Source organism: Vibrio sp. M250220, assembly GCF_036533795.1.
Classification (GTDB): domain Bacteria; phylum Pseudomonadota; class Gammaproteobacteria; order Enterobacterales; family Vibrionaceae; genus Vibrio.
The window spans coordinates 1-42,170 of the sequence record NZ_JATABI010000039.1 but is presented as its reverse complement, the minus strand read 5'-3'; the positions used below and the strand labels follow the sequence as shown (position 1 = coordinate 42,170).

At 45.0% G+C, this 42,170-nt stretch carries 35 protein-coding genes and 1 pseudogene; 18 read left to right on the top strand and 18 right to left on the bottom strand.

Annotation, left to right across the window (positions count from 1 at the left end; genetic code table 11):
- Positions 1-278: 278 nt before the first annotated feature.
- The 5 genes from QTN94_RS13765 to trxB all read right to left on the bottom strand — a co-directional run bounded on the left by QTN94_RS13765 (position 279) and on the right by trxB (position 7,423).
- Entirely contained in the window at positions 279-1,313 is a 1,035-nt protein-coding gene (locus tag QTN94_RS13765; RefSeq protein ID WP_331427949.1) for a formylglycine-generating enzyme family protein, read from the bottom strand.
- Positions 1,314-1,560: 247 nt separating this feature from the next.
- Entirely contained in the window at positions 1,561-2,595 is a 1,035-nt protein-coding gene (locus QTN94_RS13760) for a formylglycine-generating enzyme family protein (protein WP_331427948.1), read from the bottom strand.
- Between the two features lie 251 nt (positions 2,596-2,846).
- Entirely contained in the window at positions 2,847-4,568 is a 1,722-nt protein-coding gene (cydC, locus tag QTN94_RS13755) for a heme ABC transporter ATP-binding protein/permease CydC (RefSeq protein ID WP_331427947.1), read from the bottom strand.
- Positions 4,561-6,348: a heme ABC transporter permease/ATP-binding protein CydD gene (cydD, locus tag QTN94_RS13750; protein ID WP_331427946.1), complete on the bottom strand. Its 1,788-nt coding sequence runs from the start codon at positions 6,346-6,348 to the stop codon at positions 4,561-4,563. The genes cydC and cydD overlap by 8 nt, the downstream gene beginning before the upstream one ends.
- 112 nt (positions 6,349-6,460) lie before the next feature.
- Positions 6,461-7,423, bottom strand: coding sequence for a thioredoxin-disulfide reductase (trxB, locus tag QTN94_RS13745; RefSeq protein ID WP_138971168.1), 963 nt, complete (start codon positions 7,421-7,423; stop codon positions 6,461-6,463).
- Positions 7,424-7,825: 402 nt separating this feature from the next.
- Here trxB and QTN94_RS13740 point away from each other — a divergent pair, with 402 nt between their 5' ends.
- Entirely contained in the window at positions 7,826-8,482 is a 657-nt protein-coding gene (locus QTN94_RS13740) for a 2OG-Fe dioxygenase family protein (RefSeq protein WP_331427952.1), read from the top strand.
- On the top strand, positions 8,466-9,701 hold the full coding sequence (locus QTN94_RS13735; protein WP_331417846.1) for a cysteine desulfurase-like protein: 1,236 nt from the start codon (positions 8,466-8,468) through the stop codon (positions 9,699-9,701). The genes QTN94_RS13740 and QTN94_RS13735 overlap by 17 nt, the downstream gene beginning before the upstream one ends.
- A gap of 43 nt (positions 9,702-9,744) precedes the next feature.
- Here QTN94_RS13735 and QTN94_RS13730 read toward each other — a convergent pair whose 3' ends face one another.
- Entirely contained in the window at positions 9,745-10,569 is an 825-nt protein-coding gene (locus QTN94_RS13730) for a DUF2797 domain-containing protein (protein ID WP_331417845.1), read from the bottom strand.
- Positions 10,570-10,831: 262 nt separating this feature from the next.
- Between QTN94_RS13730 and QTN94_RS13725 the strand changes: the two genes are divergently transcribed.
- Positions 10,832-12,133, top strand: a complete 1,302-nt coding sequence (locus tag QTN94_RS13725) for a GGDEF domain-containing protein (RefSeq protein ID WP_331427945.1) — start codon at positions 10,832-10,834, stop codon at positions 12,131-12,133.
- Here QTN94_RS13725 and QTN94_RS13720 read toward each other — a convergent pair.
- The 3 genes from QTN94_RS13720 to QTN94_RS13710 form a co-directional block, all read right to left on the bottom strand.
- Positions 12,123-12,878 carry a SanA/YdcF family protein gene (locus tag QTN94_RS13720; RefSeq protein WP_331427944.1) on the bottom strand — a complete coding sequence of 252 codons (756 nt, stop codon included), beginning with the start codon at positions 12,876-12,878 and terminating at the stop codon, positions 12,123-12,125. The two genes, QTN94_RS13725 and QTN94_RS13720, sit on opposite strands and share 11 nt — an antisense overlap.
- Positions 12,878-13,198 carry a DUF3392 domain-containing protein gene (locus QTN94_RS13715; RefSeq protein WP_331417842.1) on the bottom strand — a complete coding sequence of 107 codons (321 nt, stop codon included), beginning with the start codon at positions 13,196-13,198 and terminating at the stop codon, positions 12,878-12,880. The genes QTN94_RS13720 and QTN94_RS13715 overlap by 1 nt, the downstream gene beginning before the upstream one ends.
- 134 nt (positions 13,199-13,332) lie before the next feature.
- Entirely contained in the window at positions 13,333-15,021 is a 1,689-nt protein-coding gene (locus QTN94_RS13710) for an NAD-dependent malic enzyme (RefSeq protein ID WP_331427943.1), read from the bottom strand.
- Positions 15,022-15,179: 158 nt separating this feature from the next.
- On the opposite strand from QTN94_RS13710, the gene QTN94_RS13705 reads away from it, so the two are divergent.
- The 3 genes from QTN94_RS13705 (at position 15,180) to QTN94_RS13695 (ending at position 19,025) form a co-directional block, all read left to right on the top strand.
- Positions 15,180-17,525 carry a helicase-related protein gene (locus QTN94_RS13705; RefSeq protein WP_331427950.1) on the top strand — a complete coding sequence of 782 codons (2,346 nt, stop codon included), beginning with the start codon at positions 15,180-15,182 and terminating at the stop codon, positions 17,523-17,525.
- A 215-nt stretch (positions 17,526-17,740) separates the two neighbouring features.
- Positions 17,741-18,118 carry a transporter gene (locus QTN94_RS13700; RefSeq protein ID WP_138971174.1) on the top strand — a complete coding sequence of 126 codons (378 nt, stop codon included), beginning with the start codon at positions 17,741-17,743 and terminating at the stop codon, positions 18,116-18,118.
- Positions 18,119-18,371: 253 nt separating this feature from the next.
- Positions 18,372-19,025 carry an outer membrane beta-barrel protein gene (locus QTN94_RS13695; protein WP_331427942.1) on the top strand — a complete coding sequence of 218 codons (654 nt, stop codon included), beginning with the start codon at positions 18,372-18,374 and terminating at the stop codon, positions 19,023-19,025.
- 61 nt (positions 19,026-19,086) lie between these two features.
- Here QTN94_RS13695 and QTN94_RS13690 read toward each other — a convergent pair whose 3' ends face one another.
- The 5 genes and pseudogenes from QTN94_RS13690 to QTN94_RS13670 all read right to left on the bottom strand — a co-directional run bounded on the left by QTN94_RS13690 (position 19,087) and on the right by QTN94_RS13670 (position 24,822).
- Positions 19,087-20,277, bottom strand: a complete 1,191-nt coding sequence (locus QTN94_RS13690; protein WP_331427940.1) for an amino acid aminotransferase — start codon at positions 20,275-20,277, stop codon at positions 19,087-19,089.
- Positions 20,278-20,494: 217 nt separating this feature from the next.
- The gene (locus QTN94_RS13685; RefSeq protein WP_331427939.1) at positions 20,495-21,064 is read right to left on the bottom strand and encodes an HD-GYP domain-containing protein; all 570 of its coding nucleotides are present in this window, start codon (positions 21,062-21,064) and stop codon (positions 20,495-20,497) included.
- Between the two features lie 217 nt (positions 21,065-21,281).
- A pseudogene (locus tag QTN94_RS13680) lies at positions 21,282-21,530 on the bottom strand (hypothetical protein); the annotation flags it as partial.
- 97 nt (positions 21,531-21,627) lie between these two features.
- Positions 21,628-23,028: an asparagine--tRNA ligase gene (gene asnS, locus QTN94_RS13675; RefSeq protein WP_331427937.1), complete on the bottom strand. Its 1,401-nt coding sequence runs from the start codon at positions 23,026-23,028 to the stop codon at positions 21,628-21,630.
- Between the two features lie 180 nt (positions 23,029-23,208).
- On the bottom strand, positions 23,209-24,822 hold the full coding sequence (locus QTN94_RS13670) for a methyl-accepting chemotaxis protein (protein WP_331417837.1): 1,614 nt from the start codon (positions 24,820-24,822) through the stop codon (positions 23,209-23,211).
- A gap of 289 nt (positions 24,823-25,111) precedes the next feature.
- Between QTN94_RS13670 and queD the strand changes: the two genes are divergently transcribed.
- Positions 25,112-25,474 (top strand): 6-carboxytetrahydropterin synthase QueD, encoded by a 363-nt coding sequence (gene queD / locus QTN94_RS13665; protein WP_171052143.1) that lies wholly within the window; start codon positions 25,112-25,114, stop codon positions 25,472-25,474.
- Positions 25,475-25,536: 62 nt separating this feature from the next.
- On the opposite strand, the gene QTN94_RS13660 is transcribed toward queD, so the two are convergent.
- From QTN94_RS13660 to QTN94_RS13650, 3 genes are all read right to left on the bottom strand, one after another.
- On the bottom strand, positions 25,537-26,898 hold the full coding sequence (locus tag QTN94_RS13660) for an L-serine ammonia-lyase (protein ID WP_331427936.1): 1,362 nt from the start codon (positions 26,896-26,898) through the stop codon (positions 25,537-25,539).
- A gap of 94 nt (positions 26,899-26,992) precedes the next feature.
- Positions 26,993-28,246 carry an aromatic amino acid transport family protein gene (locus QTN94_RS13655; RefSeq protein ID WP_331417835.1) on the bottom strand — a complete coding sequence of 418 codons (1,254 nt, stop codon included), beginning with the start codon at positions 28,244-28,246 and terminating at the stop codon, positions 26,993-26,995.
- A gap of 289 nt (positions 28,247-28,535) precedes the next feature.
- Positions 28,536-29,144 carry a CoA pyrophosphatase gene (locus QTN94_RS13650; protein WP_331417834.1) on the bottom strand — a complete coding sequence of 203 codons (609 nt, stop codon included), beginning with the start codon at positions 29,142-29,144 and terminating at the stop codon, positions 28,536-28,538.
- Between the two features lie 84 nt (positions 29,145-29,228).
- Here QTN94_RS13650 and QTN94_RS13645 point away from each other — a divergent pair, with 84 nt between their 5' ends.
- Together QTN94_RS13645 and QTN94_RS13640 are read left to right on the top strand one after the other, a co-directional pair.
- A complete protein-coding gene (locus tag QTN94_RS13645) occupies positions 29,229-29,777 on the top strand; it encodes a heme NO-binding domain-containing protein (RefSeq protein ID WP_138971182.1) in 549 nt (182 codons plus the stop codon).
- Positions 29,764-31,473, top strand: coding sequence for an ATP-binding protein (locus tag QTN94_RS13640; protein ID WP_331417833.1), 1,710 nt, complete (start codon positions 29,764-29,766; stop codon positions 31,471-31,473). Before QTN94_RS13645 ends, QTN94_RS13640 begins: the two co-directional genes overlap by 14 nt.
- A gap of 12 nt (positions 31,474-31,485) precedes the next feature.
- Here QTN94_RS13640 and pabB read toward each other — a convergent pair whose 3' ends face one another.
- Positions 31,486-32,853: an aminodeoxychorismate synthase component 1 gene (pabB, locus tag QTN94_RS13635; protein ID WP_331427934.1), complete on the bottom strand. Its 1,368-nt coding sequence runs from the start codon at positions 32,851-32,853 to the stop codon at positions 31,486-31,488.
- Between the two features lie 168 nt (positions 32,854-33,021).
- On the opposite strand from pabB, the gene QTN94_RS13630 reads away from it, so the two are divergent.
- The 9 genes from QTN94_RS13630 to QTN94_RS13590 all read left to right on the top strand — a co-directional run bounded on the left by QTN94_RS13630 (position 33,022) and on the right by QTN94_RS13590 (position 41,969).
- A complete protein-coding gene (locus tag QTN94_RS13630) occupies positions 33,022-34,545 on the top strand; it encodes a fumarate hydratase (RefSeq protein ID WP_138971185.1) in 1,524 nt (507 codons plus the stop codon).
- Positions 34,546-34,671: 126 nt separating this feature from the next.
- Positions 34,672-34,857, top strand: a complete 186-nt coding sequence (locus QTN94_RS13625) for a hypothetical protein (RefSeq protein ID WP_138971186.1) — start codon at positions 34,672-34,674, stop codon at positions 34,855-34,857.
- 119 nt (positions 34,858-34,976) lie between these two features.
- Positions 34,977-36,353, top strand: coding sequence for a YcjX family protein (locus QTN94_RS13620; protein WP_331427933.1), 1,377 nt, complete (start codon positions 34,977-34,979; stop codon positions 36,351-36,353).
- Complete coding sequence (locus QTN94_RS13615; protein ID WP_331427932.1) at positions 36,350-37,399, top strand: YcjF family protein; 1,050 nt, start codon at positions 36,350-36,352, stop codon at positions 37,397-37,399. The genes QTN94_RS13620 and QTN94_RS13615 overlap by 4 nt, the downstream gene beginning before the upstream one ends.
- A 100-nt stretch (positions 37,400-37,499) precedes the next feature.
- Entirely contained in the window at positions 37,500-39,044 is a 1,545-nt protein-coding gene (gene tyrR / locus QTN94_RS13610) for a transcriptional regulator TyrR (protein ID WP_331417828.1), read from the top strand.
- Entirely contained in the window at positions 39,045-39,623 is a 579-nt protein-coding gene (gene rimJ / locus QTN94_RS13605) for a ribosomal protein S5-alanine N-acetyltransferase (protein ID WP_138971190.1), read from the top strand. It begins immediately after the preceding gene.
- Positions 39,620-40,213, top strand: coding sequence for an HD domain-containing protein (locus tag QTN94_RS13600; RefSeq protein WP_138971191.1), 594 nt, complete (start codon positions 39,620-39,622; stop codon positions 40,211-40,213). The genes rimJ and QTN94_RS13600 overlap by 4 nt, the downstream gene beginning before the upstream one ends.
- A gap of 19 nt (positions 40,214-40,232) precedes the next feature.
- Positions 40,233-40,706, top strand: coding sequence for a DUF2947 domain-containing protein (locus tag QTN94_RS13595; protein WP_331427931.1), 474 nt, complete (start codon positions 40,233-40,235; stop codon positions 40,704-40,706).
- A 615-nt stretch (positions 40,707-41,321) separates the two neighbouring features.
- The gene (locus tag QTN94_RS13590; RefSeq protein ID WP_171052261.1) at positions 41,322-41,969 is read left to right on the top strand and encodes a GTP cyclohydrolase II; all 648 of its coding nucleotides are present in this window, start codon (positions 41,322-41,324) and stop codon (positions 41,967-41,969) included.
- Positions 41,970-42,170: the final 201 nt, after the last annotated feature.

Genomic DNA, 42,170 nt, shown 5'->3' with positions numbered 1-42,170 from the left:
CATGAAGTTAATGACTCGGAAATAATGTGATTTCCCTTCCTTTTCTTAATGATGCACACCCAGTTAATAATTAATCAATCTATCAAGTAATTATCAGAAACGCTGTCTTAATATTGGTGTAGTTAAAACGTGTGTCCCGTTAAGAATCGTGCGCCGCGCTATGGCTGGAGTTGGAGGCAGAAGAGGGAGAGGGTCGAACGGCAAATCGCGCGCTTAAATAAAAACAACGGGTACTATATTTAACCATAGCGACCGCCGTAAGGCGGTCATTTTCAAGGCTAATAAGCTTTTTCTGCGCTTTGAACTGAGCAACGAAAACCTGCGCGAATAGCGGTATCACTGACCTCCAGCTCTCGGTATGTACGGCCAACATTGACCATCCCCCCCCAGCCTCGCATAACTTTATACTCGCCCGTTGCAGGTCCCTGAGGATCAAGTTTTGGTGACACTTTATAATAATCTTTAGCGTACCAATCATTGACCCACTCTGCTGCATTGTAAGTCATATCATAAATACCGAGGGGGTTGGGCGCAAACATACCAACAGGGTTTAAGTCCGTATCAACATTAACGGTTTTTTCGGTAAACTCTTCATAACCACCTAATTCTGGATTATGGAAACCCCTTCCCCTAAATTGAATAAAGCCATTGTTGGTTGCGTAGTAAAGTTTTTGACCACGGCTGCGTGCCGCATATTCCCACTGCGCTTCGGTAGGCAGGTCCACTGGTACAGCGGTCAATTGCCCCAGCCACTGACAATAGTTTTTTGCATCTTGCCAATTTACTTTTCTAGCGGGTTTGCCTTCGTAATACTCTTTTCTTGATTCAAAATCTTTAGCATCCCGTTTGAGATATTGACCATCGATTATCCTCTGCTCAAATGGTCGATTAAACGCTTGTAAGTAAACATCATAATCCAGCAACTCCGCTTCATACTTTGACAACGAATAACTGCTTAGGGTGACTTCATGTTGAATATCCGCCCCGCGATCAACGATCGAGACCTGACTGTAACAGCTGGCTTCCGGCGTCCAGACTGGGCGATTAAGATCGTCGTTTATGCAGGGCATACGAAAGTCGCCCATAATAAAACCGCCACCTTCGACAAACACCATATTCTCAATCGACTTTACCGCGACCTCGGCGATATTTTGTTTTAGTTCGCTGTCTGCATCTGGATAGTGTTTATTGACATTACTAATAATGGTGTTGAGCTGCTGTTGAGAAAGCACGTTGCTGGAAATGTCGATATCGCTATTGCATGCTGCCAATAAAGGAATCGCCCCGAGAAGACCTAGCCATTTATAATTCATTATCAATCCTCATTATTTAGCCGTTTATTTTAAGCGGCTAAGCAGGTGACATGAAGTTAATGACCGGAAAATAATGTGATTTTCCTTCCTTTTCTTAATGATGCACACCCAGTTAATAATTAATCAATCTATCAAGTAATTATCAGAAACGCTGTCTTAATATTGGGGTAGTTAAAACGTGTGTCCCGTTAAGAATCGGTTACTATATTTAACCACAGCGACCGCCGTAAGGCGGTCGTTTTCGAGGCTAATAAGCTTGTTCAGTGCTCTGTACTGCGCAGCGGAATCCTGAATTGTATGACAGATTATCACTTACTATCGGGTCAAATGCGCGGGCGGCAGTGACCATATTTAGCCCACCTCGAACAACTTTATACTCACCTGATTCGGGGCCTTGTGGATCACGTTCCGGTGACACCTTATAGTAATCTTTGTTATACCAATCATTGACCCACTCTTCAGCATTGTTGGTCATATCGTAAATGCCGAGGGGATTGGGCGCAAACATACCAACAGGGTTTAAATCGCCATCGATATTGGTCGTTTCAGCGGTAAATTCCTCATACCCTCCCAACGCTGGATTGTAATAACCTCTATTTTTATACTGTTTAAATCCGTTGTTGGTTGCGTAGTAGAGATTTTGACCACGGCTGCGCGCAGCGTATTCCCACTGCGCTTCGGTGGGCAGATCGACGGGCAGAGCCGTTAACTGCCCCAGCCACTGACAATAGTTTTTTGCATCTTGCCAATTTACAAGTCTTGCTGGTTTTTTAATAAAGCTCGATAGAAAAATCTTATAATCGCTTGACCCTCGTTCAAGGTATTTTTCTTCATAATCAAACTGCTCAAACGGTCTACCTAATGTTTGTAAATAAACATCATAATCCAGCAACTCCGCTTCATACTTTGACAACGAATAACTGCTTAAGGTGACTTCATGTTGAATATCCGCCCCGCGATCAACGATCGAGACCTGACTGTAACAGCTTGCTTCCGGCGTCCAGACTGGGCGATTAAGATCGTCGTTCATGCAGGGCATACGAAAGTCGCCCATAATAAAACGGCCACCTTCGACAAACACCATATTTTCAATCGACTTTACCGCGAGATCAGCAATATTTTGTTTTAGTTCGCTGTCTGCATCTGGATAGTGTTTGTTGACATTGCTAATAATGGTGTTGAGCTGCTGTTGAGAAAGCACGTCGCTGGAAATGTCGATATCGCTATTGCATGCCGCCAATAAAGGAATCGCCCCGAGAAGACCTAGCCATTTATAATTCATAATCAATCCTAATTACTTAGGCATTTATTTTAAGCGGCTAAGCAGGTGACATGAAGTTAATGACCGGAAAATAATGTGATTTTCCTTCCTTCTCTGTGACCCTTGGGCTATGGGGGGACTCTCCGGCTATGAGTATTATGTCAATAATCCATGAACTTATCTCGGCTGGCCTTGCGATGAAAAGTGGCGCCAATTGGCGGTTGATGGAAAATACCGTCAAGCATTGATGTTTGACGGTATAGGGTATGTGACTACAGAGTTTGACTGAGTTGATAATAGCGACCTTGTTGTTCGAGGAGTTCCCTGTGGCTACCATGTTCAACAATTTCACCTTGTTCAATTAGACAAATACTGTCCATCTTGTCTAAATCAACTAAGCGGTGAGTAATAAAGACGACGGTTTTATCAACGAAGTGTTGCTCAAAGAGCTGCATGATCTGCTGTTCGGTTTGCTTATCCAACCCTTCAGTTGGTTCGTCAAGCAGTAAAATGGGGGCGTTATGAAGTAATGCACGAGCAATACCCACTCGACGTTTTTCTCCACCCGATAACTGACGACCGCCATCGCCAAGCCAAGTATCTAACCCGGTATCATTGAGCAGCTTGGCTAATCCGACCTGAGTTAATACCTGTGCCAGTTCATCGTCATTCGCTTGTGGTTTAGCCATGATCAGGTTGTCTCGCAAAGAGCCGTTTAGGATATCGACCCGCTGGCTGACCACACTGATTGCCTTGCGAAGGTCGCTTTCGCTCCACTTTTGAATTGGCATTCCAGCGATTTTAATCTCACCCTGCTTTACATCCCAATAACGGTTTAGTAATTGGAGCAGAGTAGACTTGCCCGATCCTGTCTGACCAACGACAGCAATACGGTGTTTGGCCGGTATGTTAAGGCTAATCTTTTTAAGCACTTCGCTTTCTGTATCTGGGTAGCTGAAAGAGACACTCTGATACTCAATCGAAAATGCTTGATTATGACTATCGCTATGCTCTGGGAATTGGACATCTGGTTCAGAGAGAATAATGTCGTTCAATCTGCGAGCAGAGGTAAGAGTCTGACCTAAATGCTGGAATGCGCCTGCGATAGGCATGAGTAGCTCGACACTCGCCATCGTTGCGAAGGCAACTAAGGCGATCATTGGATCTGGCGTATTTCCGCCGACGCCATCAGCAGCGAGCCAAAGCATCAATATAATTGTCCAGCCATTAGCAAGTAGTAGTAGAGCTTGTGCAAGGCCAGAGAAATGGGCGTTAAAGAACTGGTTCTTCAGCAGCTTTTCTTGAGTGCTCAAGATAGCCTCACGGTAACGTTGCTCTGCACCGAATAGGGTTAGCTCACTGTAACCTTGAAGCCAGTCTAAGGTCGAAATACGAAGCTCAGCTTTATTTTGTGTTAGCTCGCTACCATTTCGTTTGCCCAACTTATAAAAAAGTATCGGCCAAGTAACTAGCAGGGCAAAAAGAATCGCCCCTAATGTCATACCAAGTTCGGCGTCAAACCAACTTACTAGCGTTGTAAGGCCTAATATACCTAGCGTACCGACGATCATTGGACTAACAAGTCTTAGGTAGACATGATCCATGGCGTCGATGTCGGCAACCAAACGGTTAAGTAAGTCAGCGTCACGTAGGTTTGATACGCGGCCCGGAATGAGTGGAGCAAGCTTGGAAAAGAAGAAAATACGTAAGTCGGTTAGGAGCTTAAAGGTCGCGTTATGACTCACTACGCGTTCCCCCCAGCGTCCTGCGGTTCTGCCCATAGCAAAACCACGAACAAAGGCGCCCGGCAACATGTAGTTGAAGGTCTCGCGTGCAATCGTCAATCCCGCGATTGCGGCGGCGGATAAAAACCAACCAGACAAGGTCAATAAGCCGATAGAAGCAGCAAGAGTCAGGAACGCAAGCAACATCCCGAGCGATAGGCCGAACCAATGCTTCTTATACAGTTTGAGGTAGGGAAGGAGTTCACGCATCAAGATTCCCCTTATTCGCTTGGTTAAGTGCCTGATTGGCACTGAGCATTTCTTGGAAAAGCCCTTGTTGTTGAGCCAACTGAGCAAAGCTACCGCTTTGAACAATTAAGCCGTCACGCATCACAAGGATTTGTTCTACATTCTGAAGTGGCGTCAGTTGATGTGTCACCATTAGCGCCGTTTTGTTTTCTATTTGGTTTTGTAAACCTTGCATGACTAAGCGTTCACTTCTTGCATCTAAGCTCGCTGTAGGCTCATCGAGTAACCAAAACTGACCTTTTTGAATCATGGCTCGTGCAAGCGCCAGGCGCTGAGCCTGACCGACGGACAAACCACCCGAACGATCGGAAACCGCATAATCTAAACCGTGTTGGTTAACAAATTCAGCCGAGAAGGACTCTTCCAGTGCACGCTGAACGCTTTCTTCACTGACGTTGGATTTGCCCAGCGTGATGTTGTCACGAATGGTGCCGTGCAATAAAAGTGGGTTTTGTCCGACCCAACTGATGTTTTGACGCCAGTTAGCGAGATCAATCTCGGTACGTTCAATATTATTGATGGTCAACGAACCACTGTAAGGCAAGAAGCCTAAGATAGCGTTGATTAGCGACGTTTTACCTGCACCGCTAGGCCCGACTAACGCCGTAGTTTGACACGCCGTGAGTTCAAAGCTGACAGGGCCTAATAGTTTCGTCCCTTCAGGAGAGAAGACTTCAAGATCCGTTGCGCGAATAGTGATAGCGTCATTATCAGCGAGCGTCTGACTACCAGAACGGACAGTCTCTACGTCAATTTCAATAAATTCAACAATGCTCTCTGCAGCGCCCACTGCTTGCTGTTTAGCGTGGTAGAAAGTGCCTAGATCACGAAGAGGCTGATAAAACTCAGGTGCGAGGATCAGAATAAACAGCCCAGCAAACAGAGTGACCCCCGTGCCGTAATCGCCAAAGTTCAACTCACCGATAAAGGCGAAGCCAAAGTAAACGGCTGTCAGTGCAATTGAGATTGAGGTGAAAAACTCAAGCACAGCAGATGACAGGAAGGCAATTCTAAGTACGTCCATGGTTCGGGTACGAAACACTTCTGACGCACCGCGCATCACTTCTGTTTCTGCATTAGTTCTATCAAACAAACGGATGGTCGTCATTGATTGAAGACGGTCGTAAAAGTGCCCGGATAAACGTTGCAATGCTTTAAAGTTTATACGGTTTGCGTCAGCCGCTTTCATACCGACCAAAGCCATAAATAATGGCACTAGCGGTGCAGTAATTAGAAAAATGAGTCCAGCAGCCCAGTTAACGGGGAAGACGACGATCAAAATGACGAACGGAATCAAGACTGACAACGACATCTGCGGCAAATAGCGCGCAAAGAAGTCATGCATATCTTCTACTTGTTCTAAGAGTAGCGTAGCCCATGCACCCGCTGGTTTACCTTTGATATAAGCAGGCCCCAGTTCGCGTAATTTGTCTAAGATGAGTTGGCGAATATAGATACGAATTTGTTCACCACAACGATACCCCGCAATTTCACGTCCCCATGAGCAGAGGGCACGTATGGCTACGATAGCGGCGAGACCAAAAAAGTGAGGCACTAACGTGTACTTATCGACATGCTCGATAATCAACTGATGCAGTATGGTTGCAAGCAGGGCGGCTTGAGCCAATAGAAAAATGCTTGAAAGAACGCCAAGACCGACAGCGACCATAAGCCAGCGTTTGGCGAGCTTACTTTGCTGCTTGAGCCATTGATTCAAGCTGCGTTGTTTCTTTTTATCCATTGTGAAGGCTTAATGAGAATTATTATTAGCAATTAGAACTGCGCATTATACAAAAGAAAGCCCCGCGGTAACACCGCAGGGCTTTAAGGATTTGAGCCAAAAGTGAAAAATATTATTTACTATCTGCCAACGCATCCAAATAGCGTTCTGCATCAAGAGCGGCCATACAACCGGTACCCGCAGAGGTGATGGCTTGACGATAGTTGTGATCCATCACATCTCCAGCGGCAAAAACGCCGGCAATGCTGGTTTGTGTTGCATTGCCCTCCAAACCAGACTGAACAACAATATAGCCGTCTTTCATCTCAAGTTGGCCTTCGAAAATGGCTGTGTTTGGCTGGTGGCCAATCGCAATGAAGGCACCCATCACGTCAATCTGCTCAACAGACTCTGACTGAGTATCTTTGATACGCACACCCGTCACGCCCATATCATCGCCAACCACTTCCTCTAGAGTTCGATCAGTGTGTAAAACGATGTTGCCGTTTGCGACTTTATCCATCAGACGATTGATCAGAATCTTCTCTGCTCTGAAAGTATCACGGCGATGAATCAGGTGAACCTCTGAAGCGATATTTGATAGATAGAGCGCTTCTTCAACAGCGGTGTTACCACCACCAACCACAGCGACTTTCTGGTTGCGATAGAAGAACCCATCGCAGGTCGCACAAGCGGAAACTCCACGCCCTTTAAATGCTTCTTCTGACTCTAGGCCAAGATATTTAGCCGAAGCACCAGTGGAAATGATCAGAGCGTCACAAGTGTATTCACCGTTGTCGCCAATAAGACGGAAAGGGCGTTGGCTGAGATCAACCTGATTAATGTGGTCAAACAAAATCTCGGTTTCAAAACGCTCTGCGTGTTCTTTCATGCGTTCCATAAGGTTTGGTCCAGTCAGACCCTCAGGATCACCAGGCCAGTTTTCTACCTCAGTGGTCGTGGTTAATTGACCACCTTGCTGCATGCCGGTAATCAAAACTGGTTTTAGGTTTGCACGCGCAGCATAAACGGCTGCAGTGTAGCCAGCAGGACCAGAGCCAAGAATAAGAAGATTGCTATGTTTGACGTCGCTCATTTGTGCTCCATTAGCGGTGACGCTTTTTATGTAGTTTGTCTCGATTGTATGGAATATATGGGGGCTTTGAAAGAGTTAGCAAGCGTGAAAACAGGAATAATTGGTTATAGGTTAGAACGCAATCGTTACATTTTGTGTGGCGAGTGGTTGATATAACCTGTTGAAGTTTAAAAGGTATTCCTAGTGTGATAGTGAAGTCGTCTAATATTTTCAATCCTCGCTTTTTAAATCTGGTCGAATTGTCTGATTTAAATTACTTTAATGGATAAAAGTTCTTTATATTCATTTATGTTGGATTGAAATGCTAAAAAAAGTTGATCTTACAATACAAGTGCGCAAATAATGAATGTGAACAAGATGTTAATCATATTATAGGTATGTACATTCATTAAGGAGATGATGATGTTACATCAGCGTGAAACTACCCTTCAACTCACCAAACTTAGCGATACGGCGATTGCTCAGCTTGCACCATCGTTTACTCAGCTTCCGCACACAGAACATGCCGATGGTAAATTCCGCTTAAGACGTTATTCCGTTGTCTCTTTTCGAGATGGCGAAGTAGTCGATTTGGGCAAAAATGAATTTATGCAAACGGACGACATTAACCGTTTTCAAGGCAACGTTGTCAGACAGTTTGAACCTATTGAAGAGAGCACTCTAAACAGTGATGGTATGCGCGAGATGTGTCAGCTCTTTGTTTCTTCAAACAATCTGACTAATGAGCATGAGATTGAAATTCATCAGATCCGTATTTCAGCTATTTACGATGAGACACAAGTCGCTCCTGAAGGTGTTCACCAAGACGGATTTGAGCATATCGCGCTTGTTGGCATGGGGCGTCACAATATCGAAGGTGGCGATATCATGCTTTACAACAGCTTCAATGAAGCGCCATTTTTCCGCAAGGTTTTACAAAGTGGTGAGGTCGCAATGCTCGCTGACGACAAGCTATGGCATAACGCTCAGCCAATCCGCTCTGTAATCGAAGACCAAGAAGGCTATATGGATGTATTTGTTCTAACCGCGAAGGATGCAGTGAATGAGCTTCACTCCTAATTTAGTAAGAGCGCAGTTTAGCGCTCTTAATCAGACTCATAATGACTTACCAGTACTATTTCTTGATGGCCCAGGTGGCTCTCAAGTACCTCAATCCGTACTGGATGCGATGACCGCTTATCTTGGATTCTTCAATTCCAACTTGGGTGGACACTATTTCTCTAGCCGCAATACTACCGACTTAATGAAGCAAGCTCGCGAGCATGCTCAGGCTTTGGTCAATGCTGAATCGAGCGATAATATTGTCTTCGGTGCCAATATGACGTCACTCACGTTCCAATTAAGTCGTGCTATAAGCCGCGATTGGAAGGCCGGGGATGAAGTGGTTGTTACCGCATTAGATCATTACTCGAATGTATCAAGCTGGCAGCAAGCAGCAGAAGACAAAGGGGTTGTTGTTCGACAAGCTCGTGTTGAGGAGTCGGACTGTAGCCTAGATATCGATCATCTTATCTCTCTTATTAACGATAAGACGACCTTGGTAGCATTAACTTTCGCGTCAAATACGACGGGTTCAATCGTCGATATGCAGCGTGTCATTGAAGCGGCACATGCTGTGGATGCGATGGTCTATATTGATGCGGTACATTATGCACCCCATCATTTGGTTGATGTCCAACAACTTGGTTGTGATTTTCTTGCTTGCTCAGCGTACAAGTTTTTTGGACCGCACGTTGGGATTGCCTATGTCGCGCCTAAATGGCTAAATACGTTGAAACCGTACAAAGTTGAACCAGCAACGAATGTGGGGCCTGGTCGTTTTGAGACAGGTACGCAAAGTTTTGAAGGTCTAGCCGGAGTAGTTGCGGCGGTGAGATACCTAGCTCAATGGGGTAAGGATGGCGACTCGCTGAGAAATCGCTTGATTGACTCCTACAAGCAGTACAATCAACACGAGTCTGCGATCAACGAAAGGGTTCTGGTTAGGTTGTCAGAATTAGATGGCGTCATCTTGTTAGGGCGCAATGAGGCAGATAGCCAAAAGAGAACACCGACTTTCGCCTTGACCTTCGATCAACATACGCCTGAAGAGGTAGCGAAGAAGCTTGGTGAGCGTAACATTTGTGTCTGGAATGGGCATTTCTACGCACTCGGATTAGTCAGGCAGTTAGGTCTCGAGTCGACAGGTGGGGTAGTACGAATTGGCTTTATGCACTACAACACATTAGAAGAAGTGGACATTCTGTTTGATGAACTGAAAGCAATTCTTACCCATTAATCGACCCAAATTAAAAAGACCTCCGGTTGGAGGTCTTTTCTGTTTAAGCCGTAACTTCAACTTCATATGAGGTGAATTTACGAATGTTAATCACGCCAGTATCGAAAATCATATATTGGCCTTTGATCCCTTGTAAAACGCCGCTGACTTCGGGGTTTTTATCAAAGTTATGCGAAGTTATCTTGCTGGGGTGTTGCTCCACTGGATAGCTAATGGTGGTGATATCACGGCTAAGCACTTCAATAGCGTCGTCACCAAACTGTTGTTTTATCTCAGTAATTTTATCCTCGACCAGAGGCAACAGCTCTAAAAAACGTTGCTCCAGAGCCATAGGCTCGCCATCACCCTTTAGCAGAGTTCGCCAGTTGGTTTTATCGGCGATGTGCTTCGCCAACTCTACCTCGATCAGTCCCGAAATATGGCGTGTTTTCACTTTAAAAATAGGTAGACCTTGAGTGGCGCCTTGGTCAATCCAACGAGTTGGAATTTGAGTATGGCGCGTAATGCCGACTTTCAGACTTGATGTGTTTGACAAGTAAACATAGTGGTCGACCATACAGTTCTCTTCACCCCACTGAGGTTCACGACATGTGCCTTGGTCGTAGTGGCAGGTTTCTGGCTTCATTATGCACATATCGCAGCTTGCGAGTTTCTTCATACATACAAAGCAGTGACCTTGTGAGTAGCTCTTCTTGGTCTTCTTACCGCAAGAACAGCAGAAGATGTTTCCTGTGTGCGTCAGGGTCAGCGTTTGGCCGATAAAAGGCGTTAAGTCGACGAGCTCTTCGCCGACAGGCAGTCGATAACTAACGGTATTTTCTAGAGAGGCACGCATTTTACTCAGCGTACCTTTGGCGATTAAAGACATGACAGTGCTCTTCTTTATTCGAGGTTGAATCCTCGTTGTTTTTAGCGTTTGAGTGTAACACTTTTTTAGCCAAATGACTTCGGTTCAAACGTCGGACGGTGTTTAGACATTGGGGGTGTGACGCGACCACTTTAAGAGGCATATCAAATATTTTGCCGCTAAGTGATGTTTAAAATAAGGTAAAATGGAAGCAAGATCTTATTGTTAATTGAGTTTAGTGTCATTTAATGGGTCGAGTTAAATGACAAAACGGATTGTTCTATTGAAAGTTATACATAAAGCTATCTTCACCTTGGTTGCTATAACCTTACTTGTCGTTCAATTATTTTGGATGCATGGTGATGAGCGCGTCGTTAAGATAACCCCCGCACAGTTTACCTTCGCTGCAACCAACGATCAGTTACAGGGTGGGGTATCGACGTCTTCACTCAACATAGAGAATGAGAAAGCCTTGCTAGAGTGCCATTTGGCGAAAGGCGATTTATATCCTTGGCCCTATTGTGGCATATCGATTACCGTTGGTGACTCCATAGCCAGTGGTATGGACTTAGAAGGCTTTCATACCATAAAACTTGATGTTGATTTCGAGCAACTTAATGCTGACAAGTCCCCATCGCTACGGATCTACCTCAGAAACTACAATCCCGCTTATTCGACAGCAGACAATGAGTATTCATTCAAATACAACGGGCTGGAATATACTCCAGGAATCAAGGGTGGCGCGATAGAGATTCCGATTGCCAATTTACAGGTTTTAACTTGGTGGCTGAGTGACAATCAAATTCCAATCGCGCATTCAGCTCCTGAATTCTCAAATGTGGTCAAAGTCGAGTTTGCTACTGGCTCTGGACACTCTCAAGGCGATTACAGGCTACAGGTTAATAGTATTGAGTTTGTTGGTAACTACATTGATGGCGAAGAATTGTTGCTTGGTTTGCTGGTCTTTTGGGTTGCACTGGCATTGGTTTATAGCATGCTTGAAATCAAACGTGGCCGCCAGATCATCCAACAATCCCAGTATCGCCAAGATCACCTTCGCAAGTTAAACCGCCACCTAAAGGAGCAAAATGTCCACTTTGCTGAGTTAGCTAACCGTGATGCCCTGACTGGAGCAATGAATAGACATTCGATTCGTGACTGGTTAGAAAGCAACTACGTAAAGAATCGCGTCGATGGAAAACGCCTTTCAGCGCTTTATTTGGATATAGACCACTTCAAAGCGGTGAATGATAAGTACGGACACGCAATGGGTGACGATATATTAAGAGAGTTCACCATGGTCGTTCTTAGCGCATTGAGCGCAAGTGAAAGGTTAGTGCGTTGGGGCGGGGAAGAGTTTGTGGTCTTTTGCCCAGGGCTTTGCTCAAAAGAGGCCACTGAACTGGCTGAGAAGATACGCCATAGAGTCGAGTCGCATCTTTGGGTGCATGGCGATCCCTTGACCGCCAGTATTGGCGTCGCTTCGCTTGGTGATGAACGACCAAATGAAATGTTAACGCGAGCCGATGAAGCCCTTTATATGGCGAAACGACAAGGTCGAAATAAGGTCGTTTTTAATCCGTAAGCTGTTGGTTTGTATCCTGCCCATCGCTCATTTCGTTCTCATCTAGGTCTGCTTGAGTCGATTTTATAATCGGCTCTTTCGGACCTAAAAATTTAGGCTGAGCGTGAATGATGTAGATGTCCAAAAACGCTTTTGTACGGGCAAAGACTTCACGCACTCGCACCTGTAATCCCGAATGTCGAGACGGTCCAGCGACAGCAAAACATTTCGCATTAATATCGTGAGAGTTGGCGATAAACAAGGCACGTTCACAGTGGAACTTCTGCGAGATAATCAGAAAATTATCCGTGTCAAAAATCTCTTTAGCGCGCACAACTGAGTCTAGTGTTCGAAAGCCGGCATAATCTAAAAAGATCCGATCCTCAGGGATGCCAGCACTGAGCAAATCGCGTTTCATTGTCCATGGTTCATTGTATGAGCGATGCGCATTATCACCACTTAGTAAAAAGTGGCTAACTTTTCCTTGTTGATACAACTCAATCGCCGCATTGATGCGGTTGGTGTAATACTCATTGAGCACCTTGCCCAAATACTTGCTGGTGCCTAAAACCACCGCAACATCAAATTGTTCGATTTGCTGTGGTTGAGTAAAGACTTGGTGTCTCGCCTGATATGACACCCATCGATCAACCACAAACAGCGCCGCAGACACGGCGACAAAAACAGCCGGAAGCCAAGCGATGAGTTTGAGCATGCGACTTAACCAAGTTTTAGCTGGCTTGTCACGATGGAAGAGTTTACGCACTAAATTTGTCGGTTCCTTTGCGCCCATAGACCAATAATTGTGAAGCAAAACAAAACGATGGTAAACATGATGCCAGCATCGAGCCCACGTAATGTCCGAGACAGGTAAGGGGTTGCCTTAACAATGATTAAGCCGTAACCAAATGCGTTAATCAAGACAAAAGCGATCGTTCTCAGCGCGAAGTTGTAGTTTCTTAATAGACGTCTCAACAGTGCATTAATCTCGCCACCTGCCATAACCAAAGTACAGGCGATAAGCGCCGTCGAAATTTCGCTGAGGTAGGGGCTAAGGTAACCCCCAAACATATTCAAGTATTCCATTTAAGTACGTTAGATAATGGTGATTTAGCGAGAATAGCACGAAGTAATGTGAGGATGTCCAGCGTGGTTGAGCTGAGAGTTCACTTTTGTGGCAGGAATAAAAAAACCCAGCGTAGCTGGGCTTTTAAATTTGTTTAGAATGCAGTGCGTTTGTAGCGACGGTAAACTGGCTGCCAGAAAGAGGCGTCGATTGCTTCTTCTAGTGCTTCGTCTGGGATCTCTAATGCAACACCTTGCTCGATGGCTTTCTTCGCCACCGCAAAAGCAATCTTCTTCGATACCGAGTGAATCGCTTCAAGAGGTGGTAAAAGTGCACCTTGGCCGTTAATCGCGAGTGGTGAACAGGTCGCAAGCGCACGGCTTGATACCATAAGCATCTCATCAGTGACACGTTTCGCTTGTACCGCTAATACACCTAAACCGATACCAGGGAAGATGTAGCTATTGTTACACTGAGCAATCGGGTAAGTTTTACCTTCGTGAACCACAGGATCAAATGGGCTACCTGTTGCGACTAGCGCTTCACCGTTAGTCCAGCGAATAATGTCGCTAGGAGTGGCTTCCACTCGACTTGTCGGATTCGAAAGTGGGAAGACGATAGGACGAGCACAGTGTTTGTGCATCTCTTTAATCACTTCTTCACTAAATAGGCCAGGCGCACCTGAAACACCGACAAGAACTGTTGGCTTAGCATTACGCATAACATCCAACAAAGAATATCCGTTGCTGTCAGTTTGCCAATCAGCCGTGTTGACGTGCTTTTGAACAAGACGTTGCTGGAAGTCGAGTAGATTTGGCATGCCTTCTTGTAGCAGACCCCAACGGTCGACCATAAATACTTGTGAACGAGCTTGCTCGTCGCTGATCCCTTCAGAGACCATTTGCGCGATGATAGCTTCAGCGATACCACAACCTGCCGAACCCGCACCTAAGAAGGTAATGCGCTGTTCTGAAAGTTGACTTCCCGCCGCTTTACAAGCTGCCAGTAGCGAACCGACAGTAACCGCTGCGGTACCTTGAATATCGTCGTTGAAGCAGCAAACGCGATTTTTGTAGCGCTCCAAAAGCGGCATGGCATTTTTTTGTGCGAAGTCTTCAAACTGGATTAGTGCTTCTGGCCAACGGCGTTGAACGGCCTGCATGAACTCTTCAACAAATGCATCATATTCAGCCCCAGTAATACGAGGATGACGCCAGCCCATGTACATTGGATCGGCAAGTCTTTGCGGGTTGTTAGTGCCCACATCGAGTACGATTGGAAGCGTGTAAGCAGGGCTGATACCACCACACGCGGTATATAGAGCCAGCTTACCAATTGGAATCCCCATACCACCGATACCTTGGTCACCGAGACCAAGAATACGTTCACCATCAGTCACAACGATAACCTTGACATTGTGGTTAGAAGCGTTGTTAAGGATGTCGTCAATGCGATCGCGGTTTGCGTAAGACACAAACAGACCACGTCCACGGCGATAGATATTCGAGAAGTTTTCACACGCAGCACCAACGGTTGGTGTGTAGATGATAGGCATCATCTCTGTAATGTGATTTTGAACCAGTCGGTAGAAAAGCGTTTCGTTCGTGTCTTGAATGTTACGCAGGTAGATGTGCTTATCCATATCGCTTTCAAAGCTGCAATATTGTTGATACGCTCGCTCTACTTGCTCTTGAATCGTTTCAGTATTTTCAGGCAATAAACCTTCAAGGTTAAAAGATCTTCTTTCCTGTGCGCTAAAAGCACTGCCTTTGTTTAGCAACGGCGTACTAAGCAGAGCAGGGCCAGCATAAGGAATGTATAAAGGGCGTTTATCGTTATTCATCACTTGCCTTAAGTAGGGTGGAGTGGTCTCTAGACCTTTGGAACTCGGAACCTAAAAATGATAGGGATTCGTTGTCTTATTGTAAACTGAATATTCCTGCATTCTGGTAAAGTTTGCGTATATAATTTGGCGTTTTAATGTCAAATGTTCAGCGAAGTATGTTCAGCTTACCGATAGATACCCTTAAATCCGAATTCTTAAAAGAGATATCGGCACATCATCTGATTGTAGAGGCTGAAACTGGCTCAGGAAAATCGACTCGTTTGCCCTTGTGGGCGGCTGAAAATGGACGAGTATTGGTGATTGAACCACGTAGAATTGCTTGTACCTCGTTAGCTCAATTTCTTGCTGAACAAAAGCAACAGCCGATTGGTCAGTCTGTTGGGTATGCGATTAAGTTGGAGACGCGTTGCGACGATGAGACTCAAATCGTATTTGTTACTCCAGGTGTCGCACTGCGTTGGTATAGTGAGAATCAACTGGCAGGCTTTAGCACTATTATTGTCGATGAATTTCATGAGCGGCGTTGGGATACCGACTTACTGGTTGCTCTGCTTAGAGAGGCACAACGTCATCGCTTAGTGATCACGTCAGCGACTATCGAAGGTGAAAAACTGGCGCGTTATGTCGGAGCAAAGCGACTGCAAGCGAAAGGCCGCAACTTTGATGTCGCCATCGGTCATCGTGCTGGCGACTCTCGCCAGTTGCCTGATGCTCGTCAATTGGATGAAAGAGTTAAACAAGAAGTGATGGCACTTCTGGATGTGGATGGGGACATTCTGGTTTTTTTACCTGGGCGTAAAGAGATTACTCAGTGTCAAAGTAAGTTATCCTCCATTGAAGGGGTTGTTGCGCTACCTTTGCACGCTTCGGTTACTGACCAGCAAAGAGATCTCGCACTCAATCCTCAGTCTTACAAAAAGGTCGTACTGGCGACCAATGTGGCCGAAACGTCTCTGACCATTGCAAACATTGCTGCGGTGATAGACTCGGGTCTGGAAAGACGAACCGAACAACGCAATGGTCGTACCGCATTAAGCTTAAAACACATTTCTAAAGCGAGTGCCAAACAGCGTAGCGGTCGAGCGGGTCGCGTTATGGATGGTCTCTGTATCCGCTTATATGGTGAACATGCCGCATTAGCGGAAGTGACGCCACCAGAAATGCATCGAGAATCTTTGACCGAAGCGATGCTGGCCTCCGCAAGTTGTGGTCGAGCATTAACAGCACTGACATTTATTGAACCTCTACCGGAGAAGTCTGTTGCGCAGGCACACTCAACCCTAGAACAAATGGGGGCGATAGACAGCCAAGGTCTGGTGACTGAGCATGGCCAACGTATCTATCCTCTTCCTATTGATGCTTTGTACGCAGATCTTGTTACCCGCATGCCGAGTAGAGCCTTGCAAGAAGCAATGGTTGATTTGACTTCAGTCGTCGCTACCCCTGCAACGTTATACCGTTTATCAAACGATGAAGAACAACTTGAGCAACTTCTTCAACAAGAACCTCTAGGGTGTGATGCTCAGTTGGCGATTGGCTTGCTGAGAGGAAATCGCTACCCCGCCATTAAGGTTGATCAAGATGTAATGAAAGAGGCGGTTATGTTGTCAGAGCAGATGCGAGCAGCATTTGAGTTACCGCAACTTGACGTCGCATCACGTTATTCTCATCAGGATTTGGTCGAAGCGATTGCGCGATTGCACCCCGAGTTGGTGTTTGTGCGTCGAATGAAAAGAACAGAAGCGCTAGGCAATGGATCAATGGAAGTGATTCTTGGACGAGAAAGCCGTTTCCAAGATAAACACCAAGCCGCTTTGGTACTGGATACCCACAGCTTACCGGGAAGAGGGGTAAAACAGACGCTCAATTTAGCGACCTTTACTATGCCGATAGCGTTAAAGACTCTGCAATCGATGGATTTAGGAGATTGGCAGCAAGGAGAAGTCACCGAGCTAAGCGACACACCAATGATTGAGATGCAACTTGTCTATGCAGGGCGAGTAATCGCAACCCGCTATGAGCCTGTAACGGGAGAGTTTGCCATTAAGCCAATGTTGCAAGCAGTGAAAAATGACCAATATTTGCTAGGTTTGGCAAAACAGCGGCACAAAGAGATAGAACACTGGAAATTGTATGTTTCGCTTGGCTTATCGGAGCAAAAGGTTGATATAAGTGAGCTGGACTTCGACCACTGGTTTACTGAGCAACTGACCCTACTAGAGCTGTCCGACATTTCTGAGTTGGAATTATTTTCCGCAGAGGATTTTGTATTTAAAGGCATTCCTTACTGGGAATATCAGGATTTCGCGGATGCCTATCCGTTTGAGTTGTCGTTGGGTGATTTAAACTTAGATGTTGAATATCTTGTCGACAAAAAGTTGGTTTATGTGATTTACCGCGATGGACTACGCAAAGGGTATCCAAAGCGTTGGGAACTGCCGAAATGGAAGGGCTGGAGAATCCAGTACAAAAAGGCGAGCAAGATAGTGGACATCAAATAGTGCTGAAACCACAGGATATTATTTGGTATCCAAAATATTAAGCAACCGGTCTCTTATATCTCTGGATTGTACACATTTTGTTACCGTATTGGTTTTTATATAGCTTTTTCAAACAAATTTAGGGCATAAAAGACTATTGTTTTATATCCTATTGCTATATAAGGAGCGATCTAGGATATTTAGTACACTGTGTTGCCGATATTACGGGGGATGATATGGAACATCTGGGCAAGACAAGTGTTGTATTCGACTATACCTCTTTTCTCGGTGCTTCGTGCAGTAAAAAATGGACCTTTCTCGAAGCGATGAGCACGTTTGCTCCGATATTCAGCCTAGCGTGGAAGGATACGATTAAAGAGACGCTATCGGTAGAAGATCGCTTGTGGGATCAAGCCATGAAGTCGCTGTCTGCTAACCGCAGTGACGAGTCAAATATTATCACTTTGCTCAAACTGGCTAAACTTGAGGGGGTCGAAGAACTCAAGCTCGTTATGCCATATGAGCTCGATAATGAACAAATCGAACGGCTACGCGTTAAGTCTCACGCTGAAATCGTCAGTTTGTCACAAGATGAATTAATGGTTAAGTTTTAAATAAAAAGATCTCGCATGAGATCTTTTTTACTATCTGCTCAATAATGCGCGTGACGGATCATAATTCTTACAATTCACTCAGTAACTTGCCAGTGAACTGTTCTATATTTTACTTACAATATTTGCCAACAACTATTGTAAGGCAATCGCCCAATATCTCCATTTTTGTTCAGTCAGTGCAGACGTTAGACTTAGTGATTCGGTTTCCCTGAATGATTGAATGTGAGTTGTAAATGGACTTAAAGAGGTCGTAATGGAAGTAAAGTACAGTTGGATACTCGCTCCTTTGCTGCTTGCCGCATCGGCACATGTATCAGCAAATGACAGCACGAATCAGATTAACTATGACTATGCGTATGCTGATCTTAGTGCCGGATCGTTGAATGAAAATCTAGGCGTCAACAATAACGTCACCGCTTTAGCCGTGGGCGGGAATTATTTATGGACGGAGAACATTCTGTTCACCCTAGACTACACGGCACGTTTTATTCACCCAGAAGATTTCACTACGGAGTTATACACTCTATTGCCTGGTGTCGCTTATCGCTACCCAGTTCTCGACAAGTTAGACTTAGTTGCTAAAGCTAAAATCGGTTACTTGTGGGCAAAGCAATCGCAAGATTCTACCAATGCTAAGTTGTTTAGCGATAGTGATTTGGTGTTAGGTGCTGGCGTTGAGTTGAAGTATGCGCTGACTGATGATTGGGAACTGACCGCTGGGGCTGAGTTCAATTACACCGACTTCCTTGAAGAAGAGATTTACCAACTGCGAGCGGATTACCGTATTTCACCGCGGATTACCTTAGGTGGATTTTATACTCACCGCAGTGGTGATTTCGAAACCGTTAAGATCAGCGGTAGCGCGACGACGAACGAGGGCGGAATCTCTTTGCGTTTCTTGTTCTAACGGTTTAACCATCAATAAAAAAGCCAGCGATACGCTGGCTTTTTAAGTTGTTTGACCGCGATTAAAGAACCGCAGCGATACCTTTACAAAGAGGTAACATGTTTGAACGAGTCATACCTGCAACACTGATGCGGCCAGAACCTACGATGTAGATAGCGAACTCATCTTTTAGGCGTTCAACTTGCTCTTTGCTCAAGCCAGAGAAGGAGAACATGCCGTTTTGACGTTCGATAAAGCTAAAGTCTGCATCAACACCTTGCTCTTTTAGTGTCACTACGAATAGTTCACGCATTTGTTGAATACGGTCACGCATCTCTTTCACTTCTTGTTCCCATTCTGCACGAAGTTCTGGGTTGTTCAGAATGTGAGTAACAACCGCACTGCCGTGTGCTGGTGGGTTTGAGTAGATAGAGCGGATAATCGCTTTAACTTGTGAGAATGCTGTAGTCGCGACTTCTTCAGATGCTGCTACGATTGTGAATGCACCGACACGCTCGTTGTACAGACCAAAGTTTTTAGAGAACGAGCTAGCAACCAGAATCTCTTGGTTGTACTGAGCAAAAATACGGAGGCCTTGAGCGTCTTCCTCAACGCCTTTTGCAAAACCTTGGTATGCGAAGTCGAACAGAGGTAGAAGCTTTTTATCCGCAACCAATTTCGCCAGCTCTTGCCACTCTGCTTCCGTTGGGTCGATACCCGTTGGGTTGTGACAGCAGCCGTGCAGTAGAACAACATCGCCTTCAGCCGCATTTTCTAGGTCGGCTAGCATTGCAGCAAAGTCTTTGTCTTTCGTTTCTGCGTTGTAGTAAGTGTATTGAGCTGTTTCAAGACCAGCAGCAGTGAATACACCGTTGTGGTTTGCCCAAGTAGGGTTACTGATCCAGATTTTAGCGCCGCCTAGTTGGCGTTTGATAAACTCACCTGCAACGCGAAGTGCACCTGTACCACCTGGTGCTTGTGCAGTTTTTGCCAATTTGTTCGCAACAATCGCAGAATCAGCACCGAAAAGCAGTTTTTGAACTGCCAGTGCGTACTCAGCCGTGCCTTCGATAGTTAAGTATGATTTGGTTTTCTCTGTTTCGACAAGCGCTTTTTCCGCTTTCTTAACAGTTGCAAGAACAGGGGTTTCGCCTTGTTCAGTTTTGTAGATACCAACGCCAAGGTTAATCTTTTCAGCACGGGGATCTTTTTTAAATTCTTCAGTAAGGCCAAGAATAGGGTCTGCGGGAGCAGCAACTACTTTTTCAAACATAATCATCGTCCATGTTTATCGAAGGGAGGATATAAGTAACTCGGTTATTTATACCTGTCAAAACGGAGTGAGACAACAACCAATGTAAATAAAATTTCAAAAACAATGCGATTTTGTTGTATTGGCAAATCAAATATATATTTCTATATAAAAAGTCCCTTTAATCAAACGATAAAAGGGACATTAGTCTAGCGAAAATAGAACCACTACCAGGGGATTAGGCGTGCATCAGTTTTTCGAGTTCGTTTTCCTTTGCTTCCATACTGCGATACTTATCTGCTATCGCAACGAATTCGTCTTCAATCGCAAGAAAAGCCTCAACAATCTCAGGTTCAAAATGAGAGCCATTTCCTTCAAGGATAATCGATTTTGCTTTTTCATGGCTGAAGGCTTTTTTGTATACACGTTCAGAGATAAGTGCGTCATAAACGTCCGCTAGTGCCATTAATCGACCTGAAATAGGGATTTCTTGCTCTTTAAGTCCATTGGGATAGCCGCTACCGTTCCACTTTTCGTGGTGAGTGAGCGAAATTTCTTTAGCCAGTTTTAGAAACGAATTACTACCGAGTTGCGCGAATCGTTGCTCTTTAACCATAGGGTGATTTTGCAGCAGAAAATGTCGCACTAAATAGACGCTACCAAAAGTGATAGAGATATGTAAGAACAGTTCACCAAAGGTCAGTGTTTCCAACATTGGGCAGACTCGTCCACCATAAAGTCCGAAGACGACAGCAGCAAGCACGTAGAGCTTTAGGGTTAAGGGGGCGTTGTAATGTGAGTTAACCATGTTAAGCCTTAATTACGTTATCAATGTGACTAAAACTAGTCGAACAACAGCAAGTTGACTAAAGTATGCATTTGCTTAGTCAATAAAAGACCGAGCATATTATCGATTTGTTTCGATTATTGATACAGTTTTACAACTTTAGCATCAGATTGAGTGAAAGGCTGAGAGCGGCGGGAAAGTAAAACGCACCCAGATAGGTGCGTTAACAAGGAGAGAGTTACTTTTTAAGATTTAGCTGCGATTCAACCGCGTTAGCCTCGATGTCTGGGCTTTTGCTGAGTTTGTCAGCTGCCCATTGATTGAGATGGGATAGAATTGCTTTAACGGCATGCTGCTGCGTGGCTTCTTCTCCTTTTGGTAACTCAAGGTCTTGTTTAGGATGTGAGCCAGTCGCATCTTCAGCAATGTGTAACCAATCTGGATGCCAATAGTAGGGTTGCTCGCCCTGAGGGTGGTCCCAGCTATGATAAGTAAGTGTTCAAATTTCTATACTTGAATTGTAACTGGCATAAAAAAACCTCCGCGTTGGCGGAGGTTTTTATAGATTGAGTTAACTTCGATGATTAGAAGTTTGCAGAGCGTGGTGTACGTGGGAATGGGATCACGTCACGAACGTTGCCCATACCTGTTACGTAAGACACAAGACGCTCAAAACCTAGACCGAAACCAGCGTGTGGCACAGTGCCGTAACGACGCAGGTCACGGTACCAGTTCATGTGCTCAGGGTCGATTCCCATTTCACGCATACGTGCATCAAGAACATCTAGACGCTCTTCACGTTGAGAGCCACCAATGATTTCACCGATACCCGGAGCTAGAACATCCATCGCTGCAACTGTTTTGCCATCGTTGTTAAGACGCATGTAGAACGCTTTAATGTCTTTCGGGTAGTTCTTAACGATTACTGGCGCTTTGAAGTGTTCTTCTGCTAGGTAACGCTCATGCTCAGAAGACATGTCGATACCCCATTCAACAGGGAACTCAAACTCACGACCAGAATCCAGAAGGATTTGAATTGCGTCAGTGTAGTCTACCTGTGCGAAGTCTGAAGATACAAACTGTTCAAGGCGAGTAATCGCTTGTTTGTCGATACGTTGGGCAAAGAACTCTAGGTCATCACGACGTTCTTCTAGTACCGCTTTGAATACGTACTTCAGCATGTCCTCGGCAAGCTTCGCTACGTCGTCTAGTTCTGCAAATGCCACTTCAGGCTCTACCATCCAGAACTCCGCTAGGTGACGACTGGTGTTAGAGTTTTCAGCGCGGAACGTTGGGCCGAAAGTGTAAACTTTGCTTAGTGCACAAGCGTAAGCTTCTGCGTTTAGCTGACCTGATACAGTCAGGAAAGTCTCTTTACCGAAGAAGTCTTCGTTGTAGTCAACTTTACCTGCGTCAGTACGAGGTAGGTTTTCCATGTCTAGCGTAGATACGCGGAACATTTCACCTGCACCTTCCGCATCTGAAGCCGTGATCAGTGGTGCTGATACCCAGAAGTAACCTTGTTCGTGGTAGAAACGGTGGATCGCTTGAGAAAGACAGTTACGAACACGTGCAACTGCACCGATTACGTTAGTGCGAGGGCGTAGATGCGCTACTTCACGTAAGTATTCGATAGAGTGACGAGTTTTTGCCATTGGGTAAGTTTCAGCATCTTCAACCCAACCAACAACTTTAACGTCAGTCGCGGCAAGCTCAAAGTCTTGACCACTTGCTGGAGATTCAACAATCTTACCTGTTACTTCGACAGAGCAGCCTGTTGTAAGCTTTAGTACTTCGTCGTTGTAATTATTAAGATTATTAGGGACCACGGCCTGAATCGGGTCGAAACAAGAGCCGTCATAAATGGCAAGGAAAGAGATTCCAGCTTTGGAATCACGACGTGAACGGATCCAGCCACGAACAGTCACTTCACTGTCTACTGCTAGCTGACCTTTCAAAACGTCTGATACAGGCGCGTAAGTCATGTTTGAAATATTCTCCATTGAGGTAAAAATTCAACCCAATGCGTGATACTCAATAGAATAAATAATGAGCAAACATTGGGTTGGATAGAATTCTATAGATTCAATGGAACATATTACCTTTCAAATATTATGCTTCAACCTTTATTGTCACTTAGTCGACCAAAAAAGCCCATTATTCGCCTATTTCTTGCCAGAAAGTGTGAATTGATCGAGTAGAGTCTCAAGATGTTCAGAAAGTTGCTCAAGATTCATACTGATATCGTGGGTCTTAGCCGCAGACTCTGATGTTTGATTGGCATGTCGGGTAATGACTTGTACTTTGTTTTGGACTTGGTGGCTCAGTTCTGCCGTATTGCTGGATTGTTGCTGAATGCTATTGGCATGAGCGAGAGCTTGTTTCATCTCTTGAACGACTTCAGACATAGCATGGGATAATGCTTCAATCTCTGTTGAACGTTCGTGAGCGGTTCCACAGACCGTGTCGACGGAAGCCAGCGAGCCCTCACTGTCTTGCTGGAACTGAGAAATGATTGCTTCGATACTGCCGGTCGCTTCAGCGGTGCGACTTGCTAGATTACGAACTTCCTCAGCAACCACTGCAAAACCACGACCTTGTTCGCCCGCTCGAGCGGCCTCGATAGCGGCATTAAGCGCCAACAAATTGGTTTGTTCCGCGACACCTTTAATGACTTCAAGAATGCTAGATACTTCAGCGGTCTGGTTGTTGAGTTCGACAATGCTATCTTTGACTTGTTCGATATCGGTCACTAGCCCCTTGATCTCATGGCTGGCACTATGTGCTTTCTCCGCACTTTGCTCCGCGATACGCGTGGTGTGCTTGATCAACGATGAGGCGTTTTCGGTCGCTTGTTCAACCTGAACCTGCTGAGACTGCATCTGTTCAATGTTGTATTGCACCTCAGCGGTTTCAGTTTGCTGATTGGTCGCCGCACTGTCTGTCACTTGAGCAACTTGGGTCAGTTCAGATGCGCTACTTGCAACATTATGCGACGTGGATTGAACCTGAACTAGGCTATCGTTGACTGTGTCCATAAAAGAGTTAATTGCACCAGATAGCTGGCCGATCTCGTCATTTTGCTTACTATCAAGACGCTGAGAGAGATCTTTGGTTTCGCTGAGGCTTTGCATAAAGCCTGAGGTTTTCTGAATCGGTCTAACGATGATTTTACGGATGAGACCCAGAGTGATCAGAAAGCCAACAAAACCGAATGCAGACATGATGGCTAGAGCGATCAGCGCTCGGTCCTTAATGAGGTCGTTAACATGAGAGAGGTTGTATTCGAGACGAATTGCACCTAGGACTTCGCCTTCTGGCACTATATGACAGGCAACACAGTTGGTGCCGCGATAGTTTTCGCTTGCTTTCATTGGTAAGGCAACAACGATGCCTTTACCCCAATCGGCAGAGAAAGGTTCTATAACCAACTCACCGTTAAGTGCACGCTGGTCGATATCATCGATAGGTTTTTGGTTCTCTTGACCAGCGCCGTATAACTTACTGACGGCTTCACCGCGCAAAACCCTAACTTGTTCAATACCGTCTTGCGCTAATGCTTTTTGTCGTAAAGTCTCTTTTTGCGCCATTGTGCCCGTCAACATCATCATGTTCAGGCTGTCGAAATAGTTGCTTGCTTTGTCGTGTAGTTGTTCACTCAACACCGAGTTTATTAACTCTCGCTGCTGTAAATATTGGTAGATGGTAGATGCAACAAGTACTAAGCCGAAGACCGTAACCAGTGTGATGAGCAATTTATTTGTTATGGATATGTGCATTATCAGAGATAGTATCAATAATTGGAATGGACTTCAAAAAGTCTTACTTATCTATCGACGGAAGGGAAGACGGTAAATTTTATACTGTGACCTTACTCTCTGTGAGGCTTATGTAAATGTGATGTAAGGGGACTGTGAACAAATAATTGACGTTCGACATTATTTCGACGTGCTAGAGGTATTTTTCTGCGGGCAAGCGATTTCCTTATTGCAATCTGACCTGCAAAGCTTGTCACTACTATACTTATTCCTTAGTATTGCGCCTCTTTCGAAAAGCCTGAGAATCAAAATGAAAACTGAATTATACAAAGAGTTTATGTTTGAAGCGGCACACCACCTTCCACACGTGCCTGAAGGACATAAGTGTGGGCGCTTGCACGGCCACTCTTTCTTAGTTCGCCTCTATGTTGAAGGTGAAGTTGACCCACATACAGGCTGGGTTGTCGACTTCGCTGAAATCAAAGCTGCGTTTAAGCCTATTTACGATCGACTAGACCACTACTATCTAAATGATATTGAGGGGTTAGAGAACCCGACCAGTGAGGTGCTGGCAAAATGGATTTGGAACGAGCTTAAGCCGAGTCTGCCGCTTCTCAGCAAAGTAGAAATAAAAGAAACTTGTACCGCGGGATGTATTTACAAGGGTGAATAATCTCCTGATGTAGAGTAAAAAAGCGAAGCATACTTCGCTTTTTTTGGGTTCATCAGTAAAGTTTAGCAAATAACTTTAATTGCTAGGCCACCTTGAGATGTTTCACGGTACTTAGCATTCATGTCTTTACCTGTCTCTAGCATTGTTTCGATAACTTTATCTAGAGAAACTGTTGGAGCTGACGAGCGACGTAGCGCCATACGCGTAGAGTTAATTGCTTTAACCGCTGCGATGCCGTTACGTTCAATACATGGTACCTGAACCTGACCCGCTACTGGGTCACATGTTAGACCTAGGTTGTGTTCCATCGCGATTTCAGCTGCCATACAAACTTGCTCTGGGCTACCACCCATTAGTTCGGCTAGACCAGCTGCTGCCATTGAACATGCAACACCGACTTCGCCTTGACAGCCTACTTCAGCACCTGAGATTGAAGCGTTACGCTTATAAAGACCGCCGATTGCGCCAGAAGCCGCGAAGTAACGGATGTAGTCTTTTTCAGTCACAGTCTGAATGAACTTATCGTAGTAAGCCAGTACCGCAGGAATGATGCCACAAGCACCGTTAGTTGGTGCTGTTACAACACGGCCACCTGCTGCGTTTTCTTCGTTAACGGCAAACGCAAACATGTTTACCCAGTCAACAACAGACATTGGGTCGTTAGTGGTTTTTTCAGAAGTCAGCAACTGTTGACGTAGTGCCGCTGCACGACGTGGCACACGCAGTGGACCAGGTAGGATACCTTCTGTATTCATACCGCGATCCATACAGTCACGCATTGTCTTCCAAATATTGGCGAAGTAAGTACGTGACTCTTCATCTGAGTGCAGAACCGCTTGGTTTTTCATCACTAGTGTACTGATAGATAAACCGTGCTCTTTACACTGATTCACAAGCTCTTCAGCGGTTGTGAATTCGTAAGGTGTTTTAATCGGGTTTTCTTCTTCTTTGCCGAAGTTTTCTTCATCAACAATGAAGCCACCACCGATAGAGTAGTAAGTCTTTGAGTACACTTTCTCGTCACCGATCCAAGCGTGGATCTGCATGCCGTTTTCATGTAGCTCTAGGTTGGTCGTATGGAAGTTCATACCACCTTCTTTCGGGAACGATACTGTATGACAGTGCATGCCAACAGGAAGGCGCTCAGTTTCTTCTACGCGTGCAACAAAGCCCGGAATAGAATCAATATCTACTTTCTCAGGGGTGTTGCCTGCAAGACCCATGATGATGGCGATATCTGTATGGTGACCTTTCCCTGTCAGTGATAGTGATCCATAAACGTCCACGGTGATTTTAGTGATGTCGCGCAATTTTCCCATTGAGCGTAAGTCATCAATAAACTCTTTACCCGCTTTCATTGGTCCCACTGTATGTGAGCTTGAAGGACCAACGCCGATCTTATAGATGTCAAAAACACTAATCATATCGATTACCTCAAAGTAAGCCTCCCAGGGGGAGAGGGAGGCTTTTTATTATCGTTATATTCTTGGATTAATCAGACTAAATTTAGTCTTTAGATTAAAGAGCGCCGTAGATTACAGAACTAATTGCCGCAAGACCACAGATTGTTGTGAAAATCTGTACTGGAGCAGAAGTTTTGTACTTAGCCATTGCAGGAACTTTCTGCATCGCGAATACAGGCATTAGGAACAAGATAGCTGCAATCATTGGAGCGCCCATTGTCTCAATCATGCCTAGGATGCTCGGGTTAACGATAGCAACGATCCAAGTAGTGATAACGATGAACAGCAGAGAACCTTTTTCGATCTTGCTTACAGGCGATTTAGCGCGAGACTTGATTAGACCAACTAGACCTTCATGTGCACCTAGGAAGTGACCGAAGTAGCTAGAAGTAATCGCTGCAAATGCAACTAGAGGACCCATGTAAGAAATCAGTGGAGATTCATGCACGTTCGCTAGGTAAGAAAGAACAGAGATGTTTTGCTCTTTAGCCAGCGCTAGCTGCTCTGGAGATAGAGAAAGTACTACAGAGAACACGAAGAACATTACGAAGCCCATAAGCATCATCGCAGCACCACCAGTGATAGAGTCAGTTTTCTTAACTGCATCTTCACCGTACTGTAGGCGTTGTTCTTTAGAGAACTGAGAAATGATAGGACTGTGGTTGAAAGAGAACACGATGATAGGAATTGCTAGCCATACAACTGTTGGCATTGCGCTCCAGTCTGGTGCTACTTCAATCATCGACGTGTTCCAATCAGGGATAAGGTAAAAAGAAAGAGCAAGAAGGATTGCAACAAGTGGGTAAACCATTGCTGAAGTCGCTTTTAGCATCAATTCTTTACCAAATACCACACCCGCAGTCATTGCTGCGATAAGTGCGCCTGATAGTAACCAACGAGGAATGGATTCCATACCTATTTGGTTTACTAGGAATGAATCGACCGTGTTTGTAATACCAACACCGTAAATTAGAACGATTGGGTAGATAGCGAAGAAGTAAGCAAAAGTAATAAGGTTTGCGCCAGTCTTACCAAAATGTTCTTCAACAGTGTCTGTAATGTCAGCTTCAGGGTTTTTCGCTGATAGTACAAAACGTGCTAGAGATTTATGAGCGAACCAAGTCATTGGTGCCGCGATTAGAGCAAGAATAACTAATGGCCAAAAACCACCAGCACCCGCTTTAATAGGTAGGAAAAGTACGCCAGCACCTACCGCAGTACCGAAAAGCGACAGACACCAAGTGAAGTCTTTGTAAGTAAACTTACTAGACGATTGTGCGGTTGAAGCCGCAGAAGTTGTAGTATTCATTTTGTGATACTCATTTTTGGGAACAGGAAATAAGTCGGGGGCAATTTTGCATAAAAATCTTGCAGGAAAACTAGATCTAAATCATGAATTGATGCGAGCTATGTAATGATATGTCAAAAACAGGTTTTTGCTCACGAAAATGATGTGCTACTAGTGATTTATGCTAATGTATGACATTAGAAAAACTAATGTTGTTATTGTTTTGTTTTATCTCTGTCGCAAGAAAACGGTTGCCTTATTGATAGTTAATTTAACTAATGTGAACAGAATATGTTGTTGTATGAGTAAATTAGTATTGATGCACTATATGATTCTGCATGGCGTGAATGATTTGCGCGGTCATTCCCCATATAAAGTGGTGTTGATACGACAAACCAAAGACACGATGTGAAAAATTATTAACCTTAAATTTCTGACTATGGAGGTGATTTTTATCCAGAATGATGGAGGCAGGGACTTCAAACAGCTCGTCGACCTCATTCGCATCGATCTGGATTTCGTAGTCAGGTGAGATAAACGCTAAAAAAGGCGTGACAGTAAACTTACTAATAGTCACCAGTTCCGGCATTTGACCAAAGATCTCTATTTTATTTCTATCTATACCGACCTCTTCAAAGGTTTCTCTTAACGCTGTCTCTGCTAAGTTCGAATCGGAAGCTTCGTATTTACCGCCAGGAAAACTGATTTGACCAGGGTGGTGTTTGAGGTGCCGTGCTCGGCGCGTAAAAATGATGTTTAATCCGTGCTCGCGTTCAACGAACCCAATCAGAACTGATGCTTTACGAAGATGACTTTGTTTTAGGTGCGCGACTCGTTTTAATGCCTCTTGGTTATAATCGACAGTCTGCAACAACTGAAAGCGTTGAATAATGTGGTTTTTATTTAGTTCTGACAACACGTTAGCTCCTTCATATATTTGAAAAAGGCGTAAATATGACTCATGCTTTCTACTATACTCAAACAAGCAAGGATAGCGCCAAATATGAAAGGGATTATCTTCACTGAGTTTATGGATCTTGTGGAGCAAAAGTTTGGTTTAGATGAGTTGGATAGCTTACTTTTAGCAGCGGAAGATAGCGGTGTGTACACCACAGTCGGTAGCTATGATCATCGCAAACTTGTTCGACTCATTGTACATCTCAGCAAACGCACAGGAATATCACCAGAAGAACTGCAGCGTTTATTCGGACAATCCGTTTTTAGGAACCTGTATAACAGTCTACCTTCTAATTGTAGCCTAGAAGATTGTAAATCGTCTTTTCAATTCATTAAGTTAGTCGAGGACTACATTCATACTGAGGTTAAAAAACTCTACCCAGAGGCTAACCCGCCAAGATTTGACTTTATTAGCGAATCCAACACGGAATTGGTTTTTGACTATGTGAGTGTTCGTTGCATGTCTCATGTCTGCTTTGGTCTTATTGAAGGATGTGCTCAGTTTTACAATGATGAATTGGCAATCTCTATGGGTAAGGTTACAAGTGATGGCAGCCAAGTTAGATTTAAGGTGGAGCTGATTGGACAAGCATAATCAAAGTGGCTCGCCGTTGGAGCGTAAACTGCAGCGTGCGATAGAAGCGCGCAAACAAGCCGAACAGTTGCTTGAAAGTAAGAGTTTGGAGCTATACCAAGCCAACCAACAATTAGAGTTAGTGTTGACGCAGCTTAAACATCAGACGCGCAGTGACCTCGATAAATTAGAGTTTGAGCAACAGATCAATGAAGCGCTAATTCACTACGGGCGAGCCTTCCTTAGACGTACCTTAGATGATGGTATGATTGCCAGCCTATTAGAGCGATTATCCTCAACGAAAGCCATCGAACGTGCTGCACTTTTTATTGAATCCAATTTAATTTCGACCATCGAGGGAACTGAGTTTGGTCCGGTGTCTGCGCGTGAGATTAGTGAGGTAAAACCCTACTCAGTTTGGCAAGGCGATGTGTTGTGTTTGCCGATCGAAATTGATCATAAAACTGCTGGTGAGCTATCTGTGCGTGTGAGCGGCACTGACATTGACCGGGATTTTATCACTAGCCAGATTATGCTCATTGGTGAACTACTGTGTAGTGCGATTAGTCGCCAGATTATTGTAACCCGTCATCAAGAAGCACGTGCGCGGGCAGAGGAGTCTGAGCGTTCAACCAAAGAGTTCGTCGCGATGATAAATCATGAGCTACGAACCCCTTTAAATGGCTTACTTGGTAGTGCTGAACTGCTTGCCAGCACACCTCTCGATGAAGAGCAGCAAACCCTTCTTTCTAATCTCAGCCACTCAGGCGATCTGCTGCGCTACATTATCAACGATATTCTCGATTTCAGTAAAATGAATGCCGGAATGATGGAGCTCATCCCTTCACAGTTTACGTGGCAAGATCTGCACGACATGATTAACGGGATTTTCCAGCCAAAAGCTCAGGAGAAGGGTGTCGGATTTAAAATTGAACGAGCAACGGAGATGCCTGCGGCGTTTATCGGTGACTTCGAACGAATAGGACAGATTTTGGTGAACCTTGTCGGCAATGCGATTAAGTTTACCGCGCAGGGAGAGGTCAAGCTAGTTGCCAAATGGCAAGCGGGTAGCTTGTGTGTCGCCATTATTGACAGCGGCGTTGGTATCAGTAAGGAATTACACAACAAGCTGTTTACCCCTTTTGTTCAGGTCGATAGGTCGGCAAAACGAAATTTTGAAGGGACAGGCCTTGGACTGGCGATTTGCAAAAACCTTGTTGATCTGATGGCGGGTGAGATCTCTCTGACTAGCGAACTGGGGCAGGGAAGTTGTTTTGAAGTCAAGCTCCCGCTTAAAGTGACACAAGCCGAGCCTCATAAAGAGGTGATAAAGGAGGCGGGACTAAGTAATAAATCTATCGACAATTTAGCGATATTGGTTGTCGACGATATTCGTATGAACCAAGTCATCATCAATCAGATGTTGAAAAAACTGTCTATTACCCCAGATATTGCCACGAATGGCATTGAAGCGATCAAAGCGGTCGCTATCGGTCACTACGATATCGTCTTCATGGATTGCCGAATGCCTGAGATGGATGGCTTTGAAGCAACGACCTATCTTCGTCAGCAGAAGTGTACTTTGCCTATTATTGCGCTGACGGCAGGGACGACGTTAGAAGAGCGCGAAAAATGCATCCAGTGTGGGATGGATGACATCTTAACCAAACCCTATACCGCCAAAGACTTGAAACTGATGCTCGAAAAGTGGACATGAGATCTGTCCACATCACTCAGTCAGGACTGGAAGTATCCGGCTCAGTTTGTCGAGCGTTTCTTGATATTCGCTATCACACTGACTGTCAGCGACTAGGCCGCCACCGGCCCAGACATGCAATTGCCCTTGTTCAGCGACCAGTGTTCGTATTGTGATGCTGGTATCCATTTGTCCATGACGACTGATGTAACCAATGCTGCCACAGTAGGCGTTACGACGATGAGGTTCCAGTTCTTCGATGATTTCCATCGCCCGGACTTTAGGTGCGCCGGTGATAGAGCCTCCCGGAAAGGACGCGCGCAGTAAATCAGCGGCGCTATATTGGTCATCAAGTTGAGCGCGAATAGTACTCACTAAGTGGTGAACGGCGGGAAAACTTTCAATGTCGAACAATTTAGGGACATGTACAGTGCCAGGTTTGGCAACTCGCCCGACATCATTGCGCAGCAAGTCAACAATCATGAGATTCTCAGCTTGATCTTTTTCAGCATTGGCTAAGTCTTTTGCAGCTTGCTGATCAATGATAGGGTCATCGCTACGTGGGCGAGTCCCTTTGATCGGTTTGGTCTCGATAAGACGCGCTTTGACTTGGAGGAAACGCTCAGGAGAAACACTTATTATTGCGCCTTGTTCGGTACGAATAAATGCCGAGAAAGGTCCTTGATTGACCTGCTCAAGCTTTTGATAAGCCTGCCACTCACTCCCTTGATAAGGTGCTTTAAATCGCTGTGCCAAATTGATCTGATAGCAATCTCCTGAACGAAGATACTCCTGAACTTGTTCAAATTTGCCACGGTAGTCCGCTTTGGTCATGTTAGAGGACCAAGGACCAACAAGTGCGAATGGGTTACTTTTTTCTGGTGCGTGTTGGTTCAACCATTGCCAGTGCTTGTCAACGCTTTGTCCGACAATACTTGCGCTCTGAAGTTGATGATCGACGATCAGCGCCCAGTCATATAATCCAACCGCCATATCGGGTGTTTTCAGATCATGCTCCGCCAACTCGGGCATGCGCTCGACGCGACGACCCAAGTCATACGCAAAATAACCCAGAGCTCCACCAATAAAAGGAAGCTCACCATCGTACTCAATACCGGGCAACACGCGTGCCTGAACGTGTTTGACTAGCTCAAACGGGTTGGTGTCGGAGATTTCGATCTTATCTGCCATTTTTATGGTACTTCTCTCGCCCGTAGTGATGATTGTAGCGATGGGCTGTGCGACCAATATGTCAAAACGGCTATCAACATGAGTGGTTGAAGGTGAGCGAAGCAACATTGCCCAAGGCAAAGATTCGATGTGATTAAACAGCGAAACCGCTAGGTCATTTTTATAAGGGATCGGTTTGATTTCTAAGCGATTTGGCTTGATGTTATTCATTTGTTTAATTTGTGACAAAGAGATCGTTGATTACGTGGCGTGTTGAGAAAAGCAAGAGTATCATAATGGCATCAAAGGTCGCTACACCAGTGTTTCGTAAATATAAAATCAATAAGCAAACGCTTGTGTTCGGCTAGAAAAGGAAGCACAAAAATAACGAGGCATGCAATGACCGTAATTCGTCAACAGGATGTGATCAGCAGTGTAGCTGATGCGCTCCAGTACATTTCTTATTACCACCCATTAGACTTTGTCCAAGCCCTAGAAAAAGCCTATCAACGTGAAGAGAGCCAAGCGGCGAAAGACGCAATTGCTCAGATTCTGATTAACTCTCGTATGTCTGCGGAAGGGCATCGCCCAATCTGCCAAGATACTGGTATCGTCACTTGTTTCGTCAATATCGGTATGGCTGTGCAGTGGGACTCTACGGATCTAACGGTACAACAGATGGTCGATGAAGGTGTTCGTCAGGCTTACACTAACCCTGATAACCCACTTCGTGCATCGGTTCTCATGGATCCTGCGGGTAAACGTATTAACACCAAAGACAATACACCTGCGGTTGTTCATATCAACATGGTTCCGGGCGATAAAGTTGAGATTCAAATTGCGGCAAAAGGCGGCGGTAGTGAAAACAAAACTAAGATGGTTATGCTGAACCCATCAGATGACATTGCTGAATGGGTTGAAAAAACGTTGCCAACCATGGGTGCAGGCTGGTGTCCACCGGGCATGCTTGGTATCGGTATCGGCGGTACCGCTGAAAAAGCGGCGGTGCTGGCAAAAGAATCACTGATGGAGCACATCGATATCCAAGAGCTTATCGACCGTGGACCACAAAATGCAGAAGAAGAGCTCCGTCTTGATATCTTCAACCGCGTGAACAAGTTGGGTATTGGTGCACAAGGTCTTGGCGGCTTAACCACAGTTGTTGATGTGAAAATCAAAACAGCACCCACTCATGCAGCATCCAAACCGGTATGTTTGATCCCTAACTGTGCGGCGACTCGTCACGTGCATTTCACTCTAGATGGTTCTGGTCCTGCTGATCTGACGCCACCGAAATTGGAAGAGTGGCCAGATATTACTTGGGAAGCGGGAGCGAACACGCGTCGTGTTAATCTCGACGAAGTGACACAGGCTGATGTTGAACAGTGGAAAACGGGTGAAACGGTACTGCTTTCAGGCAAGATACTCACTGGTCGTGATGCTGCACATAAACGTATTCAAACGATGCTTGCAAACGGAGAAGGTCTACCAGAAGGTGTCGACTTCAAAGGCAAGTTTATCTACTACGTAGGCCCAGTTGATGCGGTCGGTGACGAAGCTGTAGGTCCAGCAGGTCCGACAACGTCGACACGTATGGATAAGTTCACGGACATGATGCTGGAAGAAACGGGCATCATGGGTATGATTGGTAAAGCTGAGCGTGGTCCTGCAACGGTTGAGTCAATCAAGAAACACAAAGCTGTTTACTTGATGGCGGTTGGTGGTGCGGCTTACTTGGTTGCTAAAGCGATTAAGAAAGCGCGTGTTGTCGCGTTTGAAGACTTAGGTATGGAAGCGATCTACGAGTTTGAAGTGGAAGATATGCCTGTCACCGTCGCGGTTGACTCTAACGGTGCAAACGCTCACCAAATCGGCCCTGATACGTGGAAGGTGAAGATTCAGGAAATGGAATCTCAATCTTAATCACGTTTGTTAAGTTTGTGAGAAATGACAGATTTAATTGGCAGATATTTGACAAAGGTGGAGCAAAAGCTGCACCTTTTGTCTATATACTCTAATTTATTCTTATTCTAAACGTCAGGAGAGCACATGCCTCGCTTTATTCAAATTCTTCAGATAATCATTGCTGTGGTTATCGGCGCATTCGTCGGATATGACCTCATTCTTCATGGCATCAGTATCTTTGATGAAAAATATGTGACTATCACTTGTGCTTTGTTTGTGTTGCTTGAAATCGCACTGTTTGTTGTTTACAAGTTGATTGAAGACGATTAGTGCTCAACCGTAGTTTTACAACTTTAAGCCTCTGATTTTTATCAGAGGCTTTTTTGTTCATCTAGGATTAAGGTTACAATCAGTAAGCTAGTGGTCAGTGTGTATAAAAGAGATAGTGAATGAAGCATATTACTCAAGAAGTGAATGATTTAATCAGCAGAAGCGTCGATTCCCATGTTCGTATTGCCGTAACGGGTTTATCTCGAGCAGGTAAAACGGCGTTTATCAGTTCGCTAGTCAACCAGCTTCTTCATACTTCCACTCACGATAACTTACCTCTGTTAAGTGCTGCTTGTGACAAGCGTTTGGTTGGCGCAAAACGTGAACCGCAAACCAATATGCTCGTTCCGCGTTTTGGTTATGATGAGGCGATGGAGCATGTCCTTGCTTTGCCACCGCAATGGCCTGAGCCAACGCGCGATGTCAGTGAAATACGTTTGGCGCTCAAGTATAAGCCAACTAAGAAAACCAAGAAGCTGTTTGGCAATACAGCAAAGTTACATATCGACATTATCGATTATCCGGGCGAATGGCTGCTGGATTTACCCCTGTTGGATATGAATTTTCATCAATGGTCTCAAAAGCAATTTGAGGCGTTAAAGGGGGGACGTAGAGAGTTGGCCGAGGTTTGGTTAGCGCAATTAGATAAGCTGGATCTTTCAGCGCCACTGAACGAAAAAGAACTCGCTCTCATCTCTCAGAGCTATACGGAGTTTCTTTTCTCATGCAAAGAACAAGGATTGCACTGGGTACAACCGGGGCGATTTGTGTTACCCGGCGAACTGGAAGGGGCGCCTGTGTTGCAGTTTTTCCCTTGTTCCTTTGATGACAATGCCAAGGTAGCGAAAGGCTCAAACTTGGGCATGTTGAAGGCTCGCTATCAGGAGTATCAGCAAAAAGTGGTTAAGGCGTTTTATAAGCACCACTTTTCAACGTTCGATCGTCAAATTGTGCTGGTGGACTGTTTGCAACCGCTTAACGCGGGTTATGAGTCCTTTCACGATATGCGCCAAGCGTTAGAGCAAATCATGCATAGCTTCCGTTATGGTCGTAGCAGCATGCTCAAGCGTCTGTTTGCTCCGCGTATCGATAAAGTATTGTTTGCCGCAACCAAAGCAGATCATGTGACACCAGAACAGCATCCGCATCTCGTTTCTCTATTACAACAAATGGTGCATCCTGCATGGCAAACCGCCTCTTATGAAAACATAGAGATGAATTGCATGACGATGGCGTCAATACAGGCGACGGAGACGGGTTATATCAGTCAGGGTGAGCAGTCTTGCCCTGCCATTCGTGGAACGACGCTTGATGGAGAGACCATGACGGTATTTCCAGGTGAGGTGCCGAGAAAGCTTCCTGCAGCGGATTATTGGCAGAAGCAAGGGTTTGAGTTTACATCATTCAGACCGAGAGAGTGGGGTGGAGATGACCCGTTACCGCATATCCGTATGGACAAGGCACTAGAGTATTTGATTGGGGATAAGCTGAGATGAGTATGTCAGATAAAACGCAACTAAAACAGAAACACGTCTTCGACCAGACGTTTGGCGATGAGTCGTCCCCCATTCAACAAGAACTGACCTCACAGAAGCACTTTGAGCCGCAACAAAAATTTGTGCCCGTTGAAATTGAAGTCGAACATCAAGATGACCGGACAGAGCAAAATCTAGAGCAAATTATTCGACCCCAAAAGGGTTCAAAGTGGTTTTCGATAGGCTTGTTAACTGCATTTTCAGGCTTGGTCGGGTGGCAAGCGATAGATAGCGTTGTCACTGCGATTCAAAGCGCAGATTGGCTCTCATTGGGGTGGTCAGGGTTTATCGCGACCATCGCTATGTTTGGAATTGGTTCTATTGGACGCGAACTATATAAGCTGCGTAAGCTACGCAATCACTTTAGTGTACAAGAGCAAAGTGAGGCGTTGCTTGCTGCCAATAGTGTTGGCCAAGGGAAAGCATTTTGTCAGTCAGTGGCGAAACAGTCAGGTATTGGTACTGAGTCACCAAGTTATGACCGTTGGATCAATAGCATCAATGGTTCACATAGTGATAGTGAAGTGCTTGAAATGTATGACGCCATGGTGGTGGCAGAGCAAGATAAAATAGCCACTAAGATAGTCTCACAGCATGCAACGGAATCGGCGGCTTTGGTGGCGATTAGTCCACTTGCCATTGCTGATATGTTACTTGTCGCGTGGCGAAACTTCAAAATGATCGACAACCTCGCAGACGTTTATGGAGTAGAGCTGGGTTACTGGTCTAGACTCAAATTGTTCAAAGCGACTCTGGTCAACATGGCCGCTGCTGGAGCGAGTGAACTGGCGGTTGATGCAGGTATGGATCTGATGTCGATGGATCTCGCTGGAAGAGTCTCTGCCAGAGCGGGTCAAGGATTGGGTGTTGGTATTCTGACCGCAAGGTTGGGGCTCAAAGCGATGGCTTTACTTAGACCTTTACCGTGGAACAAAGAGCGCCAAGTTAGGTTAGGGGCGATCCGCAAGCAAATCGTTGAAAAAGTCGCCGCTATTACAATCAAATAGTGCGAATGTGAAGCAAGTAATATCAGTTTGCTTGACGAGGATCTAGGCTTAGTAGAAACTACTGTCAACTTTTCGTGACACCTTAGTTAGGAACTCATACGTGCGTCTAGAAGTTTTTTGTGAAGACAGACTTGGTTTGACTCGTGAATTGCTCGATATTCTTGCTTCGAAAAACATTGATCTTCGTGGTATCGAAATCGATGTGAGCGGTATTATCTACCTCAACTGTCCGGATATCGACTTTGATACCTTTAGTGAGCTTATGGCTGAAATTCGCCGTATCTCAGGTGTTAATGACGTTCGAAAAATCCAATTCATGCCAATTGAACGCCACAATAATGAGCTAATTTCTCTGCTTAACAACCTGCCAGAACCGGTATTGGCTATCGATTTAAAAGGCAATGTGGATATGGCAAACCACGCCGCGTTGACCCTATTTAGTCGTGAAGAAGCGGAAATCATTGGTCATCAGATCACCTCGTTGCTGCCTAACTTCAATTTCGCTAAGTGGGTTGAAGGTAAGATAACTCGATTGAGGGAAAATATTGTCATCGGTGGTTTGGATTACATGATGGAAATCATGCCTGTCTATATCAGTGATGAGTCAAATGAGTCTGTGCTGGCGAGTACGGTGATGATCATCCGTTCCGTACAGGAAAAAGCGATATTTGATGACTCTTTGCCACTACACAATAATCTTGGGTTTGAGCATTTTGTCGGGGTGTCAAATAGACATAAGGCGCTGATTAGCCAAGCTAAGAAGCTGTCAATGCTAGACCAACCGCTACTCATTCAAGGTGAAACGGGAACCGGTAAAGAGATGCTAGCTCGTGCATGTCATAACCGTTCAAATCGCGCTTCTAAGCCGTTCTTGGTTTTGAGCTGTGCTTCGATGCCTGACGATGTTGCTGAAACTGAATTATTTGGTCACGCACCGGGTTCATTCAACCATGAGCAAGGCCATAAAGGTATATTTGAGCAAGCGAATGGCGGCACGGTTTTCCTTGATGAAATCGGGGAGATGAGCCCGCATCTGCAAATCAAATTACTGCGATTGCTACAAGATGGCACGTTTAGACGTGTCGGAGAAGAGCATGAAGTTCATGTCGATGTTAGGGTGATTGCTTCAACCAGACATCAACTGGCTGATTTAGCCGAGTCAGGCGTGTTCCGTGAAGATCTTTTTTATCGTCTCAACGTGCTTACACTACTTATTCCACCGTTAAGGGAACGCTCAAACGATATTGCACCGCTGCTTGAATTGTTTGTTGCTAAGTACGTAAAACAACTAGGCATATCGAAGCCGATCATCGCAGAGGATCTGGCTGACCAGTTAGTGACGTATCAATGGCCAGGTAACATGCGCCAGCTTGAAAACATGGTGCTTCGCGCTTTGACCGAGCTTGAAACGGACGACTTGACGGCGGATCTTTTCCATCTTCCTCAGCTCGAAACTCCGACATCAAATGGGCCGATATTGAGTTTGGATGGTTCACTTGATGAGATCATGAAAGAGTACGAATCTCAGGTGCTAGAACGCTTATATCACTCATTCCCGTCTAGTCGTAAACTCGCCAAGAGACTCAATGTTTCTCACACCTCGGTGGCAAACAAGTTACGTGAATATGGAATAAGAAAAAATTAAATGGAAAGAGTGAGTACCCCTACCCAAGTCTTTGAGTGGGATGAGGACATCGTCGTTCGTAGTGCAGAGCCTATGGATGGAAAACTGATCTCAGATTACTTTATTGCAAACAGAGAGCATTTAAAACCTTGGGAACCCAAGCGAGACGAAGCCTTTTTTGATGAATCCGGATGGACTCAGCGACTCATCAAACTCGCTGAGCTTCATCGAATGGGGCTGGGCTACTATTTGCTGATCCTTGACCGTTCGACAAATGAAATGTTAGGCACAATCTCGTTTAGCAATATCGCTCGGTTCCCATTCCATGCGTGTAATGTCGGTTACTCCCTAGCGCACTGTGCACAGGGAAGAGGCGCGATGACACGAGGATTAAAATTAGCGGTCAATTACATGTTCAACATTCAGAACATGCATCGCATTATGGCGAGTTATATGCCGCGCAATGTTCGCAGTGAAGCGGTATTGGAAAGGGTAGGATTTCAAAAAGAAGGCTTTGCGAAAGACTACTTGCTCATTGATGGGCAATGGGAAGATCATTGTTTAACGTCATTAGTTAATCCGAATTGGACACAAGTATGAGCGCTTCAAGATTAGAACAACAGTTGGCTCTGCTCATGGAGCTTGACCAGCTTAAATCCGTACTGAGACGCACCCGAGTCAAAAGCGCTGAAGGAAGGCTAGAAAATAGTGCTGAACACAGTTGGCATGTCGCTTTGATGGCGATCTTAATGGAAGAACATGCCAATCAACCGGTAGATATTTCTCGCGTGGTGAAAATGTTGCTTCTTCACGATGTGGTAGAAATTGATGCAGGTGATACCTTTGTCTATGATGTTGCCGCGTCGGCACAGCAAGAGCAGAAAGAGCTTGAAGCAGCCCAACGTTTGTTCGGTATGCTGCCAAGTGACCAAGGTCAGTCTTTGCTAGAACTGTGGCTAGAATTTGAATCTGCGACGTCAGCAGATGCTAAATTTGCCAAAGCATTGGACAGGATTATTCCAATGCTTTTGAACTACCATAACCAGGGGCAAAGCTGGCAAGAGCATGGTGTTACACGACAACAAGCGCTAACAGTGAATCAAAAAATAGAGTACGGCTCTGAGGCTCTATGGGAAAAAGCGCAGCAAATTATTAATGATGCGACTCTCAATGGCTGGCTAAAAGCATAACGCTTTAAGAGGAATATTAATGTCATACCAAACTTTGGACGAATACCAAAGAAAATGGATTTTTACTCACCAATCTATGCCAGTACCCGAGGCTGACTTAGAATCAATCAAACCGATGTCGCAAGCACGAGCGTCTCAGTTATGGAAAGAAAACATCAGTGCTCAAAGTCCTGACTCAGAGCGTTTTAGCTCTAGTGACTGGCCGATGAAAGAATCTAACTGGAAAGAGACGGTGGACTGGATGTCTGCTTGGGAGTCCGATGATGAAGCGTTGCCTGCGGCAGTTGACGCTTTTATTGACTGGCAAGACGACGTTACGGTGTACTTTTGCTATGAGAAGTACAATATCATTGAGACCAAATGGTCGGTGTTTAAGAAGCACTGGAAGAATTTTCTTTTTTACGATGATGGTCCAATTTTAATCGGTCGTCGCCGTGGCGAAGCGCTTTGGTTTGATACCAAAGGCAATGTCAAAATGGGATTTCGAAAATAAAAAGAGCAGCCAATGGCTGCTCTTTTTATGTGCTATATGTGTCACTGTCTCAAAGTCGGGTCTACACTCATGCCGATGGGGAACTGTTTTAAAAGATCATTGCTGGATCCAATAAGTGCCGGAAAAGTAAAGAGTTTGATCAATGAAATGATGTGATTTTTATTGCAAAAATGAGCCTATATTTTGCGTGGATTTGGTATTTTGGTATCATTTTTTAGACAAATTAATTCAATGTGTAGTTTCTACAAACCATAGAGTCTTAGGGAAAAGCAGTGGCCATGAACATATCTAAATTACGCGAAGATTTTTATGCTCATAAAGTGCAATTCAAGCTTACGCGTTTCCGCAATCCAAGCCGACCTTGTCGCTGCTGACAGATGAAGAGGTGCGAGAGTTAGAAGCATGTTGGATTGAACTTTCTGTGTGGAAGAACCAACAAGATTAAACACGTCTGCCCCTGTAGTCATACCATTGAATATTGATAACCTCGCGATTTCTGATCGTCGAGGTTTTTTATTGCCATAAATATCAAGTGTTATATTATAACAATTGTGATCTAATCGTTGAATTCTAGAGTAAGAGTCCCCATAGTTATCTTCAAGTGGAGCATTATCAATGAATGCAGCGACAGAATTAAAATATCAAGAAACCCAAGTGAGTAAAAATATGGCGGAAGTAAGAGCCAGAGTCGAATTCAAAGTCGGTGCTAACAGCAGTATCGATGCAGAACTTCTTTCTTTCCATGGATTGAAAACCGAAAAAGAGCATGTTGCTGTCATTTTTAAACATGCCGATCAAACTCAGCAAACCCCGCTGGTTCGCATGCATTCTGAATGTCTTACAGGCGATGTATTCCATTCATCCCGCTGCGATTGCGGCGAGCAACTTGATGAGACGATTAACCGCATGGCGGAATCTGGCGGTATTATCCTTTACTTAAGACAAGAAGGTCGCGGTATTGGTCTATACAACAAGATAGACGCATACAAGCTGCAAAGCGAAGGCATGAACACCTACGAAGCGAACAATCACCTTGGTTTTGGTGATGATTTGCGTGATTTTACCGAAGCCGCACAGATGCTAAAGGCACTCGGCATTGATAAAATTCGCTTAGTGACTAATAACCCTAAGAAAGTAAACGATCTTAAGCAATTCGGCATTGAGATCGAACAGGTTGTCAATACTTCTGCTCACGTTAAAGACGGTAACCAAGGTTACTTGAAAGCGAAAATGTCTCACGGTAAGCATAACTTAGACTTGTAATCCCACGAATCACGTATGTTGATAAAAGCCTCACTTCTGTGAGGCTTTTTTGTTTTCAGCCCTAAACCACCTACTTCAGTAGGTGGTTATCATCCGTTTCGGCTTTGCCTGTAAAACTACTCATGCTAAATGCGTCTTTGATTTTTCCAGAAGTCAAAGAGGACAAATAACATGAGTAGATACAATCAAGCTTCCCACGTA

What these genes read in the sequence shown, in the direction of transcription:
- QTN94_RS13655 (WP_331417835.1), bottom strand. Translation starts at nt 28,246, where the DNA reads ATGAATACTACAACTTCTGCGGCTTCAACCGCACAATCGTCTAGTAAG.
- QTN94_RS13625 (WP_138971186.1), top strand. Translation starts at nt 34,672, where the DNA reads ATGCCTCGCTTTATTCAAATTCTTCAGATAATCATTGCTGTGGTTATC.
- QTN94_RS13705 (WP_331427950.1), top strand. Translation starts at nt 15,180, where the DNA reads ATGTTCAGCTTACCGATAGATACCCTTAAATCCGAATTCTTAAAAGAG.
- rimJ (WP_138971190.1), top strand. Translation starts at nt 39,045, where the DNA reads ATGGAAAGAGTGAGTACCCCTACCCAAGTCTTTGAGTGGGATGAGGAC.
- QTN94_RS13740 (WP_331427952.1), top strand. Translation starts at nt 7,826, where the DNA reads ATGTTACATCAGCGTGAAACTACCCTTCAACTCACCAAACTTAGCGAT.
- QTN94_RS13695 (WP_331427942.1), top strand. Translation starts at nt 18,372, where the DNA reads ATGGAAGTAAAGTACAGTTGGATACTCGCTCCTTTGCTGCTTGCCGCA.
- QTN94_RS13600 (WP_138971191.1), top strand. Translation starts at nt 39,620, where the DNA reads ATGAGCGCTTCAAGATTAGAACAACAGTTGGCTCTGCTCATGGAGCTT.
- QTN94_RS13620 (WP_331427933.1), top strand. Translation starts at nt 34,977, where the DNA reads ATGAAGCATATTACTCAAGAAGTGAATGATTTAATCAGCAGAAGCGTC.
- QTN94_RS13760 (WP_331427948.1), bottom strand. Translation starts at nt 2,595, where the DNA reads ATGAATTATAAATGGCTAGGTCTTCTCGGGGCGATTCCTTTATTGGCG.
- QTN94_RS13685 (WP_331427939.1), bottom strand. Translation starts at nt 21,064, where the DNA reads ATGGTTAACTCACATTACAACGCCCCCTTAACCCTAAAGCTCTACGTG.
- asnS (WP_331427937.1), bottom strand. Translation starts at nt 23,028, where the DNA reads ATGACTTACGCGCCTGTATCAGACGTTTTGAAAGGTCAGCTAGCAGTA.
- QTN94_RS13690 (WP_331427940.1), bottom strand. Translation starts at nt 20,277, where the DNA reads ATGTTTGAAAAAGTAGTTGCTGCTCCCGCAGACCCTATTCTTGGCCTT.
- cydD (WP_331427946.1), bottom strand. Translation starts at nt 6,348, where the DNA reads ATGGATAAAAAGAAACAACGCAGCTTGAATCAATGGCTCAAGCAGCAA.
- QTN94_RS13590 (WP_171052261.1), top strand. Translation starts at nt 41,322, where the DNA reads ATGAATGCAGCGACAGAATTAAAATATCAAGAAACCCAAGTGAGTAAA.
- QTN94_RS13615 (WP_331427932.1), top strand. Translation starts at nt 36,350, where the DNA reads ATGAGTATGTCAGATAAAACGCAACTAAAACAGAAACACGTCTTCGAC.
- QTN94_RS13660 (WP_331427936.1), bottom strand. Translation starts at nt 26,898, where the DNA reads ATGATTAGTGTTTTTGACATCTATAAGATCGGCGTTGGTCCTTCAAGC.
- QTN94_RS13730 (WP_331417845.1), bottom strand. Translation starts at nt 10,569, where the DNA reads ATGTCTTTAATCGCCAAAGGTACGCTGAGTAAAATGCGTGCCTCTCTA.
- QTN94_RS13645 (WP_138971182.1), top strand. Translation starts at nt 29,229, where the DNA reads ATGAAAGGGATTATCTTCACTGAGTTTATGGATCTTGTGGAGCAAAAG.
- QTN94_RS13735 (WP_331417846.1), top strand. Translation starts at nt 8,466, where the DNA reads ATGAGCTTCACTCCTAATTTAGTAAGAGCGCAGTTTAGCGCTCTTAAT.
- QTN94_RS13715 (WP_331417842.1), bottom strand. Translation starts at nt 13,198, where the DNA reads ATGGAATACTTGAATATGTTTGGGGGTTACCTTAGCCCCTACCTCAGC.
- pabB (WP_331427934.1), bottom strand. Translation starts at nt 32,853, where the DNA reads ATGAATAACATCAAGCCAAATCGCTTAGAAATCAAACCGATCCCTTAT.
- QTN94_RS13595 (WP_331427931.1), top strand. Translation starts at nt 40,233, where the DNA reads ATGTCATACCAAACTTTGGACGAATACCAAAGAAAATGGATTTTTACT.
- QTN94_RS13765 (WP_331427949.1), bottom strand. Translation starts at nt 1,313, where the DNA reads ATGAATTATAAATGGCTAGGTCTTCTCGGGGCGATTCCTTTATTGGCA.
- queD (WP_171052143.1), top strand. Translation starts at nt 25,112, where the DNA reads ATGAAAACTGAATTATACAAAGAGTTTATGTTTGAAGCGGCACACCAC.
- QTN94_RS13700 (WP_138971174.1), top strand. Translation starts at nt 17,741, where the DNA reads ATGGAACATCTGGGCAAGACAAGTGTTGTATTCGACTATACCTCTTTT.
- cydC (WP_331427947.1), bottom strand. Translation starts at nt 4,568, where the DNA reads ATGCGTGAACTCCTTCCCTACCTCAAACTGTATAAGAAGCATTGGTTC.
- QTN94_RS13630 (WP_138971185.1), top strand. Translation starts at nt 33,022, where the DNA reads ATGACCGTAATTCGTCAACAGGATGTGATCAGCAGTGTAGCTGATGCG.
- QTN94_RS13670 (WP_331417837.1), bottom strand. Translation starts at nt 24,822, where the DNA reads ATGCACATATCCATAACAAATAAATTGCTCATCACACTGGTTACGGTC.
- QTN94_RS13710 (WP_331427943.1), bottom strand. Translation starts at nt 15,021, where the DNA reads ATGAATAACGATAAACGCCCTTTATACATTCCTTATGCTGGCCCTGCT.
- trxB (WP_138971168.1), bottom strand. Translation starts at nt 7,423, where the DNA reads ATGAGCGACGTCAAACATAGCAATCTTCTTATTCTTGGCTCTGGTCCT.